The sequence below is a fragment of the Polaromonas sp. P1_E12 genome (genome assembly GCF_056405975.1).
In genome coordinates this window covers 332,988-390,658 of the sequence record NZ_JBFUBB010000005.1, presented here as the reverse complement: position 1 = coordinate 390,658, position 57,671 = coordinate 332,988, and the positions used below count along the sequence as shown (strand labels likewise).

Genomic DNA, 57,671 nt, shown 5'->3' with positions numbered 1-57,671 from the left:
CTGCTGACGACGCAGCTGGCCCGCTACTGGGCCCACTACGAATGGGTACCCTGCGAGATCAACGGTGGCCGCGCCATCCAGCTGCGGACGAGCACCGGCGAGATCGCCGCCGCCATCACCTTTGCCTATAACGACGAAGGCAAGGCCAACAACATCTTCATCATGCGCAACCCGGACAAGCTTGACGGGCTGGCCTTCGGACCCGAGGCGCTGGAATGAACAACACCTCAAGCAACACATCAGGCATCGCTCCCACAGGCTGGATCGCCCTGCTGACCGGCGTCAATGCCATCCGCACGCTGGCGCTGGTCGGCGGCGTCGCACTACATGCCATCAACCTCTACATCGGCACCACCATCCTGCCATCCGTCGTACGCGACATTGGCGGGCTGGAGTTCTACGCCTGGAACACCGCCCTCTTCGTGGTGGCTTCCATCATCAGCGCCGCCATGGCGACGCAGGTGCTGGGCAAGCTCGGGCCGCGCTTTGCCTATGTGCTCGGCGCCGCGATCTTTGCCGTGGGCTCGCTCGCCTGTGCGCTGGCGCTTTCCATGCCCGTCATGCTGGCCGGGCGTGTGGTGCAGGGCTTTGGCGGTGGCCTGCTGCTGGCCCTGCCCTACGCCATGATTCGCCTGCTGTATGACGAGGCCTTGTGGTCCCGCGCCATCGGCCTGCTGTCGGGTATGTGGGGCGTGGCCACACTGGTGGGGCCCGCCATAGGGGGCGTGTTTGCCCAGATGGATGCCTGGCGCTGGGCGTTTGGCGCGCTCATTCCGGCGGCGGTTCTGTTCACCGTGCTCGCCGTCTGCGTGATTCCACGGCACAACTCCATCAGCAGCCCGCCGACATCCGTACCGTGGATGCAGTTGCTCCTGCTGGCCGGCGCGGTCTTCGCCGTTTCTGCTGGCAGCGTCAGCACACAAGTCATGTGGAATGCGGCCGGTGTAGGTGCAGCGGTTGCGCTCAGCGCGTTGCTGGTCATCGTCGACAAGCACGCCGCCAACCGCCTGTTGCCGCAGGATGCGTTTCGCCCCGGGGCGCTGGGCGCCCTTTACCTCGCGATGGGGCTGCTGGGCATGACGGTCACCAGCACCGAGATTTTTTCACCCTTGTTCTTTCAGGTCCTGCATGCCCAGACACCGCTGGTATCAGGCTATCTCGCCGCCATCATGTCGGCGGGCTGGACCCTGGGCTCACTCATCAGCTCCAGCGCCACCGGCAGCCGGGCCAGGCTGGCCATCCGCGTTGCACCAGTGCTGGCACTGGCGGGCCTGGTGGGCATGGCTGTGCTGATGCCCGCACCCAGTAATGGCGGCTGGCCCGTGCTGGCGCCAATCTGCGCCGCCATGGTGGCCGTGGGTTTTGCCGTCGGCATCGCCTGGCCGCACCTGAGCACGCGTGTGCTGCAGATTGCGCCGCCCGGCGAAGAAGACCTGGCTGCCTCTTCCATCATGACAGTGGAGCTGTTTGCCACCGCCATGGGTGCGGCCCTGGCCGGCATGGTCGCCAACCTCGGGGGCCTCACCAGCCCCGGTGGTGTACCCGGAACGGCGGGCGCAGCGCAATGGCTGTTCGTCGTGTTCGCCCTGGCACCCGCGCTGTGCCTGCTGACTTCACGGCAAACGGCGAAGCCAGACCCGCCTGCCCTCAGGCAGACAGCCAACAGCGCCGCATAAGGTGTGAGGCGTGAAAAAGCCGGCGCACCCGCAAAGGATGCACCGGCTTTACACCGAGATTGGCGTCTTGCTTACTTCCGCGAACGCAGCGCGTCAACGCTCCATGCACCACCGCCGGCAGCAGCAAAGAACAAAAACACAAAGCAGAACAACACGGCCGACTCGCCACCATTCAGCATGGGCGACAACACAAAGCCCTTGGTCGCATGGCCCATGAAATAGGCAAATGCCAGCAGGCCCGACAGCACAAACGCCACAGGGCGCGTGAACAAGCCCACAAGCAGCAGCGCACCACCAAAGAGCTCAAGAATCCCGGCAAAGCCGATCAGCGACAACACCTGCAGCCCGTCGAAATAAGCCACGTGGGGAAAGCCCAGCAGCTTGGCCGTGCCATGCTGAATAAGCAAATAAGCAGAAACAATGCGCAGGACTGAAAGCGCGCGTGAAGTCAGTTGGTCGTTTTGGGCAAAGGCCATGAGGTTCCCTCCGTTAAAAAGATGTCTGACAGGCCTGTAGCGAAAAAGTTCAGCGCCGCTGCGCAAGTTTCTGCCGGGGCCTGGGGCCACCCGATGCGGAGCTGGCGACGCTCGCCAAACTTTTCTCGGCCAGCAGTTGAACCAGATGCTGCCGGATCACCGCGGTGATGTGCTCGCGCTTGCCCTGCTCCAGCATGCCGATCAGCCGTGTCGGTGGCCGGCCCGGCAGCGGCAGCACACGCAGAAGCGCATCGTTGGCCCAGTCGGCGTTCTTGACATGCGGCACGATGGTGACACCGACGTTCTGTCGCACCAGGTCGATGATGGCCGAGAGCGAGCTGAGCTCCAGAAAGTCCTGCGGCACCAGGCCCAGCTTGCGCAAGGTCTGCTCTATGCGGATGCCGCTTTGCGTGCGCCGGTCAAAGCGCAGGAAGGGTTGCTCACGCAGCAGCTTTTTGAAGTCGCTGCCCGGCGACGCTACCTGGGAACTCGCGACCACCGTCAGCGGCTCGGTGTACAGCGGCGTCCAGCGCATGCCCTTTCGCTCCTGCGGCGAGTCGTCGACGAAGACCGCCGCATCGAGCTCACCGCTCCTGACACTGCGCGCCAGGCCGCTGGACTCCTGCATGACCAGCCGCACATTGAGACGCGGATAGAGCGGCTTCATCCTGACGACGGTGTTTGAGAGCAGCCCCATCGCCGTGACGATGGAGCCCACCGTCACGGTGCCGGCGATCTCTCCCTCGCCGTCCAGGCCTTCGCGCATCTGGTCGTAGTACCCGACAATTTTTTCCGCATGCGCAACCAGCGCGCGGCCTGCGTCCGAAAGCACCACGCCGCGCCCCGAACGCTCGAACAGCACGGTCTTGAGCTCGGTCTCCAGCGCGCGCATCTGCAGCCCGACTGCAGCCTGTGTCAGCGCGACGCGATCGGACGCCGCGGCGAACGAGCCGCCCTGCGCGACAACCAGGAAGGTCTTCAAAAACCGGATCGTGCTCATTCGCGCACCGCCCCAATACAAAAGAATAACTTTAGCATCTCAAAACATAATATAGATATATTTTTCAAACCGGATGGAGAACAATCCGGCTTAACAGGGTTGTGTGACGGACACATGTCTCCCGCCGCAACGGCGCATCTCCCTCGAAACGCGCGGCTTTTTCGGGCTTCTTCCGCAGCAGCCCGGCCGCTTGTCTGGCTTGTTTTTTGGGGCGATGATTTATGTCTGATGCACTCCTGGCGAATACCGGCACGGCTTCACCACTCTCATTTGGTGAGAAACGGGCGGCAGCCATTTACGACCTGGGCCACAGCACGATTTTTGCGTCGCGCACTGACCCGCGCTTTTCCTATTGCACTTATGCCCCGCCGCACCTGGGTGAGTCAAAGCAGCCCATGCAGCTCGTGGTCGTGGTGCACGGCACCGGCCGCGCCTTCACCGAATACCGCGACGCCTTCGCCGCATTCGCCAAGTGGAATGACTGCATCGTGTTGTGCCCGCTGTTCCCGGCCGGCCCGCAGGGCGACGGCAACCGCGACGGTTTCAAGCACCTGCGCGAAGCCGACATCCGCTACGACCAGATCCTGCTCAGCATGGTCGACGAAGTAGCCGTCAAGTTCGGTTGCGACTTTTCAAAGTTCGCGCTCTTCGGTTACTCCGGCGGCGGCCAGTTCGTCAACCGCTTCGGCCTGCTGCATCCCGAGCGCCTCTGGGCGCTTTCCATAGGCGCGCCAGGCTCGGTGACTCTCATCGACAACCAGCAAGACTGGTGGGTCGGTGTGCGCGACTTCGAAAAGCGTTTCGGCAAACCGCTGAACCTTGCGGCCCTCAAAGCCCTGCCGGTGCACATGGTGGCCGGCAAGGCTGACATGGAGACCTGGGAGATTACCCACCGCGAAGGCGGCAAGTTCTACATGGCCGGCGCCAACGACGCGGGGCGCACGCGCCCGGAGCGGCTGGAGACCTTGCGCCAGTCCTTTGTGCAGGCCGGCGTCAACGTCACGCTGGACCTGATCGACAACGTTCCCCACGACGGCCTGGCCTGCGTCGACACGGTGCAGGACTTCCTCGCGACCGTGCTGCGCGACGTCCGGAAAAAAGCGGCGGGCCGGGCCCAGTGATGTCACGCCAACCTCAAACCTGAAGACTGACCATGCTGCGTTTTACGCTGTCCCGTCTTTTCATGGCCATACCGACGCTGCTGATCGTCGCGGTGGCGGTCTTTGTGCTGATCCGGCTCATCCCCGGCGACCCGGCGCAGCTGCTGTTGGGTGACCTCGCCGACCCGGTGCGCCTGGCCGACCTGCGCGCCCAGCTCGGGCTCGATAAGAGTTGGCCGGTGCAGTTCGGCATCTGGGGCCGGCACGTGCTGGGCGGCGACCTGGGCGTTTCCATCAACACCGGCGAACCCGTGCTGCACCTGGTGTTGAGCCGCTTCCTGGTCAGCGCGCAGATTGTGCTCATTGCCGTGCTCTTCGCCACCCTGGTCGCGGTGCCCGCCGGCATGATCGCCGCGTGGAAGCAAAACCGCCTGCCCGACCTGATGCTGGTCGGCACCGCCACCCTGCTGGTATCCATCCCTACCTTCTGGCTGGGCCTGTTGCTTCTGCTCTTCTTCGGCCTGAAGCTCGAATGGCTGCCCGTGGTCGGCTATGTCTCGATCATGAACGACTGGAAGTCGGGCCTGCTGTACCTGCTGATGCCCATCCTCACGCTGTTCCTGCATGAGATCGGCGTGCTGATCCGCATGGCCAGGGCCAGCACGCTGGAAGTGCTGCGGCTGGACTACATCACGCATGCGCGCGCCAAGGGTCTGTCAGAGCGTGCTGTGCTGGTGCACCACGCCTTTCGCAACTCCTTCGGCCCGACCTGGACTTTGATCGGCCTGGTGCTGGGCAACCTGCTGGGCGGCGTGGCGGTTGTTGAAACCGTGTTCACGATTCCCGGCCTGGGCCGCCTGCTGGTTGACGCGATCTTCGCGCGCGACTACCCGGTGATCCAGGGCTGTCTGCTGCTGGTCGCCGTGATCTACGTGGTAACCAACCTGGTCATCGACCTCTGCTATCCGATCTTCGACCCCAGGGTGTTGGCCGAATGAAAAAATTTCTCACCCCTCAGGCCCTGATCGGCCTCTTCATCGTGGGCCTCATCCTCGTGGCGGCCGTACTGGCCTTCTTCTGGACGCCGCACGAGCCGCTCAAGATCAACTTCCTGGCACGCCTCAAACCACCCAGCGCCACCTATTGGCTGGGCACCGACGAGTTCGGCCGCGACGAGCTCTCGCGCCTCATGGCCGGGGCCTCCAACAGCGTCTGGATCAGTTTTCTCACGGTGCTGCTCTCTATCACCGCAGGCACTGCCATCGGCGTGCTGACGGGCTTTGTGCGCGGCTGGACCGACCGCATCATCATGGCCTTTGTCAACGCCCTGCTGGCCTTCCCCGGCCTGCTGCTGGCGCTGGCATTGCTGGCTGTCTTCGGCGCCAACAAGTACGGCATCATCCTCGCGCTGGGCCTGGCGTACACGCCCTCCGTCACCCGCATCGTGCGCGGCACGGTGATGTCGCTGCGCGAAAAGGAATTCATCGAATCCTCGCGCGTGCTCGGCAACTCGGAGCTCTACACCATGTACCGCCACGTGCTGCCCAACTGCGTGGCGCCGCTCACCGTGTTAGCCACCTCGATGTTCGGCTGGGTCATCCTGGCGGAGAGTTCGCTGTCCTTCCTGGGCCTGGGCGTGCCGCCGCCGGCGCCCACCTGGGGCAATATGCTGGCCGCCGCCCGGCCCTTCATGGCGCAGGCGACTTACCTTTCCATCTTCCCCGGCCTGTGCATTGCGCTCACGCTGCTGGGCATCAACTTCCTGGGCGACGCGGTGCGCGACCTGCTGGATCCGCGCATGAGGGGCATCGAATGAACCACCTTGTTGATGTCTCGGGCCTCAGCCTTTCCATCGGCAAGGGCGGCCGCGAAATCGTGCGCAATGTGTCCTTCACCGTCGCGCCCGGCGAGATCGTCGGCATCGTCGGTGAATCCGGCAGTGGCAAGACCCAGGCGGCGCGCGCCATCATGGGCCTCACGCCGCCGCCACTGGTGCGCAGCGCGGGTCGCATTTTGTTTGAAGGCGAAGACATGGCGGCGGCCGGCGATGCGCGTTTGCGACAGCTGCGCGGCGCGCGCATCGGCATGGTGTTCCAGGAGCCCATGACCTCGCTCAACCCTTCGATGACGATCGGCCGGCAGCTTGACGAAGGCCTGGCGCTGCACCGGCCCGAGCTCTCGCCGGCCGCGCGCCGCGACAAGGCTTTGGCCATGCTCGCGCGCGTCGGCATCACCGACCCGCAGGCCGCGCTCGCCGCATGGCCACATGAATTCTCAGGCGGCATGCGCCAGCGCATGATGCTGGCCTCTGTGATGCTGCTGGAGCCCGCACTGCTGATCGCCGACGAGCCGACCACTGCCCTGGACGCGCTGGTGCAGCGCGATGTGCTCGAGCTGATGGTCGGCCTCACACGCGAACACAATACGGCCGTGCTGCTGATCAGCCACGACCTGCCCATGGTGGCGCGCTACACCCAGCGCATGATCGTCATGCAGCAGGGCGAGGTCGTCGAAGCCGGCGACACCGCCGCCTTGCTGGCAGGCCCCAGGCAGGACTACACACGCAAGCTGCTCGAGGCCATCCCGCGCCGGCAAGCCGCGCGCACAATTGCCGACGACCAACCCGTCATCGAAGTGCGCAACCTCGTGTTCGATTACCCCGGCAAGCGGCGCCTCTTTGCCAAGTCCGCTGCCAAGCGCGTGCTGCACGGCATAGACCTGGTGGTGCGCCCGCGCGAGATCGTCGCGGTGGTGGGCGGCTCCGGTTCGGGAAAAACCACGTTGGGCCGTGCGATTGCGGGCTTGCTCAAGCCGACCGAAGGCGACATCCGTTTTCGCGGGCGTTCGATCGCGCGCAGCGATGCGGGCTGGCTGGACTACCGGCTCAATTGCCAGATGGTTTTCCAGGACCCGTATTCATCACTCAACCCGCGCATGAGCATTGGCCAGCTGGTCGGTGAAGGGCTGCGACTGGTTCCTGGCCTCTCTTCAGCCGAGCGGAAAACGCGCGTAGCGAAGATGCTTGATGAGGTTGGTTTGGAGCCCCGGCATGCGCAACGTTACGCGCACGAACTCTCGGGCGGCCAGCGCCAACGCGTGGCGATTGCCCGCGCGTTGATACGTGAGCCGGCCTTTGTGATTGCCGACGAGCCGGTGTCCGCACTCGACGTGACCGTACGCGCCCAGGTGCTGGCGCTGCTGGCCGAGCTGCAGGAACGCCACGGCTTTGCCTGCCTCTTCATCAGCCACGACCTGGGCGTGGTCGAACAGGTGGCCGACCGTGTGATCGTGATGCAGGCCGGCCAGATCATTGAGCAAGGCAGCCGCGACGAGGTGTTCGACAACCCGCAACATGCCTACACACGCAAGCTGCTCTCCGCGATTCCTGCGCTCACGCCCACCGGCCAGGGCGGCATGCAACTCAAGTGGCGTTTTGACGAACCCGATGCGCCGGCGGGCGCCTTGAATCTCATCAACCCGATAACCCCCATTCCAGTCTGATCTTTAAGGAGCTTTTGATGCTTTCCCTTCGATTGAAATTTCTGGCCGCTGCCGTGCTGGCGGCTTGTACCGCCGCCCAGGCCCAGACGGCGCAAATCGTGGTCGCGCAGCCGGCAGACATCCGCTCGACCAATCCCGGTGTCAACCGCGACAACACCACCGACGGCGTGGTGCTCAACATCGTCGAAGGCCTGGTTGCCTATCACGAGAACGGCACCGTCGGCCCGCTGCTGGCGCGCTCCATCGTCACCAGCCCCGACGGCCTGACCTATATCTTCAAGTTGCGCACCAACGTGAAGTTTCACAACGGCGAGTCCATGACTTCGGCCGATGTGCTGTGGAGCTGGAAGCGTTATATGGACCCCAAGACCGACTGGCGCTGCCTCAGCGAATTTGACGGCCGCTCCGGTGTCAAGGTCACCTCGGTCACCGCGCCTGACGCACAAACCGTGGTCATGCAGCTGGACAAACCCTCGGCCGTCTTCCTCGACAACCTGGCCCGCACCGACTGCGGCATGACAGCCATCCTCCACAAAAAATCCGTCAAGGAAGACGGCAGCTGGGACAAACCCATCGGCACCGGCCCCTTCAAGTTTGAAGAGTGGAAGCGCGGCGAGTACGTCACGCTCAGCGCCTTTGCCGACTACCAGGCGCCCCCCGGCACCAAGCCAGACGGTTACCTCGGCCTCAAGAAACCGCTGGTCGAGCAGGTCAAATTTTTAACCGTGCCCGACATGTCGACCTCCAAGGCCGGCCTGCAGTCCGGCGCCATCGATGCCGGCCAGATCACCTCGTCCGACGTGCAGGAGCTCAAGGCGAATAAAAACCTGAGCGTGGTCGCCGCTGTGGATGCGGGCAAAAACACGCTGCTGATGCAGACCAATGACCCGCTTCTTAAAGACGAGCGCATCCGCCAGGCCATCGCGCTGTCGCTCGACATGAACCAGCTCGTCGCGGCCGCGTCCGAAGGCCTGGCCCGCGTCAACAACTCGGCCATCCAGGACAGCTCGGCCTTCTACACCGCAGCGCAGAAAAAAGGCTACCGCCACGACCCGGCCAAGGCCAAACAGCTGCTGAAGGAAGCCGGCTACAAGGGCCAGCCTATCGTGATTCAGGCCAACAAGCGCGCCCATGTGCCGAGCTTCTCGGTGGCGGTGATGAGCCAGGCCATGATGCAGGCCGTCGGCATCAACGCGCAGATCGAAGTGCTCGAATGGGCCACCCAGCTGGACCGCTACAACAGCGGCAACTACCAGATGAGCTCCTTCACCTATTCGTCGCGCCTGGACCCGGCCCTGAGCTATGAGCAGTTCTCGGGCAACAAGGCCAAGCAGCCGCGCAAGGTGTGGGACGACCCGGCCGCGCAAAAGTTGATCGACCAGAGCTTCGCCGAAGCCGATCCGAAGAAACGCCAGGCCTTGTTTGACCAGCTGCACGCGCTGATGATCGCCAAGACGCCGCTGGTCATCCTCTACAACGTGACCGATTCCTGGGCCGTGCGCAAGCGCGTGAATGGCTTCACGGTGTGGGAAGGCAAGCCGCTGCTCTGGAATACGAAGCTGGCCGTCAAGTAAGTCTTTTCAGCTTCCTCTCGGCCGCCTTGCGCACAGGCCCGCGCGCAAGGCATGGACAGGCACGCCTCGCGGCGGTCGTCATCTCTCTTCACGCAACTTCTTACGGCAGCCCAGCATGGCAAACATCGAACAATTCCCCTTTATCTCCGTCTCCGGCAGCCCGCATGAACGCGGCCTGCAGTACGGGCGGCAGGCCGCTGACCGGGTACGCGGCAGCGCGCGCCTGTACGGCCAGACGCTGGTCAACCTGGGCTACAGCGAACAGGCACGCGCGCGCTTGATCGACTTCTTCGCCAAGGAAATCGGCAACTTCGCACCCCACTACATCGACGAGATGCGCGGCATTGCCGAGGGCGCGGGCGTGGACTTCCAGGACATCGTGATGATCAATGCCCGCACCGAGGTGCTGGCCAAGGCCCGCGCCGAGAAGGTCAATGCCGCCGACCAGGAACCCGGCGACGGCTGCACGGGCGCCCTCATCCTGCCCGAGCGTTCGGCCAACGGCAACCTGCTGCACGGCCAGAACTGGGACTGGCGCGCCGAATGCGTCGAGACCTCCGTCGTGCTGCGCGTGCGCAACGACAACGGTCCCGACTTTTTGACCTTTGTCGAAGCCGGCGGGCTGGCCCGCAGCGGCTTCAACAGCGCTGGTGTGTCGATCACCGCCAACTACCTCGAATCAGACCGCGACTTCAAGCAGCTGGGTGTGCCTTTATCGCTGATCCGGCGCAAGGTGCTGGAACAAGAGATTTTTTCGCTGGCCATGAAGGCCGTGGCCGCAACACCCAAGTCCTGCTCCAACAACATCATGCTGGGCATGTCGCAGGGCTTCGGTATCGATTTTGAATGCACCACCAACAAATCGTTTCCGATTTATCCCGGCACCGACAACCTGATCGTGCACGCCAACCACTGGATGAGCCCGGTAGCGCTCAGCAAGCTGGTGGACCTGGGCATTTCCCAATCACCCGACAGCCACTATCGCGACTGGCGCGTGCGCAAGCTGCTGAACCAGCAAGACAAGCTGGGCCGCCAGGAACTGAAGAACGCGTTTTTCGACAACTTTGGCCTGCCCTACTCCGTCTGCCGCCCGCCCCGCATCGGCAGCCACGACAACCTTTCGGCCACGGTCGCCATGGTCATCATGGAACCCGCAGTGGGTGAAATGGAAGCGGCGCCCTTGCCGGCCCTGAACAAGGTGTTCACCTGCTACAGCCTGACGGAAGAGCCCAGGATTTCTGCCTGAGCGCATCGCGCAGCCCCTTTGCAGGATTGCTGCTGCCAACGGATCGAGGCACTGCGCCGCCGGGGTCAAGGCTTTGGTTCGCTTGACAACCTGTCGGCAAAGTAAGGCAAAAGAAATAGGAGGAGGCGCCAGGCGTGCTTCCTGACTTCGACGCGGCGGCGGTAGTGATGGCAGTGGTGGTAGTGGCGGCAACTGACTCCCCACCAAGCCTGTTTCCTACAGTGCAATCGGCCCTGCTCCGGGATGCTGGCGGTTTACTTCGCCACTCCCCACTCCATCTTTAAGGACAAAGGCAGAAGCCATGGAAAGCCCCACCGATGCACTCACCATCTCCCGGCGAGGTATCCTGATCGCTAGCGCCGCTTCAGCGGCTGTGACCACTATGCCATCAGACGCCACTGCAGCCCCCTCTTCACCGCTCGCCGCACCCGGCTCCGTCCCTCAGGGGCGCGTGACCATCGAGGTCAACGGCGCGGCCCACACCCTGAACCTGGACACGCGCACCACGCTGCTCGATGCCTTGCGCGAGCACCTGCACCTCACCGGCACAAAAAAGGGCTGCGACCACGGCCAATGCGGCGCCTGCACCGTGCTGCTCGACGGGCAGCGCATCAATTCCTGCCTGACGCTGGCCGTGATGCATGAGGGCAGCAAGGTGACCACCATCGAAGGGCTGGGAACCTTGCAGCGCATGCACCCGTTGCAGACAGCCTTCGTCAAGCATGACGGCTATCAGTGCGGTTACTGCACGCCGGGCCAGATCTGCTCTGCCGTCGGCGCACTCGACGAGCTGCGCCGGGGCGTCCCCAGCCACGTCAGCGCGGACATCACCGCGCGGCCGCTGCTCTCACCCGACGAGCTTCGGGAGCGCATGAGCGGCAACATCTGCCGCTGCGGCGCCTACTCCAACATCGTTGAAGCCATCACTGAAGTGGCGGGGGCGCAGGCATGAAACCCTTCACTTATGAACGCGCCACCTCACCGGCACAAGCCGCAGCGGCGGTGGCCCGCAACCCGACGGCAAAATTCATCGCAGGCGGCACCAACCTGCTGGATTTGATGAAGCTGCAGATCGAAGCGCCTGCGCACCTTGTCGACGTGAACGGCCTGGCGCTCGACAAAATTGAAGCGACACCCGAGGGCGGCCTGCGTGTAGGGGCGATGGTTCGCAACACCGCGCTCGCCTCCGACGAGCGCGTGCGGCGCGACTACGGCGTGCTGTCACGGGCCTTGCTCGCCGGTGCTTCGGGCCAGCTGCGCAACAAGGCGACCACCGCCGGCAACCTGCTGCAGCGCACACGTTGCCCCTACTTTTATGACACCGACCAGCCCTGCAACAAGCGCCAGCCGGGCAGCGGCTGCAGCGCCATCGGGGGCGTGAACCGCCAGCACGGCATCATCGGCACCAGCCAGGCCTGCATCGCCACCCACCCGAGTGATATGGCTGTTGCCATGCGGGTGCTCGACGCATCGGTAGAAACCGTGCGGGCCGACGGCCGTGCGCGCGTCATTCCGATTGCTGACTTTCACCGGCTGCCAGGCGAAACGCCGCACATCGAAACCACGCTGGAGCCCGGCGAACTGATCACCGCTGTGACGCTGCCGCGCCCGGCCGGCGGCGTGCACATCTACCGCAAGGTGCGTGACCGTGCCTCTTACGCCTTCGCGCTTGTTTCCGTGGCTGCCATCGTGCAGCGTGATGGCTCCGGCAAGGTCGCCCTGGGCGGCGTGGCGCACAAGCCCTGGCGCGTTGAAGCCGCAGAGGCCGCCATGCCGCGAGGTGCGCGGGCTCTTGCGGCCGGCGTGCTGGCCGGCGCAACGCCGACACATGACAACGCCTTCAAGTTGCCACTGGCAGAGCGAACCATTGCCGCCGTGCTGGCCCAGGCGAGGAGCGCATCGTGAAATTCGACACCCCTGCCACCACCAACCCCATTGACCAGCTCAAGGTCATCGGCAAGCCCACCGACCGCATAGACGGCCCGCTCAAAACCACCGGCACCGCACCCTACGCCTACGAGCGCCACGACGCCGCACCGGACGCGGCCTACGGCTACGTCGCAGGCGCCAGCATCGCCAAGGGCCGCATCGCGTCGATGGATTTGCGCGCGGCCCGCACCGCGCCGGGCGTGCTGGCCATCATTACCGCAGAGAACGCCGGCAAGCTCACCAAGGGCAGCTTCAACACCGCCAGGCTGCTGGGCGGGCCGGAGATTGACCACTACCACCAGGCCGTGGCGCTGGTGGTGGCCAACACCTTCGAACAGGCTCGCGCCGCCGCGCAACTGGTACGCATCGTCTATGAGAGCACGCCGGGCAAGTTCAACCTGGCAACAGAAAAAGACGGCGCGCCGCTGGCCAAGGCGTCTGATTTTTCGGGAGAACCTGAGACCAAGGTGGGCGATTTCGCGGGCGCCTTTGCCGCGGCGCCTGTGCAGCTGGACGCCACCTACACCACGCCCGACCAGTCCCACGCGATGATGGAGCCGCACGCCACCACCGCCGCGTGGACGGGCGACAAGCTCACGGTATGGACAGCCAACCAGATGATCGACTGGGGCGTGGGCGATCTGGCCAGGACGCTGGGTATCCCCAAAGCCAACGTCAGACTGGTGTCGCCCTTTATCGGCGGGGGTTTCGGCGGCAAGCTTTTCCTGCGCGCCGATGTGTTGCTGGCCGCGCTGGGGGCGCGCGCGGTGCGGCGGCCGGTCAAGGTCGCGCTGCAGCGGCCGCTGATGATGAACAACACCACCCACCGGCCGGCCACCATCCAGCGCATACGCCTGGGGGCGGGGCGCGACGGCAAGCTCACTTCTATCGGTCATGAGGGCTGGTCAGGCGACCTGCCCGGCGGCGGGCCCGAGACCGCGGTGAACCAGACGCGCCTGCTCTACGCCGGCGCCAACCGGATGACCGCCACACGGCTGGCCGTGCTGGACCTGCCCGAGGGCAATGCGATGCGTGCACCGGGCGAGGCGCCCGGCTTGATGGCGCTCGAGATCGCGATGGATGAAATGGCGGAAAAGCTGGGCTTGGACCCGGTGGAGTTCCGCGTCCTCAACGACACGCAGGTAGACCCTGAAAAGCCCGAGCGCGCTTACTCCCAGCGCCAGCTGATTCAATGCCTGAGAACCGGCGCGCAGACCTTCGGCTGGAACCGGCGCGTAGCCAAACCGGGCCAGCTGCGTGAAGGGCGCTGGCTGGTGGGCCTGGGTGTCGCCTCGGCTTTTCGCAACAACCTGACGATGCCGTCTGGTGCGCGCGTGCGGCTGGACAACACCGGCCTCGTCACGGTTGAAACGGACATGACGGATATCGGCACCGGCACCTACACCGTCATTGCGCAGACCGCCGCTGAAGTCATGGGCGTGCCGCTGCAAAAGGTGTTTGTGCGGCTGGGCGACTCCGCCTTTCCCGTGTCGGCCGGCTCCGGCGGGCAATGGGGCGCCAACAGCTCCACGTCGGGCGTGTACGCCGCCTGCATGAAGCTGCGCGAAGCCGTCGCCCAAAAACTGGGAATGACCCAGGGCGACATCACGTTTGCCGACGGCATGGTCAGCGCGGGTGGCCGCTCTGTGCCGCTGGCTGAAGCTGCCGGCGCCCAGGGCCTCGTCGCCGAAGACACCATCGAGTTCGGCGACCTGGGAAAAAAATTCCAGCAGTCGACCTTCGGCGCGCACTTTGTGGAAGTGGGCGTCGACATCTACACCGGCGAAATTCGTGTGCGGCGCATGCTGGCCGTCTGCGCCGCGGGCCGCATCCTCAACCCCAAGAGCGCGCGCAGCCAGGTGATAGGCGCGATGACCATGGGAGTTGGCGCGGCGCTGATGGAAGAACTCGCTGTCGACAAGCGTCACGGGTTTTTCGTGAACCACGACCTGGCGGGCTACGAGGTGCCGGTGCATGCCGACATTCCGCACCAGGACGTGATCTTCCTGGAAGAGACCGACCCAACCTCATCGCCCATGAAAGCCAAGGGCGTGGGTGAACTCGGCATCTGCGGCGTCGGCGCGGCAGTGGCCAATGCGGTCTACAACGCCACCGGCGCGCGGGTGCGCCACTACCCGATCACACTGGACAAAGTGCTGGACAGCCTGCCGGCGCTGGTGTGAGCGCCGGCGCGCCTCATCACGCCGGCGGCGGGTGTGGAAAACACCTTAAAAATGCCTGTTTCAGGCATAAAAAGTGCCTGGAACCTAATCAGGACGGGCGCAAGTAGCTCCTGATTTAATAGCGCCCCTGCTCAACCCTGAACCCCCTTGCGGAGGCCCGCCGGCGAGCGGAACGGCGGCCCGCCGCACCGCTGGAACAAGTCCTACACAGCAGCGTGTTCGCGCGCACTAGGATTGGTTTTACCTGTGAATCCGTTCCGTACTGACGGTGCCATGTCAACCCGCCCTTTTCGCCTCGCCACACGGCTGATCCTGGCGTCAGCCCTGGCTGCTGCCTGCCTGGGCACCGTTGCGCAGGACAAACCCGCAGGCACACTGCCGCAAGTCACCATCGCCGCCAAGGCAAACCGCGACCCCGTCGAAAAGTCCTACCGCAAGATGGTCCGCGGCATGGATCTTTTCGAGAAGCAGCGTGCTGCCATGGCGCCCAATGCGTCGCTGCGCTTCAAGCTGTTGCCGCGCAAGCGCGAAACGGAGATGGACCGCATCGAGATGGAGGTCATCGGGACGACGGTGGCGTTTGGCGTGGCGGTGGCGCCGGACCATACCTTTACGCTGGAGCGTGACCCCAAGGCGTTTGACGAGAACGCGCAAGTGATTCCGAACCGGAAGGCGCAGACCATGACGTGGCGCACGGAGATACGCACACCGGGCCTGCCGCCCAACACGCGGCGGCTGGGAGACTTGCGGCTGGAGTGCCGGGTGGGCATGGAGGCGGGCCTGGTGTCGAACACCACCAATGTGATCGGCCGGCTGGCTCGGGTGATTCTGGATACGCCGGCCTATTGCGACAGGAAGGCGCCGCTTTATCTTTTCTTTGCAGACCGGCCTTTGTTCAGCGTGGCCATGGTGAACGGCCCGCGGCGGGAGATTCTTTCCGTCGACAAGCTGTATGCCGCCGCCAGCGACGACCCCAACCTGAACAGCGACCTGCCGTATTGCGACTGCGAGGTGCTGGTGGACCGCACTTACGTGCTGCCGCTGGGTGACCGGAGCTGGCCGGACGACACGCTGGTGGAGTTTGAGTACATGGACGGGCCGTGATGAAAACCTTGCCCCGTCAAACGCTGCGGCATGCCGGTGCGATGCTGCTTGCCTGCCTGTGGCTGGCCGGCTGCGCGGGCCCGGGGGGATTGTTCGGCTCGCAAGAGGCGCCGCCGCCTTTTCGCGACCCGGCCATGACGATGGAAAGCGCGCAGGGCGCCATCGTGGCCGGGCAGTCCACCAAGGCCGACGTGGCGGCAACGCTGGGCGACGCCGCCGCGTCGGTGAAGTTCGACAGCGGATTCGAGGTGTGGGTCTACCGGAAAAAGACTTCGCAACCCACAGCGGCCAACCCGGAGCTGGTGATTCTGTTCACGCCTGCCGGCATCGTCAAAAAGACGCGGATCCGCCCGGCGTATTCGGCTGACCCGGCTTACGAAGAGCGCAAGGAGTGACTGCGCAATTGATTCCGGGCCCAGCCCGCCACCTCAGACCGGAATGACGGTCGTCTCAAACACTTCCTTGAGGCACACAAAGGTGCGCACCTGCCGCACGCCGGGCAGGGCCACGAGCTGGGCGGTGTGCATCTCGTTGAACGAGTCGATGCTTTTGATGCGCAGCTTCACAAAATAATCAAACTCACCGGTCACCAGTTGCACCTCGAGGCAGCCCGTCAAACCGGCGGCGGCTTTTTCAAACGCGGCGAATGAGTCGGTGGTGGAGCGGTCGAGCACGACACCGATGATGACCAGGCCGTTGTAGCCCAGCGCACGCGGGTTGACCAGCACCACGGTCTTGCGGATCAGCCCCAGCTCCTTGAGCCTGGCCACCCGCCTGGAGCAGGCCGGTGCGCTGAGGTTGGTTTTTTCGGCCAGCTGCATGTTGGGCAATGAGGCGTCCTGCTGCAGCAGCTTCAGGAGCTTGCGGTCTACCCGGTCGAGTTCTTTTTCCATTGGGGAATTGTACAAATCTTGCATTAAATGGCAATTCAACAAAATAAATTGTGCATTTATCCAATTCAAAGATTTTTGGGTCGCTTTATTCGCTGAAGTATGCAATTCATTCCACAGACCCGGCGATACGATTTGACCCAGGACTGCACCCAACCCTTCACCCACATGCCCTCCTTCTTTGCGGCCATTTCAGTCTACGCACCAGGGCTTCAACCGAGAAAAACTTCCATGCCTACCCCACTTCAATATCCGCTCCAGCTCCAGAAATTTGCAAAACACACGCTGACCTTCGGGCCCAGCCCGATACAGCCGCTCAAGCGCCTGAGCGCCCACCTGGGCGGCAAGGTCGAGCTGTTTGCCAAGCGCGAAGACTGCAACAGCGGCTTGGCGTTCGGCGGCAACAAGACGCGCAAGATGGAATACCTGATCCCCGAGGCGCTGGCGCAGGGCTGCGACACGCTGGTGTCGATCGGCGGCATCCAGTCCAACCAGACGCGCCAGGTCGCGGCGGTGGCGGCGCACCTGGGCATGAAGTGCGTGCTGGTGCAGGAGAACTGGGTCAACTACTCCGACGCGGTGTATGACCGCGTGGGCAATATCGAGATGTCGCGCATCATGGGCGCCGACGTGCGCCTGGACGCGGCCGGTTTTGACATCGGCATCCGCCCGAGCTGGGAGCAGGCGATGGAAGACGTGCGCAAAAAGGGCGGCAAGCCCTTCCCGATTCCGGCGGGCTGTTCAGAGCACCCGTACGGCGGCCTGGGTTTTGTCGGCTTTGCCGAAGAAGTGCGCGCGCAAGAGGCCGAGCTGGGTTTCAGGTTTGACTACATCGTGGTGTGCTCCGTCACCGGCAGCACGCAGGCCGGCATGGTGGTCGGCTTTGCGGCAGACGGCCGCGCCGACCGGGTGATCGGCATCGATGCGTCGGCCAAGCCCGCCCAGACCCACGCGCAGATTGTGCGCATCGCACAGAACACCGCCAAGCTGGTAGAGCTGGGCCGCCCCATCACCGAAAAAGACGTTGTGCTCGACACCCGCTACGGCGGCCCCGAATACGGCCTGCCGTCCGAAGGCACGCTGGAGGCGATACGCCTGTGCGCCCGCCAGGAGGGCATGCTGACCGACCCGGTGTACGAAGGCAAGTCGATGCAGGGCATGATCGACATGGTCCGGCGCGGCGAGTTTCCGGCCGGCTCACGCGTGCTGTACGCGCACCTGGGTGGCGTGCCGGCGCTCAATGCCTACAGCTTCCTTTTCCGCAACGGTTGAACATGGAACGGCCTGCAGCACTGACCGTGGCGCTGGCAACCCGGCTGATGGAAGCCTTGTGCGCAGCGCCGCCTGACGCTAAGGCACCCGAGAGCGCCGGCATGCCCCTGCTGCGCGCGGCACTGAATGACCCGGCCATGCACACCGTGGTGCTGGCCATCAGCAAAAACGGACCGGCGGCCAGCCTGGTGCAGGTAATACGGCAGCCGGACACGCTGCATCAATGGGTGGAGCTGGCCTGCATCTGAACGCGACGTCAGCATTTTGCTATCAATTAAATAGCTGCTCGCGCATGACTCTATTGGGTTGCAGGCCTTTTTTACGCATCAAAAGCGGGCTCCAGGGCCTTTTTCCGCGGTCCAGCGCCTGCCTCCACACGCTAAAACCGCTTGAAAAAGGCCATTTTCAAGCATGAAAAGTGGTTGTATCCCAATAGGATCATGCGCAAGCAGCTATGGTTTTAATAGCATTCGTCGGCTAACGACCTCTAGATCCGGTCCTTCCAGCGCTGCATTTCCCATGAAGGCAGGCCCCGGAGGTCGCCGACCTTCGCGCTCTGGAATTCCCCGATGGCGGGTTTGGCACCCATCCGCTCGTAGGCCTGTTTGGCGAGCGGCGCGGTTTGCACGAACACACTTTTCACCTGCGCCCAGCTCAGGGGTTGCGGGATGATTTTTGCGCCTGCAATCATTTTGGACGTGGCGAACAAAGCCAGCGCGTCACCTTCGGTGGACCAGGACCAGCCGCGGCGGAACACGACTTCGTCGCGAACCACCCTGGCGCCATCTGCCGGCGACAGGCCCCAATACGACTTGACCAGCTGCGACACGGCCTCCGGGTCGGCTTCGCTGAGCGCGCTCACGGCCTCCTGCTGCGCCAGCAGAAAGGCCAGCACGAGGTTGGGGTGTTTTTCCACGATGTTGTTATGCACGATGCGGAAGGACCGGTGCAGGTAATAGCCGTCCGGATAGAAAGGCGAATTCTTCACCGAGGGCAGCAGGATGCCGGCGCCCTTGCCGGCTGGCCCGTCGTAATGCCCTTCGGTGTAGCCGTAGGAGTTCATCACAGCCACCGTGCCCGTGGACTGCGCTTTCAGGAAGGCCGGGTACACGGCCAATGTGGCGTCCACGCCGCTGGGCACCTGCGCCGCTTCGGGCAGGGTGGGCAGGTGCACCATGCGGATGCCGTGCGCGGCCGGGTCGGGGTTGCCCAGCTCATAGCGCAGGATTTGCGTGAATGCGTTGTACGGGTCTGCGCCCACCAGCGTGCCGACCGTCTTGCCCTTGAGGTCCTGCACGTTGCGGATGGGCGAGTCCTTGCGCGTGCACAGCAAAAAGCGCAGCCGCCCTTCCGCCACCGACACCAGGCTGAACGGAAGCTTCGCGACAATGGCGCGCAGCGTCGGCGTGTTGCCCCACATGGCCATGTCGAGCTGGCCGGCGGCCAGAGCCTCGACCTGCGGGGCCGCAGCGGGGTAGGCGCGGTAATCCATCGTGAGGTCGTAGCCGAACCCTGCGGCGTGTTTTTCGACCAGCTTTTTGTTGATCATGTGCTGCGTGATCGGCGAGTTGCCCGCTGCCCATGGAACCCAGCCATAGGACATGGTGAACGGCTTGCCGGCCTGCGCGCGGGCAAGCTGCGCAACGCCCACCGTCGCTGCGCCGGCCAGGCCGGCGCCCTGGCGCAGCCAGTGCCTGCGCGTCAACATTGATCTGCCGGCCATAAAGACCTCTCTTTCACGTGAAGAACAGCCACGCGGACCCGACGGCGCAAACCTGCAGCTCACACGGCCGGCAGGCTCACGCCCTCGTGTTTCGCATGGTGTTCGTGGTCTATTCTTTCCACGAGCTCATACACCTCGCAGGGCTCATCCTTCGGGCCCAGCGGCACTGTGGCCACCAGCCTGAAACGGAAAAACCGCGCGGCCGCAAGCGCCACCGCACGGCTGGCGGCGATGTTCACGCCCAGCGCATTGGCCTGCCGCGCCAGCGCCCGGGCCCGGTCCAGCGGTGCGCCCACTGCGGTGAAGGTCAGGTGATCCCAGGTGCCAAAGTTGCCGACTGTGGCATTGCCGAAATCCAGGCCGAAGCGCGGTGGTTTTACCGGCACGTCCAGGCCTTCGGCCAGCGTCTTCATGGAGTCCACCGCGCGCAGGGCCGCCTCGCAGGCGTAGCCCGCCGGGTTGGACACATTGAGCGGCGTGTTCCACAGTGCGACGGCGGTGCAGCTTTCGTAGCGGTCCATCATGCCCTTGCCCTGCGCCACTTCCACCGCCAGGATCTGCAGGTAGTGGTCGGCATGCGGCGACCAGGTCATGGCCGTGGCGTGCTCCTCGTCCAGCGCGGCGCACAGCACGGCCAGCTCGCGTTGCTCGACGCCGGCCTGCGGCGTCAGGCGGTTGGCAATGAAATGCTGCACCAGTGGCCGCGGCACGTAGCGCGAAAAGCCCTGCAACGCGATGCGTGCCAGCGCCAGCGATTCCTGCAGCCGGCGCACCTCGGCGATGTCGCTGTCCTGGGGAATGTCGCTGTCGAATTCAAATTGCCGGATGTGCCTGGCCGAGCGCACCAGGTTTTTCAGGGGCCTGGCCAGCCGGTTGGCCATCCAGAACAGCATGGGCATCAGCAGCACCAGCCCGGCCACGCCCACCCCCAGCAACATCCAGCGCATACGCCGCACCTGCGCCAGTAGCAGGTTCTGGTCAGACACCAGGGCCACATAGGCCTTGCGGCTGAACACGCCCTCCATGGGCATCACCACTGCGGCAAAACGCTGGCCGTCTGCGCCTTCAACCGAATGAATCGGCGTATCTTTCAGAGAGGCCTGCGTCATCAGCGGCGGCAACGCGGCATACAGGGGGTCATCCAGCGCGGCGAGGCTCACGGGCCGGCCGGACGCCAGCAAACGGCGCAGACGGTCCGCATCGGACCAGCCCCAGACGCGGCCCTGCTCATCAAAGAGGATCAGCTCGGCATGGCTTTCCTGGCTGCGCGCACGCAGAAAATCCGAGAGGCCCGCGACCGTGAACGTTACCGCCGCGACGCCACCCTTCGGCCCGCTGAGCGGCCGTGACAACGCCATGCCGAACTCCGCCGGAAGCTGCAGCATGAAAGGGTCGGTGGCCTGGAAGGTGCCCAGGTTCAACTCGCTCACCCCCTCGTACCAGGGCCGGCTGCGGGGGTCATAGCGGTTGCCCCAGGGACGCCGCTCGCTGGCAATGGCGGTCATCTGCTGGTCGTAAAAAACCCATTCCTCCACCCGCTTTTCGTGTTCGTCGACCCGGATGATCTGCTCCGCATAGCGGGCTTCCGGCAATGATTTGGCCCAGGCCCGGTCGCGCTCGGTGCGCAGCACCATGCTTTGCAGGTAACTGCCGTCCGGGTAACCGAACACCAGCGAGGCGATCTGGGGATAGCGGTTTTGCATCGACATCTGCATGCGCTGCACTGAAATGTCGTTCTCGCCTTCGAGGCCGGCGTGCGGGTCATTGGTGGTGGCTTCCAGCCAGGCGCGGGCCGGCTCCTGAAAGCGCAGCAGCTGCTCCTGCGTGCGGCGGCCCAGTTGCTCCAGCTCGCGCTGCGCGCCGTCCAGCACGATGCGGCTTGCCGCCAGCTCGGCCAGTACCATGAGCGCCACAACAAGCACCGTACCCAGCGCGGCATAGGTCCAGAACAGGTGGGAGCGAATCGACCTGGCGTGAAAAGTCAGCGACTTCAACTTTTTCAAGCGTGTCCCCCTGCTGTGCTTGTTTGATCGCAAGATACGCCGCAGTAATACCTTTGACAAGGCGGTTGCTACTGCCCCGCGAGGGATCTTTTCGTCTTCCACATTTTGTGACGTTTGTCAGGATTTTCAGTGTGACGACTGACAGAGGGAGCGTCATCAGAAATGCAAATTTTTGGGCGCCCGTATGGATACAGATGGTGACATCGGCGCGGCCTGTTTGCGACATGTACTGCTGGAGTACACACCCCGGGCTATAACGGAAGCGCTACATGCGAGCGGCCGCCTTGCCGATTTGCTTTGTATTGCACTGGATCAAGGGACCTGCGATTGAGCGGAACGGTGCGGGAGCTATAACCTCGGCTGGACAAGCCAGATCCACAAAGCCGCGGCGAATCCGATCCAGATCAGCACGATCACGAACGCGGCAATCCGGCTGCCCGGCTTCGCACCCTGCTCCTTCACCCAATCATCAGCCCGGTTGCGGCAATCGGCGAGCACCTCTGGAGGCAGGAGCCTGATGGTCAACCAGATCAGCCCCGGGAGCAGCAAGGCATCGTCCAGATACCCGAGCACCGGGATGAAGTCCGGAATGAGATCAATGGGACTCAGCGCATAGGCCACGACGAAGAGCCCAAGCGCCTTCGCATACCAGGGCGTTGCCGGGTGCTTGCCGGCGAACCAGAGCGTCAATCCATCGCGCTTGATCCGCCTGGCCCAATTGTCGAGTTTGCCGCGCACTGTCATGCGCACAAGCATGCCACAGCGATTGGAATGATCACATCGATTGCAACGATTCCGTCGGTTTGCAGACTGTCGTTTACCAGGGCCCGTCGAGGATCCGGGGAAAAGTATTGAGTTTTGCGAGCCGATCCGTGTATGCCCTACCTGTCAGTTCTGACAGGGGGATGAGGGTTGTGATCGGAGCGATTTGAAAGGTCACAGGCTTTGGGCATTTCCAAAAAACCCGATGCTCATTCGCGAGTTTGTAAGGCGTAATAGGTATCGACGATCAGACAAGAGCAGTCATCGCCACACAAGGTTTGTCAGAACTGGTCAGCACTGGAAAACGCCAGCCGTATTGGCGAAAGGCTGTCCGGTTGACCGTGAAAAGAGGCAAAAAATTCCTGGGGGAATCACCGCACCTCGAATGCAATTCACACATTCTGCTTACAGAAGTTTGAAGCTGAAATTCAGTGAATAGTTGCGTCAGCCTTCAGTGCAGTTCAGTAGCCAGGTCAATCACGAATTTTCGGTACTAATTGCTCCTGCAATTGGAGGATGTGAGGGGTTGGCAATTCTCTTATGTTTGCGCTTCCAGGCACTCGGTTTCTTCTTGCTTCCTCGCGAAAGCAGGCAGAAGCCCCTGAAGTAGCCGCAATAAAACGGGGGATGTTGATGAGTGCAAGATTCGGCTTCCAGTTGCTGGGATCTTCGGAATCCCTGGCGAAAGTGCGTACGCAGATCGAGCGTGTCGCCAGAGTTGATGCGGCGGTTCTCGTCGAGGGTGAGACAGGCACCGGAAAGGAAATGGTGGCACGGGCCATTCACTACGGCAGCAAGAGGGCCGACCGCGCTTTTGTTCCGGTCAATTGCGGCGCGCTGGCCGAAACCCTGGTTGAAAGTGAGCTCTTCGGTCACGAGCGTGGGGCTTTCACTGACGCAAAAGTTGCCTCGCTCGGGCTTGTCAGCGAAGCCGGTGGCGGCACACTTTTCCTTGACGAGGTCGACGCGCTCAGCCTCAAGGCCCAAGCCGCACTGCTGCGCTTTCTGCAAGACGGCAGTTACCGCCGCGTCGGCGGGAGTTCGACCAAACAGTCTGACGTTCGTATCGTCGTGGCCAGCAACGCCAACCTCAACGAGCTTGCCGAAGCACGCCGTTTTCGCAAGGACTTGCTGTATCGCATCAACGTGTTATCGGTCTATCTGCCAACGCTTTGCGAGCGTGGCGACGACGGGATCGAACTTGCCAGGATTTTCCTGACGCGGCTCGGCCACCATCACGGAAGGCCCCAGGTTCGCCTGACGCCGGCATCGATCGCATTCATCCAGAGCTACACGTGGCCCGGTAATGTGCGTGAACTCGAAAATGTTGTCCAGCGGGCTTTCTTGCTCAGCGACAGCAACGAAGTCGATATCAGCCAGGCAATGTCACAGCCCCGCGGCGAGCGTTCCGCTGCCGCCGAACCGGAGGTCTTTCGCACAGCCAAGCAGCAGGCCGTCAAGGAGTTCGAGCGGCTGTATGTGAGCCGCTTGCTGATGCAAACCAACGGCAACCTGACTCAGGCGGCACTGATCGCGGGACAGGATCGCAGCGCTTTCGGACGGCTGGTGCGCAAACACAGTCTGAGCCCCAGCCGGGTCCAGGCCACCACCGCTACCCGCGCCGGTGAAGCCTGAGTCCGAGCGTGCTTGCGAAGTACGGACTTGTCCTGTTGACCCTGGTATTCGGCATGGTGGCCTTCGCCGCCGGGTTGCTCGCGCCTTCCTCATTCAAGGAAGGTGCGGCAAAAATAGTGCAACAAATCGGAGCGAAAATCCAGGGCCGTGCCGATCCCGGCATACCGGCGGCTTCCGCACCCGCCGCGACATCTGGCAGCACACCGGCGGCTGCTGCCGCTTCTGCAGCCGCTGCGGCCCCAGCAAGCGCGCCGGCCGTCGCGGCGTCATCACCCCTGCCTGCGGCCAGCCTGATATTGCCGACAGTGGCCACGGCCTCTCCAAGCTTCGCGCTGCAGGCCGCACAGTTTTCGACGGCGCAGCCCGCCAGCCAGCTGGCTTCGTCAATACAGGCACAAGGTGTCACCAGCACGGTCGTGCTGATGGGCGAGCCCGAGGGCGGTTCATGGTCAGTGGTCACCGTCGGGCGTTTTGGCAGCGCGGACGAGGCACTGTCCCAGCGCAACTACCTCTCGCTCAAGCTCGGGCTGCCACCCAATATGGGCACCATCTCACTGCCGCCCCCACCCAAATAACAACTCAGCGCAGCAAGTGCGCTACCGGGTGCCGCTGCAGTTTGTTGACCCAACCAGCCTGGCCGTAGGTGTCGACATAGCAGACCACGAGCTGTGCCATGCCGAGCGAGCAAAAGTAGACGTACAGGTTCGCATCCTGCTTGGGGGCCATGTACCAAAGCCACGGGCGGGTGGCCAGGCCCCAGCTGCTGACCCGGTGCACGAGCAGGTCGGCCTGGCCGAGGTCACTGACGAGCGCGACACGGATGTTGGCGTCACCCATCGTGGGGGATTCATAGATGCGCGGCATGTATTTCTTTGTGGTCGGGGTTTTCCTGCCGCCGCCGGCGAGCGGTCTGCCGGATCGGGGTCATTTGTTTTTCAGACCGCCGGCGACTTCGGCACGGCACTTCACACAATACTCCATCGCGTGACCCGCACTGACCTCGCTGGTGGCGTGGTGGTGCACATTGGTCAGCGCGCCGTGCTGCTGGACGTCGTTCCAGGCCAGGAACGACGACTCCTTCGCCGCGTACTCGTGCCAGCTGTCCATGCCGGTCATGCTTTTGGCAAGGCCGTCGAGCGTAGCCTGGCGTTGCTGCATGAGCGTGCCGTGTTCCGCAATGCGGGTTGCCTCGGCCGCCTGGTACTTGCTCATGAGCAGGTTCTTGCGCGCATTTTTGGTGTTGGCGCCGAAGGTCGGTGCAGCTGCCGGCACATAAGCCGGTACGGCTGGTACCAGCCCGGCCGTGAACGCGTCGAGGTGTGCCGCCGCATGAGTGTTGCCGCGCTGGTTCAGCTCCTGGTGTGCGGCGATGAGGCTGTGCCCTTCGGCGCAGGAAAGCCCGCGTTTGTCCTCAGCCGGAGTCTGCTGGACATGCCGGTCCATGAGTTTTTGTGCAAGCGGATGGGCCGCGTGGTTGGCCTTCATATAGGCCACGCGGGTCTGGTATTTCGGTACGCCGGCGCCTCCATGCGGGACCGGTGTTTTGGCCCAGGCGGTGTTTTTTCCAGTCACAGACAGCGAAGCATCACCGCCCGTCAGGCGCCCTCCGCCAGGCGCTGTGACCGTCATCGTCGCATGCACGAGGTCTCGCGGCGGAGCAGCGGTGGAAGGCGATGCCGTACGCGTCGTCTTCGGGCCTGACTGCGCTGTGACCGGCTTGGACAGCGCTGGCGTTTGTCGTTTGGATGCCATGGTTTACTCCTTTGAAAGCCTGGGGATGGCCGGTGCCAGAACGCTGAAACAGCATTGACGACCCGGCGAATGCGCGTATTTCATGACCGATCCACGCGGAACGGCTCTGATACGTATTGAGTGATGTCGCGCGCGCTCCCGCTGGCGGGGGGAGCTTTGGAGGCTTTCCCGCCAATCTGTGAACCGTCATAGCCGCCGCCGGCAACCGCATTTCCGGCTTCCAGCGCGGTACTCCTGCGCGGCGAGCTGGGCTGAGCAGGATCAAGCGTGCGCGTCCCGCCGACGCTGATTGCCAGCGCCTGGAGGTGTCGCCGCACGACGGCTTTTTCTGCCGGTTTGAGCGCACCGTGGACCTGGGCGAGGCGCTCCTTGGCCTGGTTACGATCATCTTCCCAGGTTCCAAGCGCGCGCTTATCCTTGAGTTTTTCTGCTCCCTCTGCCCGGCTGGCCAGCGCGCCGGGAGCCATTGTCAAAACCGTGGCGGCCGCGGCAGTCACCGCCATGGCGGCGGGCGTCATCTCCGTGTCCTGCAACGCGGCCATTGAGGCCGCCCGCAACATATCATGCGCGGCAGCCTGACCGGTGCTGCGGACCCCGGAACCGCTGTGCCCGGCAACGGAACCGCCCGGTCCACTCAAAATAGTACGAGCGGTATCTGTTCTCGCACCGTCACCCGCCTCCATCATTGGTCTTATATTGCTTTCCGGGAAAGTAGCGTGAGAAAAAGCTTTCCAGGAGGCTTCTTCCATGGCCGGCATGGCTGACATGCCCTTGGCATGTTTCACCCTCTTTTGCAACTTGGGAGTCATGTCAGTCACGACGAACGCCTCGTGATAGCCGCTGCTGATCCCGTGGCTCGTCGGGTTGGAAGCGTAACGGAAGGCTCCTTTGGGAAACGCCTTCGATCCGACGACCATATCTACTACCTGGGGCCGAAACCCGTCCTTGGCCTGCATTGGTGTCAGCGTGCGATCTTGCGAGGCCTTATAGGCCATAACATTGCCAAGCCATTGGTCGGTGCCCTGACGCCAGCTCTTTTTAGTGGGCATACCCATGAGCGCCAGGTCGCCAAGCTTGCGGGGTTTTGCCTTGCCGACCCTCTGGATCGCCGCCAGTTTCGCCACCTTTGCAGCCTTTGCCTTTTGGGGGGAAGGCGGGCCCGGCAGATCGGGCAAGGTCTTTCTGGACTTCGTCAGTTTGGTCGGCTTAGGCATCAGGCACTCCCGCGGTCAGGGCAGCGGACCTGACACCGCAGGCCCAGCAGTCGAGCTGCCGGCGATCAAAAAGGCTTGAAGCCCGTGTAATGGCCCTTCTTCCTGAGATCAAACTTCATAAACGACGGGCCCCCAATCTGCTGGCTGCCCGTGATCTTGCCCTGGCTCACTGTCGTGTGATGAACCTGATCGGTGTACTCGTGGAGCACATCGTTCTCGATGAAGGACTTATGAAGCGAATCTTTGGTTGAAACACCCGATGTATTGGCCGGAATTTTGTTGCCTGCTGCCAGCCGCCTCTGCGTCAGCTGCAAGGCATTCATCACCCCGCCGGGCCCTCCCACCGGAGTCATATGCTTGGTCAACGCGTTGACCATTGCCCTGATCTTGTCGCAACCCGTCAGACCCACGAAGCCCAAACCCTCTTTAAGCAATCTTTGTTTTGCCATGTTGCACTCCTTAAAAAATTTAAACCATTCGCTGATGACTGACCGAGACCCAAAGCCCGCTTACACCCATCCTCATGAGGCTCATGACACTTCAGGCGGATACGCTGCCATCAGGATTTTTTTGGCCCCTTACCTTCAGCTTTAGTGCTCATTTTTTTGTACATGTCGGCAAGTGCCGCGCGCCGCTCGGTGACAACGCCCACAAGATGGCTTTCATGCGTCGAATCGATATGACCGGTGTTCTTGAGACGCTTTAGCATGTCGAGCTGTCTGTCCATGCCCCACTCCGCGTCCCGTCTCGGCACCACGCCCTTCTGCGATGGCTTGTCGAAGGGCCGCGGATCATGGAGTGTCGGTTTTCCGAAGAGAGTCGATTCCGTCGTCGTCGCACCGAGCTCGGCTTGGATCGCTGCCGCATAGTGATCCTGCGTTGTTTGCATCCTGCCCGCGAACGGCACCATTCCGTGGTGCGCTTGCAGCAGATATGCGCGAAAGTGCTGGGCAGCTTTGCTACTGCCGGTGGTGAGCTTGCGGCGGTGCTGGGTTTCATTCATCGCCGCTGCAGGCAGCCGCTTGCTCAGTGCCGCCCCACCACCGCTCTTTCTCGAACTGCCCACAGGCTGATGCAGTGAATCTGGAGTCATGTGGTCGACCTCGACCGATGCGCCAGACGGTGTTCTTTTATAGGTTGATTGTTGCGCGTGGGTTCCGAGCACCTGCTTGACACGTTTGACCGGCGGAAACTGGCCGGGCACCGGGCCTAGCTGCTTCTTGGCGGCAAGGTCGGCGGGTTGGCGTCGGGACATCGCAGCCGGTGCTGCGGCGGCCCCGCCGCCAGACGCACTGGCCGCTGCGTTGCGCGCCAACTTCGCGGCGCGGAGCGCCATCGCAGACAGGCTGGACGCTGTTGCAGCCATTTTTCCCGCACCCGCTGCAGCAGGCGGAGCCGCACGCGCGATGGTGAGGCCTGCGCGCCTCGCGGTAGTTGGTGCTGCGCGAGCTAGCAGAAATCTAGACAGCATGAACACTTCCCCCTATGAGAGTTTGACCGGTCACCAGCGGCTCTCCGATGCAATCGCAGATCGCCGCAAGGCGTAATTCGAGTTCGTCATTGGTGCAGGCAAGCGCCCCAGGCAGCGCGAGGTGCATGAACCGGTAACCCACATCGTCGCCACGCGACTCGTGCCCGAGCGTGTCAAACCCGGCTTTCTCAAGCAGCCGGTGCGAGCGCGTGTTGCCCTCGTGTACCGAGGTGAACAGGTGCCGTACCGGTCCGCCGGCGAGGCTTGCCGTCAGCAATCGCACCGCACGCGCACCAAAGCCAGTGCCTTGATGATCGACACCTATCCAGAAATGGATATGCGCCATATCAGCCTCGCGGCGCAAACCGACGGCACCGACAAAACCGAAATTCCGGTGAACCACTGCATATTCGGTCCCCTCGCTGCCGCCTACATGGGCAAGATAGGTTTGCGCCTCCGCTTCACAGGTAATTGGCGGCAATCCGGCCACCACGGCGATGTTCGGGTCCCGGTATTGATGCAGCCATGCCGGGATATGCAGGACATCAAGTGGCTCGAGCGAGAGCTCATCGTCGCGCATCGCGTCGGCTTCATACCAGTTGCTGGCCTGCCAATTGGCCAGCCGGCGCTCCAGCAGCTCATGCATGCCTTGCGCCTCAGGGTGACCGGCATCCAGGCGCAGACATTCCCGTACGACGCGCAATGCGGTGGCGCTGCGCCCGGTTTCCGCCTCCAGTCGCGCACGCAGCAGCAGCTGATCGATGCGAGAAGCCGTCGGCGAATCGCTGTCGGGAGTCGCGGCGAGCACATCACGTGCCAGCGCCCACTGACCCACATGCACCAGCAGGCCTGCAAGGCCAAGCCCCGCATCACAACGCTGACGCGGTGTCATCTGCTGCCATGTGCGTGCCAGGCTGCGATGCAGTGTTTGCAGTGCACCTTCGTCCGCAGCGTCCAGCAGGCGAAGATCAAGGCTGTCGAGGATGGATTGGAGAGCCCAGGGATCATGACCCGAGCAGCGAAGGCGAAAATTGATTTCGTCAACGCTCCCCACAGGGCTGTGGGGAGCCCCGTGCCACCAGCGCTCCGCTGGATGGTCTTCATCTACCGTATCGATCAGACTGCTCCAGCTTGCGGCATCCATGCCGATGGCATCGTCGCGGCAGGCCATATGCTGAATGCATCCCGATGCGCCCCACTCCAGATGCGCAACATGCGCTCCAGCGCTTTCCTGATGCATCCCAAGTGCATGAAAATTGGCGGGGAAGTACAGTTCGCCAGGAGCGAGTTGCTCAGGAAGCGCCATGCAGTTAAGCCTGATCTGCCGCTCATCGGCGACTCCCTGGTCTGCCGCCAGCAGCAAATAGCGCCCGGCAGAAAAATCGGCAAGCGCATCCAGCAAGGACAGTGCGGCGTTTGAAAGTAGAACAGTGGCACTGATCAGGCTGGCGCGGTAATGGCCCAGCAGCGCGGAAGCGGCTGAGGCAAGCTCATCCTCCGCCAAAGCCTGCCATTCAGAAGTCAGCGCGAAACGACCTTCGCCGTCTGGCTGCGCCTGAACCCGCGCCTGCAATAGTTCGCCGTAGTGCACACCGTACAGTTCTGCCGGCAATGCGGAGAACCCGCCTGCCGTCATCGCGACCACCGGGTTGCGTGATCCGAACAAGGCAAAGCGGTTCGCACCGAGCAAAAGCGGGTGGCCGCGCCGAGCCTGCCAGCTTGCCTGGTCAAGCCAGCCGCGCGCGACAAAAGGCTGAAGTGCTGGCTGTTTGAGCAGCGCCAGTGCCGGTTCTTCACCCGCCAGGGGGCACAGCACATACCGGACGGGCCAGCCGAGCATGCCGCAGGCATGCATCTCATCGCGCAAAGTGGTCAACAGCACCGCAGCCAGGGCGCCGTCATCCGGACCCATGTTCAGGATGTAGAGTGGTTGCGACAAGTCCAGGCCACCCAGGCGTTCAAGCCTGCTCCAGTACATAACTACGGCACGCGCCCAGGTGCACCCCAGGCGCGGGCCGGTCAGGGCGGCAGCAATGCCCGAACGCTCCTTAAACAGAAGGGTCGGCAGTTCGCAAAGGTTTTTCCAGACCGAAGCGGCGATATCCATCGCCACTGACGGAGCCGACGGATCAGTCCCCGGGGAAACCGGTACGAGAAGCCCTTGGGGTTCAGATGATGCGATCATGTTTCCTCCCGCGCTGCGGGTGTTTCAAGCCCCACCAATTCGAAGATATTGAGTTGGCCGCCAAGACGGATAAACACCTCCTGGTAGAGCTCGGCCGTGTTGAGCCTTCCCCATTCGATCGCCCGGCGTATCAGGTAGGGCGCCGGGCTGTGCGGATCCATCTTGAGCAGTGTGTCCCCGAGTTGCTCCAGCATGGCGTAGACCTGGCGCCGGTCATCAATGGACCGCGGTACGGCAACGCCGGCCCACGTCTGGTCATCCATGATGGCCGTCTCATCGGATCCCGCGACGGTACCTGGCCCCGGCCCGGATTCGCCGCCTGCGGCCGCCAGCGTTATCCCGCGCCGCTGCAGCTCGGATTCGGCCAATGCGTACAGTTGAGCCAGCAAGCCGGCCAGCGCCGACAGACTCGGTCCGTCCACCGCGAAGTGGCGGTCGATGCTGTCTCTGAGCAGTTGCATCGCACCGAGCGCATCATTCAACTGCTGGTGCAGCGCCTGATACCAGGCCAGGGGCGTCGCGGCCATCGCTGCGGTGATCGTTTCCGTGCTGGCATGCTCCTCCTCATCAGCGCTGTTAGCTGCGGCCGCGGCGGCCGGGGCCAACCGTTCGCGGTGCATGGCAACTTCCCAATCGGCGAGGTTGTAATTGCGATGCATGCCCGTTGAAGTCATGGCGAGCTGCTTGAGCACAAACGGCAAACGGTTGTTGAGCGAACGCAGGATGTTGGCTCGGTGTTCGCCGCCGGAGTCAGCGTCCTGGGGATAGAGATCGTCCCAGTAATCACGCAACAAGCCATCAAGCAGCAAAAGGCTGGGAGCTATCGCGGAAAACCCATGCTGGTTCACTTCGGCCTCAAGCAGCCAGGCAGCGACCTGCAGGTCCTTGGATTTGGAACAAAGGGCCTCGGTGGCGACACGGCTCACTACTGGCCAGTCCGCTCGCTTGAGCTTGTGCTCCCACGGACCCAACGGCAAACTCGCATCGTCCTCGCGTCTGGCGTTCTGGATGGTGTTGTAGACACCATTGCCTTTAACCGAATAACCGGCGGGATTGCCCGCGTCGATCGGGTCGAGCAAGGTCTCGAGCGAACATCCAAGCCGTTCGCCGAAGTAACGCTGTGATCGGGTCATCAATTCAGTGTTCATGGTTTTGCTCGCTTTTGCGTGGAAACATCTTGCCGCTGCGGTGCAGACCTGGGAAAAGGTCCCGGCCAGACCAGGCTGGTACTGGCCTGGGATTTCGGATCGGTGCCAGACAGGGTCAAGCCGAGGTAGAACGTGGCCTGGCCCGTCGTGACTGCCGGGGCTGTTGTGGGTGTCGCCTGGGTCGTGCGCTGTATCGGCACACTGAATTCGAGCAACGCCTTGCCCGGCTTGAGGGGATCAGCCGGTCGTGCCGGCACAGGCTGGTAGCGCTGCAGCATGCGCAGCAACGCCCAGTTCCCGCTTTCAGTGAACGAAGCTGTGCTGCCTTCGACCCGGTAGCCACTTTGCACCGGGTATGCGGCCGGTCGCCAAACAGACAGCTCGGCCCAATTCAGATCAAGCGCGAGCACCTGGCCGTAGCTCCAGTCCACGGTCGGCGGCTTTCCACCCGGATAGCTCGCCACCCGAGAACCTGAGCTCACAACCCAGCTCACGACCTGTTCACTGCCAGGCGACTCCTGGGGTAGCGCACGGAAAGTGATGTCGAGCTTTAGAGGCTGCGGTGCTGCGCCTATACCCAAGCCTGGCCGCAGAAACTGATCGGCTGCATCGAGTTCACTGAGGAACCCGCGTGCCGAAACGACCCAGCCAGGGGTGCTCAGGCCGGACAGCGACTGTTGCAGCGATTCGCGTTGCGCGGCGTAGTCACTGAAAAAGGTCTGCACCTCCGCCAGCGAGGCGTCCGGACTGCTGGTTTCGCCGAACGGAAATCGCCCCTTGAGCCGGCTGTTGAAGCGTTTGGCCAGGGCATCGTAGGCAGTGGTTGCCTGTTCGGTACGACGGTCGACACAGCGCAGGTTCAGTTGCGCAATCAGGTCGCGCCGCCTCTCCGAGAACATGTCGTTCCCGTAGTCGGCTGGCTGGTAGGCCGCCAGCACCTTGCCGCAGTTCGCATAGGTGAGATCGGCAATGGTCTTGAGGAAAAGCGTGTCGAGAGCGCCAACTTGCTTGCCCGGGTCCTTGAACTGCACGTAACTGGTGACCTCATTGATCGTATTACTCCAGTACGGCAAGGTTTGTGCGTTGTCGCGCTGCGCATCATTGACGCCGTCAGTGTTGCGCAACAGATTCACGAAAGGATCAGCGTAGCCAGCGAGTACCTGAGCGCGCGCAACCTGCCGCGCGAGGTAGTCGCGTATCACCGGCGTGGTGCCCAGGTTCACGAGCAGGCCGTCGGCAGGACCGGCCTCGGGGTCATAAAGCCGGCTGCCACTCACAAGGCCCGAGACGCGGCCGAGAGCATCCGACGAAAAGTCCCGCGCGCACTGTGAAACGCGTCCTGCGCTCGCGGTAAAGCCGAACTGGGTATAGAGCCGCAGGTTGCCGATCAGCGGATCCAGTGCGCGCGAAAAATCGCCACTCTGCTGCAAAAGCTGCTGGTCTGCCGCCGAGACCGCGTCAAGTCCCTGAGGCACGAACAACTCAGTTGCAGCCGACTGCGCCGAGCGCATCGCGTCATTCATGACCTGCTCAAGCTGCGCCCTCGCAAGCCGGTCGAACAGCGGCTTGCTGGTTGCCGGCGCACCGAGAGGCGGCAGTCCCTGGCCTGCTGCGAATCGCTGGTAATCAGCAGCGTAATTCATGGACCGGCCGAGGTCTGCCAGGCGCCAGCCGGGCGCTGAACTCACGCAGGCGAAGGCCTGCGGGTTCCGGACCTGCATGAAAGTCTGCTGTAGCAGGCTTTCGAGGCCGCGTACCTCTGCCGACAGTGCCGGATTCATGACGAGACTCTGGCCCTGTGCGATGAGCAGAGGCCCGTAGGGCGAAAGCTGCATGCCACGCAGCACCTGCATGGCCGGGTTGTAGCACCTTGCCTCATCAAAACCGCCGTCACCTGCCAACAGGTCTTTCGGATAGCTGTACTGTGTCACGAGGGGCGACAGCAGTTGCCGCAGTTCCTTCGCGTCATCGGCGCAGGGGTTGTTGTTCGGGTCCGATGGCACCCATGATTTGGCGACCCAGACCAGCCATGAGGTGAACCGCCTGGTGTTGTCAACAAGCGGCCCTTTTGCCGGATCAACCCTGGCCAGGAGGCTGGGGCCCATCGAGGCCTCAGCAAGCAAATCGACATGCAGTTGCCGGCTGGAATTCGCCAACTGGCGCGCCCAGTTGCCGCGCGAACGCTCGGGCACATTCACCACGCCGCTGTAAGGCACCTGCTCGAGCGAAGCGGCAACCACGCCGCCGGGCCGCGCCGCAGCAAGGGGCAATCCCGCTCCGTAGACGTAGAGATAAATCAGGTTGAGATCATCCAGCTTGCGGACGGTGGATTCGGCGGGTATGGCAGTCAAGCGTGCGAAACGCTGGAGCTTGTCTTCCAGGTTGTTCACCTCCAGCGCAAGCACCTTCAGGTTGGCGCGGGTTTTGGCATACGCCGAGTTGTTGACTGTGATACCGGCAAGCGTCGGCTCTGACGCCGCGACCAGACCAGCGTCGAGCCGCGCGACCCGCGCCTGCAGGCCGCAAGCCAGCGCCGGAAACACCGTGCGCGCCATCACGGTACTGGAGACAGCCTGCACCGCGTTGTTGCTGGCACGCCGATCGACCCAGGACAGCGGCATCGTCGCGAACACCAGGTCGATATCGAGGGCCGAGGCCCGGGACAGCGCATCGTCAATCAATGGGCGGCCGGCGCAGCTCTCCTGTGCACCTGCCAGCGCCTGCGACTGGTAGAGCGCGGCGATGCTGCGACCCAGACCATCAACCTGGCGCTGCAGCCGCCAGCCCGATAACACCAGTGCCAACAGCAGCAACCCGGCCAGCACGATGCAGGCTTGCTGAAGCCGCAGCAGCCCCGGCTCACGCGACCAGAATGACGCCAGCGTGGCGCGCGCCAGCCCACACTCCCCCAACGCCTTTTGCGTCAGGACGTCTTCGGCAAACGAGACATCGGCACGCGGCATGCCAGCTGGTGCGCCGGTGTCTTCGGTGCAGCCTGTGAAATAGACACCTCGGCACAGTGCAGGCTGCGTCGTCGCCGTGTCGTGAAAGACCTCGGCCAGGTAATCACGCAAGGGCGCATGCAAACGCTCGAAATGCCTCGGAAACAGAAAAAACGCATCAGCGTCGGCAATCTGCTCCTGCGCCGCAGCGGCCTCTACCTGGATTTCCTTGAGTCGTTCACCGATGTCAACAAATGCCTCGTCAATCCACTGTACCGGGCCGGACTGCAACAGGCCGTCGCGCGCCGACCAGCCGAACATGCTTTCCCTCTGCGAACGCCCCTGCAGACGCCAATACGGAGCAAATCCATCGACCGCGTCGCACTGGCTGACGATCACGTAGACCGGCAAAGCCAGGCTGGTGGCGGCACGCAGGTCGTCGAGCTGTCGCCGGGCATCGAGCGCGAGTTGAAGCACACTCTCACGGCCCATGCCCAGCAAGTTACGGGAGGAAACCACCAATAGCGCCCCGTCAAGTGCACGTTCGGGGCGCAGGTGGACGAGTCCGCGCAGTACGGCTTGCCAATCTGCCGCGTCGGATCCGGTTTGACCGGCAGCGCTGAGCTTGCCTTGCGGGTCTATGAGTTCACCCTGTGCCAGGCTGTGCCAGGCTGTGTGGGGGACGCCGGCGATCGTCGCCGCCTGTGCGTCTGGCTGTTGCCGGACCTGTCGCAACGAAGCGATCAAGCTGCTTTTACCAGCGCCGGCCTGCCCGATCATGATGACCCAGGTTTGTCGGTAGCGCTCCCGTGCGGTTCTGGACAGCACGGTCCGCAGCCCGCGCAACCAGGCCAGGAACGACTGCCAGCGCGTTCGCCAGAAACTTCCCTTCAAAACGGGCTTGATGGCACCGGCCGCAACTATCAATTTGGCCTGGCGCGAGCGCACTATCAACCAAAGCACCAGGATTCCGAGTGCACTGGCGACTGCGGCAAGCACGCCAAACCAGATACTGCTGATGCTGCTCATCTCAGACACCCGCAACCTTGACCAGCGGCTGGATCAGCCATAGCCAGAGCGCCGACGACATCAGCACAAAGCCAAGTGCATAACCCATCGCCAGACGCAACCACGGGCGCAGGGGCGCGACCCGCGCATCGGCAGTCGACTTGACCGTGTGTTCATAGGCTTGCACAAACAGCCTGCCGTCAGACTCTGCCGGTCGGCCGTTGACAAAACGGTATAGTCGCTGGCGCAGTGTGTCCAGGAACAGCTGGCCCTGCGTGCCCCGATGCATTCCCTTGAACCCAAGCTGCAGCGCGAGCAGAAAGCAGGCAGCGAGATCGCGATGCAAATGGGATCGGGACACCACAGCCAGCACCTGCTCCGCCATGTCGAAGAAGCGGCGCCCAGCCTGGCGCGAACCGAACTGCCGGTGCTCAAGCAAAACCTCGAGCCAGGCATCCTGCGCCGGCCACGAGAGTTCAAGGATGAAAATCTCGTCAGCCAGCACCACCATCACATAGCTGGCTGCCGTATAGGCGCGTTGCTGCGCTTCACTCGCGGTAGCCCGCATATCGCGTGCCTGGCCGGCCAGAAGGTCGGCCAGGCGCAGGCTCACACGGCCCGCGAGTTCGGCCGGCTCGGCCGGTGCCGCACCAGAGACCCCCAGGTAGGCTTGCAGCGACCCGCGTTCGCTTTCCTGCCGCACGCGCGCAACCTCCTCATAGAACTGCGCAAAGCAGCTCAGGAGCGGCATTTCGGGCATAGCAGCAGGCTGCATGGCTGCGTCTTTCAGGTCCGCGTGCCTGCAGCGCGCGCACGATAAAGCAGAATCATCGCGGGCGGGGTTCCCGGCGACTTCTTGTCACCGCTAATGACGAGGTTTTGCCCTGGGCCGAACAGCCTGGTATCGCCTTCTTTGAGCTGCAGGACCTGGTTGTCGATCGCGAACAAGGCCGCTCCCGAACGCAGGTTGCGTTTCGCCAACTCCTCAGCGGTCAAGAGGTGCGGCCTCGCGGTCACGCGCAACCGGGCTGCGGCAGGCAGCAACGCCTCGCTCGCGATGCAGGCGTCAAGCAACCAGCGTTCCATTGACGCGCGTCCATCGGCCCCCAGGCCCTGGCCGCCTTGCGGCCTGAGCTCGACAAGCAGTTGTTCACCCGCGTCAGGAGGCAACACATGTGTAAAAGTACCGTCGGCATGGCGTTCAAACGGCTGCAGCTCGAAACTGGTATTGATATAGCTGAGCTTGCGTACCACATAGTCCAGCGCACGCCGGAACTGTGGCGAACAGTCATCGTGCTGATAAGCGTCCAGCACAGGCGGGATGGGATTGGCGCCGAACGATGCCATCGTGCCAAGCAGGAGCGCCAGGCTGTCGTAGACCGCGCGCGGGCTCGACTCGGGGCGCTGCACGATGAGGCTGAACTGCGGCAGCACGGCAGCCAGCCGTCGGGCCATCTCCAGGTGCTTGCGGAAATGGGCGCCCTGCAATTCATCGTCCTCGGGGCCGTCGCTTTCCCGGTTAGCGCCCAATTCGCGCAGCTTGAGCCACAGCGCTTCATTGAGCAGCTGGAGCCGGTGCCGCAAGCCGGTTGCCTTGAGAAAATCGCCGGCCTGCCAGCACAGCATGGGCGGGTGGTAGGGCTTGAATTCGACATGCCTGTTTTCTTCGCGCCGGAACAACTCGAACAAGGGACAGACCTCGTAGCCGGCCGGGGCTGCAACTTCGGCTGACAGCGAGATCGCCGGCCGCAGGCGGTCGACCGGCACCGATCCGGTCAGGGTGTTCTCGTCAAGCGATACCAGGCCGTGCACAACCTCATTGCGCGCCGGTGTCGTATTCCAGTGATTGGAGGCGTTGCCCCGCACAGGCATGATCAGCGACAACCGCACCCCATCCGGCGTGCGCTGCAACTGCGCGGTGACATCAAGTTCGAGCGCTTTTCCGGTGTACGAGCCGGGAAACACGACCGGCGTGCCGTCTGGCATGATGCATTCAAGCCGTTTGATTGCGACGATACCGGCCTTGAGCTTCACCATATCCAGCTGCAGCAGGCTCAATCCCCAAAAATCCGGCGCGACGCACGATAGCCGGTACCTCAACTGCTCCTGCCAGTAAACATCGCTCTGCTGAAAATGCTGGGGTGACAGCAACATCCCTTCGATCCACTGGACACTGTCGGGCAAGGCCGGACCGGCCGCAGCTGAGAACAGCTTCGCTGCGGGCTGGGCGGCTTTAGGCGCTGAAATGGTTTCAGGCATGGGTTCTCCAATCATGAAAGGCAGCTCGTATAGCTGATCTGCGTGCTACGCAGGGTGATCAATGCGCATTTGTAGGCAGTGATGTTGGCGACAGCCTGACCGCCGGCGCTCACATAGCTTGCGTAGCTGTAGACATAGACGGCCTTGCCATAACCAATGGGCAGGGGCTGGTTGGTGACCGTGCTGCCAGGGACAACCTGCACACCAAGCACTGCGATGCCGCTGGCCAGACCGGCCTGCAGCGCGTCGCGATTGGCAAACCAGTCGGGTGAGGTCTTCGGCAAGACGGCCGCCGCGTTCTTGTCGAAGACAAACACCAGGTCGACCTCGGTTCCCATATTCTGATTGGCATCGAGTTCGGCGACGATGTTCAGCGTCTTTAGCGGCGTAGTAGGGCTGTAGCCCAGCGCGTAGCTGATAAAACCGCAGCCGGAAACAGCCAGCAATGCCGCTGTGCCGAGAAAAGCGTTGACGATGCGCATGATCATCCCAGCACCATCACGCATACCTGCGAAGGCGTGATCGACATACCGATCGCGTTGCCTATCATGCCGTTCTGCCCGACCACACTGGTCAGCCGTGTCGCAAACACACCGCCCATCGCGACCTTGAAGCTACCCATGAGGTATCGGTCCGGCCCAATTTCCATGCCCGAAACCACGCCCAGGTTGACGCCAGGCTCGTCGCCGTTGCTCAACGTGCCCTGCGTCACCAGGTTTTCAGCGAGTCCGCCGCCGACGATCACGCAGGCCTGCGAAGGAATGTGCGAAATCGTGATGACGATATTGGGAAACGGAATGGGCACCGGCCCCACCGGCGTAGGCACCAGACAGACGTCGGGAAACGCGAAATTGATGACGCAGAGGTTCGTGTTGGCGAACATGGTTCATCCCAGACTGATGCGTTCAGCATCGAGCTTGATGTCTTCTTCGGCCGTGACCAACGCCTGCCGCCCATGGAGCCGCAGCAGCGCCGAGGCCTGCATGATCCCGTGCTCGACACGCGTTACGAGATGGCGTGCCGACTGCACCATGGTCTCACTGACGGACGCCAGGAAATCCCTTGCGTTGACGCTGACGGAGCCGCTGGCCGACGTCAGCTCGACGTCACCAAGACAACGCAGTGCGATTTGACGGGTGCAGGCCAGCTCAAAAGCTGGCTGGGTGATCGCCATAAGCTCCGCACCCGGCACGGAAAGCTCGGCACGGCCTGCGCCCGGCGTGTCCGCGGCCGGCTGCGGACGCAGCAAAATATGGGTCACAAACAAGCCCGAAGCACTTTGCAGCACGGCCACCGTGTCACCTGGCAGGGGTGTGAGCAGGCAGGAAACCGCTTGTAACGCAAGCCGGCCGTCCGCCAGCCGCCACTGCGCTTGTCCGAGTGACCGGCCTATGCTCGCCTCTCCCCAGCCGTGCACGGTTGCGGCGCGCACGGGAAGGTCAAGCTGTTGTGTTGCCTGTTTCATGCTGCTTCCATTTCAAGTGAACGTTTTTCGGCGGCAGCGCGCGCCTCCTGGGTACCCAGGGCAGCGGCTACGTTGGCACCGGTGAAATCGGCACCGGTCCAGACCGCACAGTGAAAACTCGTACGGTCGAGCTTGCAGTACCGGAAATCCATTGCCCCGCCATTCGCATGCGCGAACTGGGCAAACTGCAAGTCCGATCCCGCGAAAACGACACTGTCAAGCCTGCTGTGATCCCAGATCGTTTTCACCAATCCGGCTCCGCGCAGCGAAACTCCGTTGAGTTGGGCTTTTTGCAATACCGCACCCTCGAGTTGGGCGCCGTCAAGATTTACCCGGTCAAACTTCGCTTTTACGAACTGGCAGCGCGTAGCGTCAATGCCGTTCATCAGCGTCGCACTGAAGCGGGCTTCGGCACAATTCGATTCACGGATGCTGGCGCGGCTCAGATCAGCACCTGAAAAATCGGCACCCTGCAAAGTGCAACGCAACAAGCTGGCACCGGCCAGTTTCTGCCCGGCGAAGCTGGCTTTGATAAACAGGCTGGTGCTGGCACGCATGCCAGCGAGCCTGGCTTCCTGCAGTTGTGCTTCGTTCAGGCTTACCTGCTGCAATTCGGCACCCTGCCAGTCGCTGCCGCCCCACTGGCAATCCGCAAATGCGCTGCGCAGCAAGCGCGCCTCAATCCAGAAAGAGCCGCCGATGTCGCACTTCGTCAGCATGGATTTCTCAAGGCTCGCACCGTCCCAACGACTTTGGCGGAGGTCACACTGACTGAAGGCCAGCATTGTGCCGGCCGTACCACGCCAATCGCTACCAGCCAGGCGGCTCTGGCAAAAAGCGGTGCGGCGCAACCCGGCATCGCAAAAGTCGGCCGCGCCGAGTTCGCAATCAATAAAGGACGCTCCCTCCAGCTGGGCACCGGCCCAATGCGAACCCGCCAGCTGGCAGCCGCTGAAAACCGCACCTGTGAAATCGTGGCCGCTTGCATCCAGTCCGGCCAGCATCTGGCCACGCACCGGACGGCCAAGCCGCACCAAGCGCTGGATCTCGGCCCAATCCTGGGCGGAGGCCTGGCTGTAAATTCTGCTCACGCGAGCCTCCTGCGCGCATCCAGACGTACACCGCGTGTGTCCGCATCAACCAGGCAGACCTCGGTGAGTTCGGCTTCATACAGGCTGGCGTCGCGCAGATCGGCTTTTCCAAAGTCAGCCTTTCGCAACAACGCCTGGTAGAAGTCGGTGCCCACGGCACTCGCACCGGGCAGTTGTGCCTTCATCATGAGCGTGCGCGGCAGGCAGGCACCGTCAAGGCTGGCGGCACTAAGGTCAGCCCGACTCATATCGCACGCCATGATGAAAGCGCCGTCGAGCCGCGCACCCTGCAACTGGCTTTGCGTCCAGCTTCCGCGTTCAGCGCGCAATCCGGACAGGTCGGCGCCACGCCAGTCGCTGTCATTCCCCTGGACCTGGACCAGTCGGGCCTCCCTCCATTTACTGGCCGACAGGTCGGAACCGATCAGTGCACTTCTCTGCCATCTCGAACCCGAAAAATTGGCCCCCTGGGCCTGCAGCTTCCAGGCAACACATTTGTTGAACGAGGCACCGCACCAGCTACTTCCAGCCAGTTTGGCCTGGTTGAAAATTGTTGTATCCAGCGTCGCGCGATCGAAGTTTGCGCCGCAAAGATCTGCATCGTCGAGTTGAGCGGCTGACAGGTCGCAATCGGAGCCGCAAGCTTGTCTCCAGGTCGCCTTGGAAGCACGGGCCGAACAAAGACTCGCCCCGCGAAAACTCGCTTCGCATGCATGGCTGCTGCAGAGATTGGCCTCATCAAGGTTGACCTCATCAAGTAGTGCGCCATTGAGCCGCGCCTGCGTCAGTACAGCGCGACGCAGGTTACAGCCGCGCAGGTCGGCACCGCTGAGGTCGGCGTACTCCAGCATGCATCCGCCAAGGTCAAGGCCCGCAAGTATGGCACCGCGCAGATCCGCGCCGGCAAGGTCGCGGCCCGCAAGATTTTCTCCGGCCTTCGCCCAGGCCAGCACCTGCGCCCCCAATAGCGACGCGACAGCGGGCGACAGCGCCTGCGCGGGCGACAGCGGGACGGGAGACGCATGGCGGGCTTTGCTTTTGAGTTGCGCGGCAGCCATAAGGTCGGCATGTTGGGATGGCGTCGCGGCCAGCGCGAGCGGCGCCAGTGCCTCTCGTGTCGCCGTACCATCGGCGCGCTGCAACACCTCCGTCCAGAGCGGCCCGGACTCCGGAGCATTTCCATGCTCCCCAGCGGGAACATCCGTCTGCCCCGTCAGTACCTGTAGCTCTGCTAGCTGGTGAGTAAATGCTGCCTGCTGTGCGGCCGCGTTTTCGCGGGTACTGGCCACCAGCTTTTCGACGCTGTGCATCAGGCTGGTCAAGTCCATGTCGCCGTCGGTCAGGGCCTTCGCCGACGGTGTCTGGAGCAGGGGCGGCCCGGCTTTTGGCGGCTCGTAGCCCGCGGGCGGCTTCATGCCGCTTTGCTGCCAAAATTCACGCGTCACTTCGTCAAGCACGTCCTGTCGTTTTTTCAGTGCCGCTTCGGCTTCGGCGGCAGCCAGCGCGGGATCGACTGGATCGAGCCGCGGCGCGAGTTGCGACTCGTTGAGCGCATGCAACGGTGCAGTCTTGGGGTCCAGGCGCAGCGTGAGCACTTCCGCGTAATGGTTCAAGGTACGCGGCGTTTCGGCCGCGCCTTCGTAAGCCAGCATCAATACCCCAATGTCCAGTGCATCGCTGTCGGTGATCTGCATCTCGCCCCGCCAGGCCGCAACACCGAGTTGCTGTTCGGGCAGGAACCAGACCGTGTCCATGCGCAGCCCGATTTCAGCCAGCGAAGCGGGAGAAGCGTCCTTTTTGAGCGCGAAAGCCTTGACGCGCTGCTCAGGCAGTTCGCCCTGGATGGTCTCAATCTGCGGATGCATCCCCTGTAACAGGTAGGCTTCGCCGCCCGCGAAAGGATTCGCGATGCGCTGGTCGGCGGCAGCCTGGTTATAAAGCCGCCAGTCAAGATCTCGCGGCAAGCCGGGATAATCCTCGCGCAGCCAGCGTTCATCGTAAGTACCGGCATAGCGCTTGCGAGGCACCCAATCGATAGGCATGGGCCCAAGTCCAGCTGGGGGATAGCGACGCCCGTGGCAGTCAACGGGCTGAGCGGCGTACTCGACGTTCGGCATAACCCCTTCGTTCGCACCGGCCATTGCGGCGAACCGGTTGCCGTCATGGCCACAGCCAACCGGATTGTCTTCGTAGCCCTGACCACCGAAGGCATGTGCGAAATCAAGCGGCATGTGTACAAATTCCGCAGGCTGCGAGATGCCAAAGAGCGGCAAGACGCCATAGCGCCATTGCCTGTCGCCAAAAACCGCCAGACGCTTGTCGATGGAGCCGACTTGCAGCCGTGCTTCCATACGCTTCACCGGACGATTTCCCGGTGCGCAAGCGCGAGCCAGCACCATGGCCTCGGCTCCGGTCTTAGGCATCGCCTCGTCCAGCGCCTGGCCCGCCGGCAATGCGGCCAGTACCCGGGCCCATTGCGGGCCCTCCATGAGAAAGCGCTGCGGCCTGACTTCACCCAGCGGAAAGAATCCCAGCGCCGTCACCACCAGGCGGTTTATGCCGGATTGCCGGTATGTCTTGTAGAGCAGGCCTAGGCTCAAGGGCTTGATGATCTTCATGGCGGCCTAGAGATAGATCTTCAGCTCGGTGATCGTCAGGCTCAGGCCCGTGATCTGCATCGTCGCCTGCAACGCGGTGAGCTGCACCAGGATGCCGGCCCCGGTCATTTCAATCGAGGTTGATGCGCCTTTCATCGAGATCGCCGTGGTGTCGCCCGACAGCGAGATGTCAGTACTCGACCCCAGAACTGAAACACTGTTGCTCTGGCCCGTGAGGCTGACCCGGCTGGACAGGCCGGTCAGGCTGACCTCGTTGTGAGCGCCAACCAGGTTCATCGCAGTACTGGCACCGGTCAGAGAGGTGCTGCTGCTGACGCCAACCAGATTGGTGCCCGTATCGACCAGCGTCATCGAGACATGATCCGAAGCAAGCGTCACCGCAACGTTGCTGCTCGAACCGGTCGCGCTGGTCTGCATGCTCATGCCTACGACCGAGTCACTGTCGCTGAGGCCAACCATGCTGCTGCTGCTGCTCATTCCCTCCATCGAGCCCGACAGCCGCACCCCGGTCGCGCTTGCGCTGACAGCCATGCCGACCGCCGAGGTCGAGATGTGCTGGCCGGTTACGTCGAGATTGACGCTGCTGACCGTGAACGACTCGCTGGTTTGGCTCGCGGTCGTGGTTGTATTGAACACGGCGTTTTGCAAAGTCGTGTTGCTGAGCGTGCCTTCGGTCTTGCTGGTGTTGGTGGCGTCGCCGGTCACCAGCGAGTGGTTGGTGGTCGTGCCGAACTCGGTGCTGCTCCAGCTTTCCGCCCCCTTGTGGGTGCTGTGGGTCGAACCGAAGGAATCCGACTGGCTCAACAGGCCGTTCGCGCCGTCTTCGGAGGTCGAATAGCCATAGCTGGCACCCTGCGAATACGACGATTCGCGGAACTTTCCGCTGTCGTATTGCTGGCTGACGATGGCAACCGCGTTGTCCAGGTCGGCATCGGAGTGCAAGCCGAAACGGATGCTCTTGCCGTCGCCGTAGGCCGTCGAATAGCTGCTGCCAACGTTGGTATTGGCCGTCCAGCCTGACGGCATGATGACCTTGGTGCCATTAGCCTGGATGATGCTCTGGATTTCAGGCAGCTCGGATTGATCCTGCGCGCGCGTAATGATGACGGTCGTACCGATCTCCGGCACGGTCTGCATGTGCGCAGCCAATTTGACCCAGACCGGCTCCGCCGGGTCGGCACCGTCCGGTGAAAAGATGTCCTGGCCTGTCGAGAACCGCACATAGACACCCTGCGCCTCAACCACCGGCGAAATACCCTCGCTGTCGACAATGCGGCTGGTCTCCGGGTCAAAGTTGTCTTTCCGCATATAGCGCCAGCCCACCGGCGCGACACCCTGGCTCCCACCCGAGACGACACTGGCGAGCACACTGCCTTGCTGTGTCTCCTGGATGGAGAACGGCGTGACCAGTCCCTGCGCGTCTGCCGCCTGGAACTTGTTGCTGTAGCTGCCGTCGAGCGTTGCCTCGTGCTGAACCTGCGTTGCGACAAAGCTCCTTCCCTCCAGCTGAGGTCTGACCTGCAACGGCCATTGCCCTGAACGAACTTCCTGCGTCACCGAGAAGCGGTGGCCGCAATGCAGATAGGGGCAATAGCTCGAACCACTGAATTGCCGGCTACCCGTATCCAGGGTGTCCTGCGTTGCATGGGCATAGTGATCGACCTCAACGTCGCTGCAGCCGTACTGGTAGATCTGGTATTGGTTGAATGGCAAGGCGCCAGGCGCCGGCTTGGTCTGTGCATGAAAACTCTGGAACCCGGCCACTGCATCCGACTCCCAGGCCGCCTCCTCGCGCGTGAACACCGAGGTCACCGCGCTGCTGGCCAGACTCTGCTGAAAGCGATAGTCGCTGATCATGTCGGGCTGAGCCAAGCCGAGAGTATCTTCCTGGGTGCCGCAGTAGCGTAGCGGCTTGCCACCGGGCAGGGCTTCCGGATAAACAGGCCGGTTGGCGAACACCACTGTGTGGCTAGTGCCGGTGGTCACGTAGAAATAATAAATGTGCGCTTTCGACATGAGCCGCCGCACGAACTCGTAGTCGCTTTCACCGGCCTGCAGCCAGTCCTGCTGCCTCGCGACTGCCAGATTTCCTGAGCCGACCAGCGCCGCGACCGAAAAAACAATGTTGTGCTTGTGCAGGACGCCCGCAATAGCATCACGCACATTCAGCTGGCGATGGATGCAGTAGTTGTTCGTGAGCGTAAGCTTCCAAAGTGCCGGCCGCATGGTCACGCGATAGACGCCTGGCTGTTCCATTGAGAAGGATGCGACGATGCCATTGAACAGGGACAACCGCACGCCTTCGTCCTGGCCCTGTACGGCCTGGTCAAACCACTCGTTGGCTTCTTCGCGCGTCGGCTGCTGCTGGTCATCCAACACCGGGTAGTGAACCCCCACAGTGACCGGTCGCCCGAGCAGGTCATCAAAGGCCAGCTCAAGGCCACTCTCGGGGTCCGAGTTTCCGTGCAACTCCAGTTCGTACTCAAAATGATCAGAAATGCTTTCCTGCCCTTTAAAGCTGACCAGCCGAAAGCTACCGTCACCCAGGATGACGCCCGTCTCCAGGAACAGCGCGACATGCAGGTAGACGACCGGCGCCGGCGATAGCAGAGCCAGCGCGGTCGTTATGCCAGTGACGCGGTCGTTCATGTCATGGCTCCCGATTCATAAGCAGGGACCAGAAAGCGCGCGACATAAACACCCGAAATGCCAGCGGCGCTATCCGTCGGCCGCGACTTCAACCATGCGTTAAAGCCCAGGCGCATACCGGAGAAGCCGGAGACCTGAGTCGATACCAGCCGCGCCAGCGGCACCTCTTCTGCAAGCACCGAAAGTTCGATCTCGGCATCGTGGCGACGGTCAAGCATCAACCGTAGCAAGCCTTGCAGTTCCTCATACGAGCTGCGCACGGCAGGCGCTTCGCTGCCGATATCGACCTGGCGTTGCAGCCGTTGCCATTGACGCAGCGAACGTTTTGGTTCTGTGCCTTTTTTCAGCGGCGGCAACAGCGCCTCCAGTTGGGAATATGAGACAGGGCCTGCGGTCAACCGGATGCGCGACTGCTGATCCCAAGTGCTGCGACCAAGCAGCATGTCAACACCAAGCCGGTGACCACTGCGGCCCAGGCGGTGCTGATCCTCCGGATCGATTGCGCGCCATGCGCCCACCAGGGGCTGCAACCTGACAGGAAATCCAAGCTGCACCGAGAGCACCTGAACCAGCCCGGCTGCCGACCGCCGGCCGTTCGCCAGCAAGTCCCCGATGCCGAGCCACTGGCGCTGGGGCATCGGGATTTGCCCGGCCTGCTCGGCGTTGTCCACCCCCATCAGCGCGCCAAGGTATTCGGCGAGCTGGCTGCGCTCAGGCCGCTCGTTGTTCAGCCCAGGCTCAAAGCCAGCGCGGGTTTCATAACGCAGCAGATTTAGCCGGTTATTGAAAATGTCGAGAAATGCGCGCGTCGCGGATTTTCCTGCGCGATCCAGCTCGCGCATCCACTCGAGAAAAGGTTCGGGCAAGGGACCGAGTGCACTGCCAACACAGAAGTCCGGGGTGGTGATCGCCAGCATTTGCGGCCGGTCACGCTGATCGCCTTCGGCGTCGATCAGCGCCGGTACCGCAGAGGACCCGGATGCAATGGCCTGCACACGCACTGCGCTCGCCGCGCGCGCGGGAAAGCCCGCATCAAGGTCAGCCTCGAAACGCACGGTCTGGCCTGACCCGCCGGCACGATCATCCGGCTGGCGCAGCCACAGACGGATCATCTGCAGGAAATTGAACTCCCCAAAACGCTGCTCGAGCCGGCGGCTCAAAGAACGATCTGGGCCCCAACCATTGGCGGCCATCTTTTGAGTACTCCTTTCTCGTCAGTGGTTTCCAGGCTTACGCAGACCATGTTGTTGACTGTTGAGTAGAGCGCGAGAAAGTAGCGCAGCACCGATGCGAACAGCAGCATGCTGGTCGACTCAAACTGTTTTCGATTCAGTGTGAGGGTGATATAGAGGCATTGCACATAGCCCCGCACTCCATCGCGTATCGTGTAGCGCATGCCGGGCCGGCATTGAAGCGCCTGAATTCCTTCAATGCTGCGGAAAGCCTGTGTCTGCAGAGGGTCGATGTGGTCGCGCAGCATGCTTTTGAATGCAGCGAGCGCCTGCGGTCCCTCTGCCATCGACAAGTGGCTCATGCCGAGCTGGGACACCAGCGACCAGGGACGTCGCCCTATCAGTGCCGGGGTGATGTGACGCGAAGGCCGGCTTATCACTTCGAGTACCGTGATCGGCCCCGCCCCTTCGAGCTGCAGGGATTGCTTGATCAACAGCTGTTCTGCCAGCTTGCGATTGGTGCAAAGCGCCCGCCCGCCAACCACTTCTGCCGGCGGCAGTGCCATCTGCTGCCGGACGTCAAGAAAAGATACGTACACCTCGGTACCGGCAATACCGCCAAGCTGGTTTTCCTCGCGCCGCATGACATAAAAATAGTCATCTGTGCCACGCGTCTGCGCATTTCCAAGTTCGAAGTACGGCGCCAGCTTGCGTTGGCTGCCGTCGGCGCTAATGGAAACCAGCTCCTCAATGCTGTAAATCTCGCAGTTTTGGCGGTTCTGCACATCTGCTGTTAGCTGGTATTCGTACTGCGTGTGGTCAAGCGCCAGGGGTTCCATGCGCTGACGATAGAGGTTCACCATCGGCACGCAGTTGAGCTTGAGCGAGCGTGACGAGAGCTGGCGATCCTTATGGGAAGCCACGTCAAACTGGAACAACAAGTCAAAACCATTCTCAAACGGAGCGAGGTCAAACTCGCCGGTTTCGAAAAACATAAATTTTTCCGGAAAGGAAAAATATTCCTGAAGAAGCCGGTGTCCGGGATGCATGTTGGTTCGGACCGGGAGAGCGGCCTCTTCGTCCTCAAACCCGAGCCAGTGGACGGTGCTCTGGTTTGCGCCTGGCAGTGGCTCACCACCAATCTGTGCGATGTCAACGGCGTGCAGATGCAGGCCCAGCATCTCCTGCAAATACCAGGCGTCTTTTTGGCTGGTGTCGATATAAAAACGCAACCGGGTTTTCTTGAGCGCCTTCACCGGATCGATACCCAGGCTGCGCACCCGAACACGCAGCACCGACAGGCAACGCTCGTCGCTCAACCCGACCGGAAAATCTCCCGCCTGCAGCATGTCAATCTCGACAATGCCCAGCGGCACCAAAGGCAAGTCGCAGGTTGTCGTAAAGCGGCAGACGCTTTTCCGGCCCCGGCCGTCCTCGGCCGTCACACTGGCCTGCCGCCCGCGCTCCAGAACCGCGCCGGCCGCGTCGTCCGGCTTGACGCGGACCTGAGCAATCAACATGGACGGCACGGGTGCCGCCAGGTGCGGATAAAGGTAACCGAGGAGTACGTTCGGGATCAGCGCCTTGCTGACTTCGGACTCATATTGCACACGGCCGGTCAGGAAAGCAAAGGACTGCAGCAGCATTTCCACGTGAGGATCGTGCGAGCCGGTGCGATCGAGTTTGAGCGCCTGCGCCTCCGTCGGATAGGCCTGCGCAAATGCAGCGGCGTCGTTACGCAGCCCTGCCAGTTCACGCTGGTAGTAGTCCTTGAGTTGAGTTCCGTAGACTTGCATGGCCTGGAAGCGCCTAGCGGCGCGGCAACCCGAAGCTGAAGGTCTCTGTCAGCGGCTGGTCGGCGAGCTTGCCGGTGACGACTACCTGGAAAGGCATGACGGAACTGCGGGTTTCCTCAACAGTTACACGTACGCCCGTCAGCCGGGGTTCGTGACGCATGATCATGTCGCGGATGCTCAGCGAATAACGCTGTATGTCATCTTTTTGGGCGTAACCGGCGCCGGTCAGGGAAGGCAGGCCGACGCGCATGAGTTCCAGACCGGTCGAACCAGCCCAGACGTGCGAGCTAACCAGCCGCTGAATCTGCAGCCGCACGGCATCGCGCAGATTGAAGCTCTGGCCGCTTTGCGCCGGCGCCGCACCTGCAAACTCCAGGCGCTCAAGCAAGAACTGCATGTTTATCCCCTTGGGCCGGCGCGCCGCAACAACGGTACGCCATCTCAAAAACAACGAAAATCCACGGCCCCCGCAGGGCCGCAACGAGGCTCAAGTGAACGCCGTCAAAGGCCTGTTCTGCGCCAGACTCCAGCCGGCAGTGACATTCCCCTTGACCTGCATGTCCGGCGTCTGCACGGCGTAGGTCCAGACGATCTCGGTGAAGTTAAGCTTGAACTGCTCGGTCGGCATGTCGTCAGGATGTGACTGGAATTGAATTTCGCTGATAAGCGCGTCGCGCAGCATGAAGGTAATGATGTTGCCGACCTTGTCGCCCGAGTTGCGCAGGATGTAGATGTACGAGGGCTTGGCCTTGTCGCCCAGCGACTTCGCGCGCAAACAGAAGTCGTAGAGCTTGACCGAAGTCTTGTCAACATATTTGACGCAGGTGAACTCCGTGATCACCGGCCTGCCAGAGGTGCGCGCCGAATTGCTGACGTCCGTCGTCACCTGCTGCTTCATACCCTGGTGCACTGACACCAGTTCGATGCATTGGCCGAGCTTGAGTTCCTCATTGGCGGTCCAGTCGGCGCCGGTCGAAATCAGGCTGCCGCCCGTGGCCCAGTCATTGCTTGTTGTGGGGAACACAGAAGTGTCGCCGGGTTGTAGCAGTATCAGATCCATGGCTTGTCTTTCGTTGGTCTATGTTGGGTGGGAAGTGAATGCATCACTTCGGCAGATTCGCCACAAGGCGGATCGAGGTCGTCAATTCCTCAAGCTGGAAGTGCGGCCTTAGGAAGACCACCGCGTTGTAGGAACCCACAGCGCCCGGCACGTCCTTCACGATCACGTTCGCCTGGCTCAGGGGGAAACTCGCCTTTGCGTCCTGAGAGGCGTTCTCATCGAGCAACACGTAGTTCGATATCCAGGTGTTGAGGTAGGCCTCCACATTGCCGCGCGTCAGGAAGCTGCCTATCTTGGCGCGCATGATGACCTTGATGTAATGGGCGAAGCGCGAGGCTGCGAGCATGTAGGGCAGCAGCGCGGAAATCTGCGCGTTGGCATTGGCGCTGTCGGAAAAATACTTCTTCGGCTGGTTGCTGGTCTGCCCGCCAAAGAATGCAGCTTGCCCCTTGCCCTTGCAATGGCATAGCGAGATGAAGCCCAGATCGTTAAGCTCCTTTTCACGCCGGTCGGTGATGGACACTTCAGTCGGACAAAACAACTCCTCCGCCCCGGAATCGGTGCGGTAGCTGTAGGTCGGCAGGTCCTCAACCAGTCCACCACCTTCAACCCCGCGTATCGCTGCTGTCCAGTTGTACTTGGAGAACGCGTTGGTCACGCGCTGCGCCAGCATGTAGGCCGCGTTGCCCCACAGGAAGCTGCCGCTATCAGGCGAACTGCTGGAAGGCCCGACGGTCTCCTCGAAATCCATGCCGTCAACCGGCCAGCTGTTCTTGCCGTAAGGCAGGCGCAGCAGCACATGCGGCATCACCAGCGTCACATAGCGGGAGTCCTCGCTTTCGCGGAACTCCTGCCAGCCGGCCAGCTCAATGCTTTCAAAGATTTTTTCCAGGTCACGGGGTTTGGCGAGGTCGCGAAAGCTGTCGAGTCCGAACAGAGATGCCGAGGCTGCGGTGATGTATGGCGCATGGGCGGAGGCCGCGACTTCCGCGATCTTGCGCAGGAATTCGATATCCTTGGCGCTGCGACCCACCTCGTAGCCGCCAATCAGAAGACTGTAGGGCAAGCCGCCGAAGGTGCCGTACTGGTCTTCGTAGATCATTTTGAAGAGTTTGCTTTGGTCCTTGTCGACCGCCTTCTCCATGTCGTCCAGCAGCTCGTCCCTGGTGGCATTGAAGACACTGAGCTTGAGCATCTTGCCGGTTTCGGTGTTTGACACGAAGTAGTGCAAGCCGCGCCAGGTCGCTTCGACCTCCTGGAACTTCGGCGCATGCATGATCACGCTCAATTGCCTGCTCAACCAGCCGTCGATGTCGGAGATGTGCGAGTCAATCGCAGTTATCGCGGCCACCGGCGCATAGGTGGAACCTGGAGCATCGAGCCGCGCCAGCACATCCGTCGCAAAGAAACCGATCGGGCCAAGGAATTTCTGCCTGTCCTCGTCGGTTTTCAGGCCAGCCGCATCCATGAGAGCGAAGACCGCATCAATGTTCTGCCTGGCTTGTTTTTTTGTCGGAGGCACCGGCTTTGCCTTCGGGTCAGGCGTGTCGGTAGCGCCGCTGAGAACCAGCAGCATATTGTTGGCCACCCTGCGATTGACCGCGTCATGCTTCTGCTCGGCCACTGTGCGCACTTGTGCGGCGTCGGTCGGCATCGCGATCGAATCGCTGTCGTCGGTCTGCTGCATGCCGAGCACAGCCAGAGCAGCCCTTTTTGCGTCGGCATCGATCTGGCCGTCTTTGGGTGCGAGCGCTGCCAATAGCGCTGTGGCGTCTGCAGCGAGCTTGGTCTGCGTCGCGGTCGCAGTAGGGTCGGCGCCAAGATTGCCGGCAATCGCATTGCGTTCCAGCTGGATTTTGGAGGACAGGCCGGCATCCCACTGCGTAAGTTGCTGCAGCTGGGCTGACACTGTCTGCAGGTTCTCCGGCGTGTCCGGGGTCGAAAACACCCCCAGCAGCCTGCGCAGCGGCGCCAGGGTTGCATCGGCGTCAACCACCGGCTTGCCGTCCGCGCCCACGCTGTTGACGGTCTCATATCCCCAGTCGGTAGCAGCCTTGAGCTTGGGCGTCTGATCGGCCTTGCCCATCACCATGGCCAGGTCGTACAAAGAAGATGTGGCCTTCTTGAGTTCGCCAGGCGCCTTGTCCATGTCTGCTTTGACGACGCTGTTGCGGTAGTCCGGCCCGGCCAGCACCTGAAGTTGTGCGCGCTTGGCCTGGCCGTCCGGTGTTTTGGCGATCAACAGATTCAGTTGGTCGTTGAGCCGGTCGCTCGACTCCGCCCGCGACTGCAGCATGCGGATGTTGCTGCGTACCCGATAGAGCTTGTTGAGGTCAGGAATGGCGCGCACGACGGCGATCGGGTCGAACGCATCCAGCGAACTGAAAGTAATGTCGCCGGACAGATTGGCCGATTCGACGGCTCCGATCTGCATTGCACCGGGTGGTGACGGGATACGCGGAACGCGGCCCAGAGCCACACGCGGCAACTGCGTCTTCATGACGTCGTTGAAGAGGTCCCGGTCAATAGGCACCATCTGCCGCTGCTTGTACGGCGGAAATTCCACGTCGGGATCGCGATCGCCGGCCAGGTCGGCGAACACTCCAACAATGAAGGGGAGCTCCTGCTTTTCGATGGCGCCGCCAGTCTCCACCTCGTAGGTGATCTTCACCCGGGGCGGACGATTACGCTCCAGCCATTTTTGAACACTTTCAGCCATTTTTAGCCTCTCATAGTCAATACCGCACGCACTTGCAGAAACGCTCGCCAAGCCACGAGGGCCGCGGGCGGAATTTCTCCCGCACTGTTTTTGCAAGCGGCATGCCAACCTCAAAAATCACTTAACGCGTTGATTTGCATGACTATTTTTTTCACCTCTGAAGGTGAGGGGGACTAATTTGCACCGCTCTTTTTTCAATTGAGCGAAGGCATCGCATACCGGAAAAGCGTGCCGGTCGAAGGCCCGCGACATCTGTCCGTGCTTGTGCAACCAGCAGGACAAAAATATCCATGCCTTGGTGCAGATATGTCCCGTCACTTTGAAAACCGCGGAAACTTTCCAAAGAATGGAATGCCACTATTGCGAATAGTTAGTTTCCAAAGAAAATGACTGGTTTTGAGCTGACCAGGACAATAATGAAGTCATCTATTGCGAAGAAACTGCAGAACAGGCGCTTCGAAGATATTGCGGCATGCAGTAGTGCCTGGAACGCGCACGCTTAATGACACGCAGCGGCATCCCCACAAAACAAGCTTGCTTGATGAACAAACAACTGGTCGATTTCGCCGTCCTCTGTATTCGCAGAAAGCTCGAGAGTGCCCCGCACTCAGTCGATACGGCCAGGGGAATTCACTCTTTCTGGATCGAATGGGAAGAGCCCGTCCCTCCGGAAGCTACAACACTGGAGGCGCTGGAAAGACTCGAGAGCGACGGAGTGGTAGAACGTGTCGCGCTGGACACTCAGGAACTCTGGATGATGAAGAAGGAGTCTCAGTTGCCCTCATCGACGTGAGCCCGGAGCCAGGAATATGACCCGACCCATTTCACTCGCCGCCCTGACCGTGCTGGAATTGACGCCTCCTGAAATGGTGACGTGTGCCTTTGACGCCGGCTTCAGCCATGTAGGCATCCGCTTGCTGCCGGCAACGCCGACCGAGCCGCAGTACGACATTGTGGGAGACACGCAGATGCTGCGCGAAGTCGAGCATCGCCTGGCGGACACCGGCATCAAGGTGCTTGATGTCGAAATCTTTCGCATCAAGCCCGATACCCTGGTCAGCGACTACGAAGCCGCGATTGCCACCGCCGCCCGGCTCGGTGCGAGCGAGTTGCTTGTGGCCGGAAACGATCCAGACGAGGCCCGGCTCACCGATACCTTCGCCGCATTCTGCGACCTCGCCGACAGCTACGGACTGGCGGCCGCCCTGGAATTCATGCCCTGGACCGACGCGAAGGATTTGACCCAGGCTGCACGCATCGTTGAGCGCACCGGCTGCAGCAACGCCGGTGTGCTGATCGACCCCTTTCATCTGAGCCGCTCTCGCAGCTGCATTAAGGACATTGCCGAGATCCCGCCATCGCGCTTTCGTTTCATGCAGTTTTGTGACGTGCCCGCAGCCATTCCACCGACGATGGACGCGATCCTCGCCGAGGCCCGCTCCGAGCGCCTGTTTCCTGGCGATGGCGAAGTGGACCTCCTCGGTCTTCTGCGCGCCGCGCCGCGCAACATCCCCCTCAGCCTCGAAGTGCCAACGCGTACCCTGGCACTCAGCGTCGGCGCCACCGATCGCGCACGCCGGGCCCTTGCCGCCACACGGCGCGTGCTGGCGCAACTCGACACATGAGCGAACTCTGTCAACTGGGCTCTTGCCAGGAAGGAAAAGAAACAGGCTGAAGGCAGGCGTTACCCGACACGGCAACCCGAACGTTCTGAACCATTTTTATTCAGGTCGAACAAACCATCTATCTGGCAAGGTATTGATCTAAAGCAAGCTTCTCGTGGCGCACCGCTCGCATAGTCAGAACTGCCGAATCGGCACAAAGACCAAGGAAACGCCACATGAAACGGACCCTCTCCCTCGGCGCCATCGCCGCCGCCATCGGCATCCTCACCACGGCTTTGTCCGTGCAGGCGCAGCCCGCCGCGCACCCGGCGCATACCACGGCCGCGTCCGGCAGCATTTCAACCGCAGCGGCGCCCGCCGGGATCAGGCGCTACGCACTGCACACCAACATCGTCGACGGGAAAATGGTGTTCGTCGACGACAAAGGACAGGTGAACCCGACCCTTGCGGCCAACGCAGACGACACGATCGAGATCGTGCTGGAAAGCGGCGAAGGCGCGGAGCACGACCTGGTGATCCCCGAACTCAACGTCGCATCGTCCAAGTTCAGCCCCGGCACTGGCAAGACCACTCTGCGGTTCAAGGTTCCGCGCTCTGGTACGTTTACCTACTACTGCTCAATCCCCGGCCACCGGCAGATCGGCATGGAAGGCCGGCTGCAAGTCACCGGCCCCGCCGCGGCCCAAGCGACTGCGCCCGCTGGCAGCGACTCCAGCCAGGCCGCACTTGCACTCTACACCCCAGCTCCCGTGCCACAGCGCGCGGCCGACCCGTCCGCAGTCAGCGTGGCTGCCAACCCGGCCACGGTGCCGGCTGCCGTAGGGGGCCGGGCTCCCAAGACCCTGAAGTACCGCATGGAGACGGTCGAGTTGCCCGGAAAGCTCGACGACGGCACGAGCTTTACCTACTGGACTTTCAACCGCCAGGTGCCCGGTCCGATGCTTCGCGCCCGCGTAGGCGACACCATTGAGCTGACGCTGGCCAATGCCCGTGACAGCAAGATGATCCATTCGATCGACCTGCATGCGGTGACAGGCGGCCATGGCGGCGGCGAACACACGCAGGTTGCTCCGGGCCAGGAAAAGACCATCACCTTCAAGACGCTCAACCCGGGCCTGTATGTGTACCACTGTGCCACGCCCTTGGTGCCGCAGCACATCGCGGCCGGTATGTACGGAATGATCCTGGTCGAGTCCGCAGGCGGTTTGCCTAAGGTGGACCGCGAGTACTACGTGATGCAGGGAGAGATGTACACCGGCCGTCCACACGGCGCCAAGGGACACCAGGAGGCCGACCTCGAGAAGATGGCCAATGAACTGCCCGACTACTACGTCTTCAACGGCGAAGTCGGTGCACTGAGCAAGACCCATAAACTTCAGGCCAAGGTAGGCGAAACCGTGCGCATCTACTTCGGCGTCGGTGGCCCCAACAAAATCTCGTCTTTCCACGTTATCGGTGAGATCTTCGATACCGTGTACAGCGAAGGCTCCTTCACGGGTCTCAAGCACGACGTACAGACAACGCTGGTGGCACCCGGCGGCGCGACCATCGTCGAAATCAAGGTCCAACACCCCGGAAGGTATTTACTGGTGGACCACGCCTTGTCACGCGCAGGCAAGGGCGCGGTCGGCGTGCTCGAAGTCACCGGCGAACCGGTACCCGGCGTCTACAAGGCCGGTGTGTTGTAACCCTGGACAGGGCCGCGCCACGCGAGGCAGCGTAAATCTGCCCCTCTGCAGCTATGCCTCCAGGCGTACGACGACTTTGCCGGAGTGCCGGCCCTGCAGCAGGTCTGACAGGGCGGCGGGTGCTTGCAGAAGACCATCCACAACGTGCTCCAACGCCTTGACCTGTCCACTGTTGATCCATTCTTCCATGTCACTGCGGAACACGTCAAAGCGCGCGCCATAGTGGTCAAGAATGATGAACCCCTGCACCCGCACCCTCTTTTGCAAAATGGCGGCCAGGAACTGCGGCAGCTGACTGATGCCGGGAAAACCTGCCGAGTCGTTGTAATGTGCGACAAAGCCGCACACAGGCATACGGGCGCCAAGATTGAGGAGCGGAAGGACTGCCGCCAATACGTCGCCTCCGACGTTTTCAAAGTACACGTCAATGCCCGCCGGGCATGCGGCAGCAAGCTGTTCCCTGAACAATGGCCCGTGCCTGTCGACGCAGGCATCAAAGCCCAGATCGTCGACCGCCTGCCGGCATTTGTCGGTACCGCCGGCGACGCCTACCACGCGGGCGCCCTTGAGTTTCGCGATCTGGCCGACCATGGCGCCCACCGCACCGGTCGCCGCTGCAACCACAACAGTTTCACCAACTTTTGGCTGGCTGATGTCCAGCAATCCGACGTGAGCTGTGAAGCCCGGCATTCCGAGCGCACCAAGCGCCAGAGACGGACGGACCATGTCACCAATGACCTGCAGGTCGTTCCCATCGCTCAGAGCGTAGTCCTGCCAGCCAGCGTTGGCTAGCACGAGATCACCAACGCGATATTTGGGATGCCTGGAGTCGACGATGCTGCTGACTGTGCCGCCCGGCATGGTGCCGCCCAATGGAACGGGTGGTGCGTATCCAGGCCCGATTTCGTCCATCAGGTTGCGCATGTACGGGTCCAGCGAAAGAAAATGCGTTCGCAGGAGTACCTGGCCTTCGCCTGGGCGCGGCACGGGCTCGGTCACGAGCTTGAAGTCAGACGCAACAGGCAGGCCGCGCGGATGCGCCGCCAAGGTGATGCGCCGATTGATGCTAGGGTCTGGTTTTGACTTTGTCATGACTGCCTCCGTGCTTCAGCTACGGCGGGCGCCGGGCCACGCCGCCATGCCAGCAGGCCGCCCAGCGCCACAGCCACCATGGCAAATGCAGGGGCACCGAGCGCTCCAGTCCAGTCAACGATGAGGCCGCCTGCGATGGCGCCCGTGGCGATGGCGATCTGGAACGCTGCCACCAGCAGGCCGCCCGCGGCCTCTGCCTGGTCGGGCGCGGCGCGCACGATCCAGGTCTGGAAGCCGACCGGAAATGCGCCGAATGCGAACCCCCATAGCGTCACCGCCACAGCGGTGACCACGGTGGAGCTGCCGCCAATGAGCAGCGCAGCCGCAAGCAAGGCGATCATTGCGCTGCCTGCGACGATCGCGTATCGCTCACTGCGCCCCTCCAGCCAGCCCCCTGCAAAGTTCCCGAAGAAGCCGCCGATGCCGTAGCCCAGCAGCACAGCGGAAATCGCCGCCACTGGCAGCTTCGTCACGTCTTCAAGCACGGGCCGGATGTAGGTGAAGCCCGCAAAATGGCCGGATATCACGAGCAGCACTGCCAGCAGAGCGATGCGTACCGGCCCCCGCGTAAGCAGATCGCGCAGGCCCTTCAGACTGGCCTGGTCGCGTGGCGGCAGGGGCGGCAACGCGACCAGCTGCACAA

49 protein-coding genes (2 of these 49 cut by a window edge) are annotated in these 57,671 nt (G+C 62.5%); 20 read left to right on the top strand and 29 right to left on the bottom strand.

The genetic code is table 11. The features are described from left to right. Together AC1D13_RS16445 and AC1D13_RS16440 are read left to right on the top strand one after the other, a co-directional pair. Window positions 1–219, top strand: the 3' portion of a protein-coding gene (locus AC1D13_RS16445) for a sigma-70 family RNA polymerase sigma factor (protein WP_477667378.1). 678 nt of this gene lie to the left of the window's left edge; only the last 219 of its 897 coding nucleotides appear in the window; its start codon lies beyond the left edge, outside the window; the stop codon is at window positions 217–219. After that, complete coding sequence (locus AC1D13_RS16440) at window positions 216–1,676, top strand: MFS transporter (RefSeq protein ID WP_457282575.1); 1,461 nt, start codon at window positions 216–218, stop codon at window positions 1,674–1,676. Before AC1D13_RS16445 ends, AC1D13_RS16440 begins: the two co-directional genes overlap by 4 nt. 71 nt (window positions 1,677–1,747) lie before the next feature. On the opposite strand, the gene AC1D13_RS16435 is transcribed toward AC1D13_RS16440, so the two are convergent. After that, a complete protein-coding gene (locus AC1D13_RS16435) occupies window positions 1,748–2,152 on the bottom strand; it encodes a DoxX family protein (RefSeq protein WP_457282574.1) in 405 nt (134 codons plus the stop codon). Window positions 2,153–2,201: 49 nt separating this feature from the next. Further along, window positions 2,202–3,152 (bottom strand): LysR family transcriptional regulator, encoded by a 951-nt coding sequence (locus tag AC1D13_RS16430; RefSeq protein WP_477667379.1) that lies wholly within the window; start codon window positions 3,150–3,152, stop codon window positions 2,202–2,204. A gap of 221 nt (window positions 3,153–3,373) precedes the next feature. Between AC1D13_RS16430 and AC1D13_RS16425 the strand changes: the two genes are divergently transcribed. The 11 genes from AC1D13_RS16425 to AC1D13_RS16375 all read left to right on the top strand — a co-directional run bounded on the left by AC1D13_RS16425 (window position 3,374) and on the right by AC1D13_RS16375 (window position 16,184). Then, window positions 3,374–4,273, top strand: coding sequence for an alpha/beta hydrolase (locus AC1D13_RS16425; RefSeq protein WP_477667380.1), 900 nt, complete (start codon window positions 3,374–3,376; stop codon window positions 4,271–4,273). 32 nt (window positions 4,274–4,305) lie between these two features. After that, the gene (locus AC1D13_RS16420) at window positions 4,306–5,250 is read left to right on the top strand and encodes an ABC transporter permease (RefSeq protein ID WP_477667381.1); all 945 of its coding nucleotides are present in this window, start codon (window positions 4,306–4,308) and stop codon (window positions 5,248–5,250) included. Continuing rightward, window positions 5,247–6,068, top strand: a complete 822-nt coding sequence (locus AC1D13_RS16415; protein WP_477667382.1) for an ABC transporter permease — start codon at window positions 5,247–5,249, stop codon at window positions 6,066–6,068. The genes AC1D13_RS16420 and AC1D13_RS16415 overlap by 4 nt, the downstream gene beginning before the upstream one ends. Then, window positions 6,065–7,753: an ABC transporter ATP-binding protein gene (locus tag AC1D13_RS16410; RefSeq protein ID WP_477689928.1), complete on the top strand. Its 1,689-nt coding sequence runs from the start codon at window positions 6,065–6,067 to the stop codon at window positions 7,751–7,753. Before AC1D13_RS16415 ends, AC1D13_RS16410 begins: the two co-directional genes overlap by 4 nt. 17 nt (window positions 7,754–7,770) lie before the next feature. After that, window positions 7,771–9,327: an ABC transporter substrate-binding protein gene (locus tag AC1D13_RS16405; RefSeq protein WP_477689927.1), complete on the top strand. Its 1,557-nt coding sequence runs from the start codon at window positions 7,771–7,773 to the stop codon at window positions 9,325–9,327. Between the two features lie 115 nt (window positions 9,328–9,442). Further along, window positions 9,443–10,573, top strand: coding sequence for a C45 family autoproteolytic acyltransferase/hydolase (locus AC1D13_RS16400; RefSeq protein WP_477689926.1), 1,131 nt, complete (start codon window positions 9,443–9,445; stop codon window positions 10,571–10,573). A 301-nt stretch (window positions 10,574–10,874) separates the two neighbouring features. Beyond that, entirely contained in the window at window positions 10,875–11,525 is a 651-nt protein-coding gene (gene paoA / locus AC1D13_RS16395; RefSeq protein WP_477647584.1) for an aldehyde dehydrogenase iron-sulfur subunit PaoA, read from the top strand. Further along, window positions 11,522–12,478: an FAD binding domain-containing protein gene (locus AC1D13_RS16390; protein WP_477667386.1), complete on the top strand. Its 957-nt coding sequence runs from the start codon at window positions 11,522–11,524 to the stop codon at window positions 12,476–12,478. The genes paoA and AC1D13_RS16390 overlap by 4 nt, the downstream gene beginning before the upstream one ends. Further along, the gene (gene paoC / locus AC1D13_RS16385) at window positions 12,475–14,685 is read left to right on the top strand and encodes an aldehyde oxidoreductase molybdenum-binding subunit PaoC (RefSeq protein WP_477689925.1); all 2,211 of its coding nucleotides are present in this window, start codon (window positions 12,475–12,477) and stop codon (window positions 14,683–14,685) included. The genes AC1D13_RS16390 and paoC overlap by 4 nt, the downstream gene beginning before the upstream one ends. Window positions 14,686–14,958: 273 nt before the next feature. Beyond that, window positions 14,959–15,789 (top strand): hypothetical protein, encoded by an 831-nt coding sequence (locus AC1D13_RS16380; RefSeq protein ID WP_477689924.1) that lies wholly within the window; start codon window positions 14,959–14,961, stop codon window positions 15,787–15,789. Further along, window positions 15,789–16,184 carry a hypothetical protein gene (locus tag AC1D13_RS16375; RefSeq protein ID WP_477689923.1) on the top strand — a complete coding sequence of 132 codons (396 nt, stop codon included), beginning with the start codon at window positions 15,789–15,791 and terminating at the stop codon, window positions 16,182–16,184. The genes AC1D13_RS16380 and AC1D13_RS16375 overlap by 1 nt, the downstream gene beginning before the upstream one ends. A gap of 33 nt (window positions 16,185–16,217) precedes the next feature. On the opposite strand, the gene AC1D13_RS16370 is transcribed toward AC1D13_RS16375, so the two are convergent. Next, window positions 16,218–16,682, bottom strand: coding sequence for an Lrp/AsnC family transcriptional regulator (locus AC1D13_RS16370; RefSeq protein ID WP_457282561.1), 465 nt, complete (start codon window positions 16,680–16,682; stop codon window positions 16,218–16,220). 228 nt (window positions 16,683–16,910) lie between these two features. On the opposite strand from AC1D13_RS16370, the gene AC1D13_RS16365 reads away from it, so the two are divergent. Both AC1D13_RS16365 and AC1D13_RS16360 read left to right on the top strand, forming a co-directional pair. Continuing rightward, on the top strand, window positions 16,911–17,951 hold the full coding sequence (locus AC1D13_RS16365; RefSeq protein ID WP_477689922.1) for a 1-aminocyclopropane-1-carboxylate deaminase: 1,041 nt from the start codon (window positions 16,911–16,913) through the stop codon (window positions 17,949–17,951). A 2-nt stretch (window positions 17,952–17,953) separates the two neighbouring features. Continuing rightward, window positions 17,954–18,199, top strand: coding sequence for a hypothetical protein (locus AC1D13_RS16360; RefSeq protein WP_457282559.1), 246 nt, complete (start codon window positions 17,954–17,956; stop codon window positions 18,197–18,199). Between the two features lie 239 nt (window positions 18,200–18,438). Here AC1D13_RS16360 and AC1D13_RS16355 read toward each other — a convergent pair whose 3' ends face one another. The 3 genes from AC1D13_RS16355 to AC1D13_RS16345 all read right to left on the bottom strand — a co-directional run bounded on the left by AC1D13_RS16355 (window position 18,439) and on the right by AC1D13_RS16345 (window position 22,421). Beyond that, window positions 18,439–19,674, bottom strand: a complete 1,236-nt coding sequence (locus tag AC1D13_RS16355; protein WP_477689921.1) for an ABC transporter substrate-binding protein — start codon at window positions 19,672–19,674, stop codon at window positions 18,439–18,441. A 59-nt stretch (window positions 19,675–19,733) separates the two neighbouring features. Further along, on the bottom strand, window positions 19,734–21,677 hold the full coding sequence (locus AC1D13_RS16350) for a hypothetical protein (RefSeq protein ID WP_457282557.1): 1,944 nt from the start codon (window positions 21,675–21,677) through the stop codon (window positions 19,734–19,736). A gap of 348 nt (window positions 21,678–22,025) precedes the next feature. Continuing rightward, window positions 22,026–22,421 carry a YkvA family protein gene (locus AC1D13_RS16345; protein WP_457282622.1) on the bottom strand — a complete coding sequence of 132 codons (396 nt, stop codon included), beginning with the start codon at window positions 22,419–22,421 and terminating at the stop codon, window positions 22,026–22,028. 651 nt (window positions 22,422–23,072) lie between these two features. Here AC1D13_RS16345 and AC1D13_RS16340 point away from each other — a divergent pair. Then, on the top strand, window positions 23,073–24,074 hold the full coding sequence (locus AC1D13_RS16340; RefSeq protein ID WP_477689920.1) for a sigma 54-interacting transcriptional regulator: 1,002 nt from the start codon (window positions 23,073–23,075) through the stop codon (window positions 24,072–24,074). Window positions 24,075–24,109: 35 nt separating this feature from the next. Further along, entirely contained in the window at window positions 24,110–24,649 is a 540-nt protein-coding gene (locus tag AC1D13_RS16335) for an SPOR domain-containing protein (RefSeq protein WP_477689919.1), read from the top strand. Window positions 24,650–24,653: 4 nt separating this feature from the next. Here AC1D13_RS16335 and AC1D13_RS16330 read toward each other — a convergent pair whose 3' ends face one another. The 21 genes from AC1D13_RS16330 to tssC form a co-directional block, all read right to left on the bottom strand. Then, window positions 24,654–24,938 (bottom strand): 7(1) septoil knot domain-containing protein, encoded by a 285-nt coding sequence (locus AC1D13_RS16330; RefSeq protein ID WP_457282554.1) that lies wholly within the window; start codon window positions 24,936–24,938, stop codon window positions 24,654–24,656. A gap of 60 nt (window positions 24,939–24,998) precedes the next feature. After that, a complete protein-coding gene (locus tag AC1D13_RS16325; protein WP_457282553.1) occupies window positions 24,999–25,826 on the bottom strand; it encodes a hypothetical protein in 828 nt (275 codons plus the stop codon). 80 nt (window positions 25,827–25,906) lie between these two features. Next, window positions 25,907–27,040 (bottom strand): hypothetical protein, encoded by a 1,134-nt coding sequence (locus tag AC1D13_RS16320; RefSeq protein ID WP_477689918.1) that lies wholly within the window; start codon window positions 27,038–27,040, stop codon window positions 25,907–25,909. A gap of 65 nt (window positions 27,041–27,105) precedes the next feature. Then, entirely contained in the window at window positions 27,106–27,489 is a 384-nt protein-coding gene (locus AC1D13_RS16315; protein ID WP_457282551.1) for a hypothetical protein, read from the bottom strand. 110 nt (window positions 27,490–27,599) lie between these two features. Then, window positions 27,600–28,295, bottom strand: a complete 696-nt coding sequence (locus AC1D13_RS16310) for a hypothetical protein (RefSeq protein WP_477689917.1) — start codon at window positions 28,293–28,295, stop codon at window positions 27,600–27,602. Window positions 28,296–28,500: 205 nt separating this feature from the next. Then, complete coding sequence (locus AC1D13_RS16305) at window positions 28,501–30,696, bottom strand: GNAT family N-acetyltransferase (RefSeq protein ID WP_457282549.1); 2,196 nt, start codon at window positions 30,694–30,696, stop codon at window positions 28,501–28,503. Then, window positions 30,693–31,844 carry a type VI secretion system protein TssA gene (tssA, locus tag AC1D13_RS16300; protein ID WP_457282548.1) on the bottom strand — a complete coding sequence of 384 codons (1,152 nt, stop codon included), beginning with the start codon at window positions 31,842–31,844 and terminating at the stop codon, window positions 30,693–30,695. The genes AC1D13_RS16305 and tssA overlap by 4 nt, the downstream gene beginning before the upstream one ends. Beyond that, window positions 31,841–35,815 carry a type VI secretion system protein gene (locus tag AC1D13_RS16295; protein ID WP_477689916.1) on the bottom strand — a complete coding sequence of 1,325 codons (3,975 nt, stop codon included), beginning with the start codon at window positions 35,813–35,815 and terminating at the stop codon, window positions 31,841–31,843. Before AC1D13_RS16295 ends, tssA begins: the two co-directional genes overlap by 4 nt. A 1-nt stretch (window position 35,816) precedes the next feature. Continuing rightward, window positions 35,817–36,569: a DotU family type IV/VI secretion system protein gene (locus tag AC1D13_RS16290; RefSeq protein ID WP_457282546.1), complete on the bottom strand. Its 753-nt coding sequence runs from the start codon at window positions 36,567–36,569 to the stop codon at window positions 35,817–35,819. A gap of 11 nt (window positions 36,570–36,580) precedes the next feature. After that, window positions 36,581–38,053: a type VI secretion system baseplate subunit TssK gene (gene tssK, locus AC1D13_RS16285; RefSeq protein WP_477667393.1), complete on the bottom strand. Its 1,473-nt coding sequence runs from the start codon at window positions 38,051–38,053 to the stop codon at window positions 36,581–36,583. Between the two features lie 11 nt (window positions 38,054–38,064). Continuing rightward, window positions 38,065–38,535 (bottom strand): hypothetical protein, encoded by a 471-nt coding sequence (locus AC1D13_RS16280; protein WP_457282544.1) that lies wholly within the window; start codon window positions 38,533–38,535, stop codon window positions 38,065–38,067. A gap of 2 nt (window positions 38,536–38,537) precedes the next feature. Beyond that, entirely contained in the window at window positions 38,538–38,936 is a 399-nt protein-coding gene (locus tag AC1D13_RS16275; protein ID WP_477667394.1) for a DUF4150 domain-containing protein, read from the bottom strand. A 3-nt stretch (window positions 38,937–38,939) separates the two neighbouring features. After that, a complete protein-coding gene (locus AC1D13_RS16270) occupies window positions 38,940–39,518 on the bottom strand; it encodes a DUF3540 domain-containing protein (protein WP_457282542.1) in 579 nt (192 codons plus the stop codon). Continuing rightward, entirely contained in the window at window positions 39,515–40,522 is a 1,008-nt protein-coding gene (locus tag AC1D13_RS16265; protein ID WP_477667395.1) for a pentapeptide repeat-containing protein, read from the bottom strand. The genes AC1D13_RS16270 and AC1D13_RS16265 overlap by 4 nt, the downstream gene beginning before the upstream one ends. A gap of 83 nt (window positions 40,523–40,605) precedes the next feature. Then, entirely contained in the window at window positions 40,606–43,227 is a 2,622-nt protein-coding gene (locus AC1D13_RS16260; RefSeq protein WP_477689915.1) for a DUF2169 family type VI secretion system accessory protein, read from the bottom strand. Window positions 43,228–43,233: 6 nt separating this feature from the next. Beyond that, window positions 43,234–45,876, bottom strand: a complete 2,643-nt coding sequence (locus AC1D13_RS16255) for a contractile injection system protein, VgrG/Pvc8 family (protein ID WP_477689914.1) — start codon at window positions 45,874–45,876, stop codon at window positions 43,234–43,236. Further along, window positions 45,873–47,069: a type VI secretion system baseplate subunit TssG gene (tssG, locus tag AC1D13_RS16250; protein ID WP_477689913.1), complete on the bottom strand. Its 1,197-nt coding sequence runs from the start codon at window positions 47,067–47,069 to the stop codon at window positions 45,873–45,875. The genes AC1D13_RS16255 and tssG overlap by 4 nt, the downstream gene beginning before the upstream one ends. Beyond that, window positions 47,033–48,844, bottom strand: a complete 1,812-nt coding sequence (gene tssF, locus AC1D13_RS16245; RefSeq protein WP_477689912.1) for a type VI secretion system baseplate subunit TssF — start codon at window positions 48,842–48,844, stop codon at window positions 47,033–47,035. Before tssF ends, tssG begins: the two co-directional genes overlap by 37 nt. Before the next feature lie 13 nt (window positions 48,845–48,857). Continuing rightward, a complete protein-coding gene (locus AC1D13_RS16240) occupies window positions 48,858–49,241 on the bottom strand; it encodes a GPW/gp25 family protein (protein WP_457282536.1) in 384 nt (127 codons plus the stop codon). A gap of 90 nt (window positions 49,242–49,331) precedes the next feature. After that, window positions 49,332–49,904: an Hcp family type VI secretion system effector gene (locus tag AC1D13_RS16235; RefSeq protein WP_348049164.1), complete on the bottom strand. Its 573-nt coding sequence runs from the start codon at window positions 49,902–49,904 to the stop codon at window positions 49,332–49,334. A gap of 43 nt (window positions 49,905–49,947) precedes the next feature. Continuing rightward, entirely contained in the window at window positions 49,948–52,623 is a 2,676-nt protein-coding gene (gene tssC / locus AC1D13_RS16230) for a type VI secretion system contractile sheath large subunit (RefSeq protein WP_477689911.1), read from the bottom strand. 541 nt (window positions 52,624–53,164) lie between these two features. On the opposite strand from tssC, the gene AC1D13_RS16225 reads away from it, so the two are divergent. From AC1D13_RS16225 to nirK, 3 genes are all read left to right on the top strand, one after another. Further along, window positions 53,165–53,416: a hypothetical protein gene (locus tag AC1D13_RS16225; protein ID WP_477669987.1), complete on the top strand. Its 252-nt coding sequence runs from the start codon at window positions 53,165–53,167 to the stop codon at window positions 53,414–53,416. Between the two features lie 16 nt (window positions 53,417–53,432). After that, complete coding sequence (locus AC1D13_RS16220) at window positions 53,433–54,248, top strand: sugar phosphate isomerase/epimerase family protein (protein WP_477689910.1); 816 nt, start codon at window positions 53,433–53,435, stop codon at window positions 54,246–54,248. A 215-nt stretch (window positions 54,249–54,463) separates the two neighbouring features. After that, window positions 54,464–55,936, top strand: a complete 1,473-nt coding sequence (gene nirK / locus AC1D13_RS16215; RefSeq protein ID WP_477689909.1) for a copper-containing nitrite reductase — start codon at window positions 54,464–54,466, stop codon at window positions 55,934–55,936. A 51-nt stretch (window positions 55,937–55,987) separates the two neighbouring features. Here the strand turns inward: nirK and AC1D13_RS16210 are convergent, their stop codons facing one another. Together AC1D13_RS16210 and AC1D13_RS16205 are read right to left on the bottom strand one after the other, a co-directional pair. Further along, window positions 55,988–57,028 carry an NADP-dependent oxidoreductase gene (locus AC1D13_RS16210; RefSeq protein WP_477667401.1) on the bottom strand — a complete coding sequence of 347 codons (1,041 nt, stop codon included), beginning with the start codon at window positions 57,026–57,028 and terminating at the stop codon, window positions 55,988–55,990. Then, window positions 57,025–57,671, bottom strand: partial view of an MFS transporter gene (locus AC1D13_RS16205; protein ID WP_477689908.1) — the 3' portion only. It continues 601 nt past the right edge of the window; 647 of the gene's 1,248 nt are visible here — the last part of the coding sequence; its start codon lies off the right edge, out of view; the stop codon is at window positions 57,025–57,027. Before AC1D13_RS16205 ends, AC1D13_RS16210 begins: the two co-directional genes overlap by 4 nt.

Excerpts from the sequence above, each read along its gene's own strand:
- AC1D13_RS16440 (WP_457282575.1), top strand. The coding sequence starts at position 216 with ATGAACAACACCTCAAGCAACACATCAGGCATCGCTCCCACAGGCTGG.
- AC1D13_RS16435 (WP_457282574.1), bottom strand. The coding sequence starts at position 2,152 with ATGGCCTTTGCCCAAAACGACCAACTGACTTCACGCGCGCTTTCAGTC.
- AC1D13_RS16430 (WP_477667379.1), bottom strand. The coding sequence starts at position 3,152 with ATGAGCACGATCCGGTTTTTGAAGACCTTCCTGGTTGTCGCGCAGGGC.
- AC1D13_RS16425 (WP_477667380.1), top strand. The coding sequence starts at position 3,374 with ATGTCTGATGCACTCCTGGCGAATACCGGCACGGCTTCACCACTCTCA.
- AC1D13_RS16420 (WP_477667381.1), top strand. The coding sequence starts at position 4,306 with ATGCTGCGTTTTACGCTGTCCCGTCTTTTCATGGCCATACCGACGCTG.
- AC1D13_RS16415 (WP_477667382.1), top strand. The coding sequence starts at position 5,247 with ATGAAAAAATTTCTCACCCCTCAGGCCCTGATCGGCCTCTTCATCGTG.
- AC1D13_RS16410 (WP_477689928.1), top strand. The coding sequence starts at position 6,065 with ATGAACCACCTTGTTGATGTCTCGGGCCTCAGCCTTTCCATCGGCAAG.
- AC1D13_RS16405 (WP_477689927.1), top strand. The coding sequence starts at position 7,771 with ATGCTTTCCCTTCGATTGAAATTTCTGGCCGCTGCCGTGCTGGCGGCT.
- AC1D13_RS16400 (WP_477689926.1), top strand. The coding sequence starts at position 9,443 with ATGGCAAACATCGAACAATTCCCCTTTATCTCCGTCTCCGGCAGCCCG.
- paoA (WP_477647584.1), top strand. The coding sequence starts at position 10,875 with ATGGAAAGCCCCACCGATGCACTCACCATCTCCCGGCGAGGTATCCTG.
- AC1D13_RS16390 (WP_477667386.1), top strand. The coding sequence starts at position 11,522 with ATGAAACCCTTCACTTATGAACGCGCCACCTCACCGGCACAAGCCGCA.
- AC1D13_RS16380 (WP_477689924.1), top strand. The coding sequence starts at position 14,959 with ATGTCAACCCGCCCTTTTCGCCTCGCCACACGGCTGATCCTGGCGTCA.
- AC1D13_RS16375 (WP_477689923.1), top strand. The coding sequence starts at position 15,789 with ATGAAAACCTTGCCCCGTCAAACGCTGCGGCATGCCGGTGCGATGCTG.
- AC1D13_RS16370 (WP_457282561.1), bottom strand. The coding sequence starts at position 16,682 with ATGGAAAAAGAACTCGACCGGGTAGACCGCAAGCTCCTGAAGCTGCTG.
- AC1D13_RS16365 (WP_477689922.1), top strand. The coding sequence starts at position 16,911 with ATGCCTACCCCACTTCAATATCCGCTCCAGCTCCAGAAATTTGCAAAA.
- AC1D13_RS16360 (WP_457282559.1), top strand. The coding sequence starts at position 17,954 with ATGGAACGGCCTGCAGCACTGACCGTGGCGCTGGCAACCCGGCTGATG.
- AC1D13_RS16355 (WP_477689921.1), bottom strand. The coding sequence starts at position 19,674 with ATGGCCGGCAGATCAATGTTGACGCGCAGGCACTGGCTGCGCCAGGGC.
- AC1D13_RS16345 (WP_457282622.1), bottom strand. The coding sequence starts at position 22,421 with ATGACAGTGCGCGGCAAACTCGACAATTGGGCCAGGCGGATCAAGCGC.
- AC1D13_RS16340 (WP_477689920.1), top strand. The coding sequence starts at position 23,073 with ATGAGTGCAAGATTCGGCTTCCAGTTGCTGGGATCTTCGGAATCCCTG.
- AC1D13_RS16330 (WP_457282554.1), bottom strand. The coding sequence starts at position 24,938 with ATGCCGCGCATCTATGAATCCCCCACGATGGGTGACGCCAACATCCGT.
- AC1D13_RS16325 (WP_457282553.1), bottom strand. The coding sequence starts at position 25,826 with ATGGCATCCAAACGACAAACGCCAGCGCTGTCCAAGCCGGTCACAGCG.
- AC1D13_RS16320 (WP_477689918.1), bottom strand. The coding sequence starts at position 27,040 with ATGCCTAAGCCGACCAAACTGACGAAGTCCAGAAAGACCTTGCCCGAT.
- AC1D13_RS16315 (WP_457282551.1), bottom strand. The coding sequence starts at position 27,489 with ATGGCAAAACAAAGATTGCTTAAAGAGGGTTTGGGCTTCGTGGGTCTG.
- AC1D13_RS16310 (WP_477689917.1), bottom strand. The coding sequence starts at position 28,295 with ATGTCCCGACGCCAACCCGCCGACCTTGCCGCCAAGAAGCAGCTAGGC.
- AC1D13_RS16305 (WP_457282549.1), bottom strand. The coding sequence starts at position 30,696 with ATGATCGCATCATCTGAACCCCAAGGGCTTCTCGTACCGGTTTCCCCG.
- tssA (WP_457282548.1), bottom strand. The coding sequence starts at position 31,844 with ATGAACACTGAATTGATGACCCGATCACAGCGTTACTTCGGCGAACGG.
- AC1D13_RS16295 (WP_477689916.1), bottom strand. The coding sequence starts at position 35,815 with ATGAGCAGCATCAGCAGTATCTGGTTTGGCGTGCTTGCCGCAGTCGCC.
- AC1D13_RS16290 (WP_457282546.1), bottom strand. The coding sequence starts at position 36,569 with ATGCAGCCTGCTGCTATGCCCGAAATGCCGCTCCTGAGCTGCTTTGCG.
- tssK (WP_477667393.1), bottom strand. The coding sequence starts at position 38,053 with ATGCCTGAAACCATTTCAGCGCCTAAAGCCGCCCAGCCCGCAGCGAAG.
- AC1D13_RS16280 (WP_457282544.1), bottom strand. The coding sequence starts at position 38,535 with ATGCGCATCGTCAACGCTTTTCTCGGCACAGCGGCATTGCTGGCTGTT.
- AC1D13_RS16275 (WP_477667394.1), bottom strand. The coding sequence starts at position 38,936 with ATGTTCGCCAACACGAACCTCTGCGTCATCAATTTCGCGTTTCCCGAC.
- AC1D13_RS16270 (WP_457282542.1), bottom strand. The coding sequence starts at position 39,518 with ATGAAACAGGCAACACAACAGCTTGACCTTCCCGTGCGCGCCGCAACC.
- AC1D13_RS16265 (WP_477667395.1), bottom strand. The coding sequence starts at position 40,522 with ATGCTGGCCGGACTGGATGCAAGCGGCCACGATTTCACAGGTGCGGTT.
- AC1D13_RS16260 (WP_477689915.1), bottom strand. The coding sequence starts at position 43,227 with ATGAAGATCATCAAGCCCTTGAGCCTAGGCCTGCTCTACAAGACATAC.
- AC1D13_RS16255 (WP_477689914.1), bottom strand. The coding sequence starts at position 45,876 with ATGAACGACCGCGTCACTGGCATAACGACCGCGCTGGCTCTGCTATCG.
- tssG (WP_477689913.1), bottom strand. The coding sequence starts at position 47,069 with ATGGCCGCCAATGGTTGGGGCCCAGATCGTTCTTTGAGCCGCCGGCTC.
- tssF (WP_477689912.1), bottom strand. The coding sequence starts at position 48,844 with ATGCAAGTCTACGGAACTCAACTCAAGGACTACTACCAGCGTGAACTG.
- AC1D13_RS16240 (WP_457282536.1), bottom strand. The coding sequence starts at position 49,241 with ATGCAGTTCTTGCTTGAGCGCCTGGAGTTTGCAGGTGCGGCGCCGGCG.
- AC1D13_RS16235 (WP_348049164.1), bottom strand. The coding sequence starts at position 49,904 with ATGGATCTGATACTGCTACAACCCGGCGACACTTCTGTGTTCCCCACA.
- tssC (WP_477689911.1), bottom strand. The coding sequence starts at position 52,623 with ATGGCTGAAAGTGTTCAAAAATGGCTGGAGCGTAATCGTCCGCCCCGG.
- AC1D13_RS16225 (WP_477669987.1), top strand. The coding sequence starts at position 53,165 with ATGAACAAACAACTGGTCGATTTCGCCGTCCTCTGTATTCGCAGAAAG.
- AC1D13_RS16220 (WP_477689910.1), top strand. The coding sequence starts at position 53,433 with ATGACCCGACCCATTTCACTCGCCGCCCTGACCGTGCTGGAATTGACG.
- nirK (WP_477689909.1), top strand. The coding sequence starts at position 54,464 with ATGAAACGGACCCTCTCCCTCGGCGCCATCGCCGCCGCCATCGGCATC.
- AC1D13_RS16210 (WP_477667401.1), bottom strand. The coding sequence starts at position 57,028 with ATGACAAAGTCAAAACCAGACCCTAGCATCAATCGGCGCATCACCTTG.